This window comes from Flavobacterium sp. T12S277, from assembly GCF_048514875.1.
Classification (GTDB): domain Bacteria; phylum Bacteroidota; class Bacteroidia; order Flavobacteriales; family Flavobacteriaceae; genus Flavobacterium.
Genome location: NZ_JBLYEG010000006.1, coordinates 1 through 57671, shown reverse-complemented (window position 1 = coordinate 57671; position 57671 = coordinate 1). Strand labels below are relative to the sequence as shown.

Genomic DNA, 57671 nt, shown 5'->3' with positions numbered 1-57671 from the left:
AAGGCATCATGTAATTGTCGTTCGTATTCTGCAGTTGAAGAAGTCGTTTCATGATGCATGATGATTTTCACTCCTTTTTGGTTCGCATACGAACTTAGATCTTTCACATCAAAATCGGGATAAGCTTTGGTAAAACTATAAATGCGTTCTTTTTTAAAAGCAGTATTATCCTCCCATCCTTCATTCCATCCTTCTACCAGAACGGCATCAAAACCATTTGCCGCAGCAAAATCTATGTATTCTTTTACGTGTTTGGTATTGGCACCATGCGTTTTATTGGGCTTTAATTTAGAAAAATCGGTAGCACCAATTACCACATCCTGATTGTCCGAATACGCCCAGGTAGATCCTCCCCCGGTAAAATATTCCCACCACACTCCAATATATTTTACTGGTTTTATCCATGAAGTATCTTCAAAAGCACATGGCTCATTCAGGTTTAAGATCATTTTTGAAGCCAGAATAGTTCTGGCATCATCACTCACCACAATAGTACGCCAGGGCGTGAAACTCCCGGTCTGAATGTATCCTTTATTTCCAACAGCATCCGGCACCAGATGTGAACTCAACGAATAGGTTTTATCATCAACGTTCAGGCACATTGCAGGATAATTTTTTAAAGCTGCTTCGTGAATATTGATATAAAGTCCGTCATTCGTCTTCATTATCAAAGGCGTCTGAGTAGCCAGATTTTTAATCGTAGTCTGAGCAGCCAACGAAACGTGAGTAGCATTGTATACCAAAGACTGCATCTCTGATATTTTCGAAGTGGTATAACTATATTCGTTGGTATCATAATCTCCCGGAATCCAAAAAAGCTTATGATCTCCCGTTAAATTAAACTCGGTAGTTTCTTCCTGCACAATAAAATGACGCAAATTATCCTGTACTGGAAATTCATATCGAAAGCCAAGACCATCATTAAACAAACGGAAATAAATAGCAATCTTTCGTTTACTCTTTTGCTGTATCAAATCTGCTTTCAGTTCATTGTACTGGTTTCTAATTTCTTTCTGTTCTCCTAATACCGGTTTCCACAAATTGTCTTCCGACTGTTTTTTTGTATCGACAATCTGAAAGCCTTTATTCATGCTGATATCTGATTTTAAAACAAAACCAAGCCTGCTTTCTTTGATTACCTCTCTTTTCTTATAACTCAGCGAATACACCGGAGTTCCTTCCGTGTTTAAAGTAAAGGTTAGTGTCAAATTCCCATCAGGAGACTGTAGTTCCTGAGCCTTTGTCAAGGTATTCGAAACGATAATAAAAAAGCAGGTTAAAAGAATTTTTTTCATGGCTAAAAGTGTTTCAGATATTGCTAAATCGATTTAGCAAACATAATAAAATTTATGAAACAGAAATGCCCGAAAGAAAAAAATATAGAAACTTTAGTTTAAAAACCGCATTATAAAGCAAAAAAAAGACCGTCTCTAAAGACAGTCTTTGTATTTTTTTACGATAAATAAACCTGGCTTAGGCCATAAACAAAGCATATTTGTTATAGTTGTATAAAACCAGATCATACGGAACTAAAAGCGGTGCTATTTTTTCTGACGAAGGCTGAAAAGTAATACCATTATGTTTTCTGAACAAATAGATCTCTTTTAAACAATTGGACAAGCTCTGGTGAATTCCCGTTGTAAAAGTGGGCAATTGCTTGTCCCCAACCAATAAATCAATCTGGTAATTTGAACTGCTTTTAGACAAATTATTTCCTATGATTCTTATTGTAAATGCTGTCGCTTTTCCGTGTTGCTCTCCCTGATACTGTACTACCATAATTTTATTATTAAAAAGGTTAGATTCTCTTATTGTACTCTCAATTTGTTTCTTCTGCAAATTGAAGAATTAAAGTTATGAAAAAAAAGCAATGGACTAAAAAAAATGTTATTTTTTCTACTTCGAAAAGGTAAATTTCAGGCGTAAAAAAACCGTAACGAATTACGGTTTTTAAACAATTAACTAAATATATTTAATCAACTTTTTAACGAGTGTAAAATTCATTCATAAGCGCGATTAATTTCGGGTAACCATTGTAGTTTCTTTTTCAGCGGCGATTTCTAATAAAAAAGGATTCCCTTCTTCGTCAAACATCGTCATATTTAAAGCGTCCAGCAAAATCAGATTTTTCGAAACGCCACCTTTAAATTTATTATACGAAAGATTCAATTCAGACAAATGATGTAGTTTTTCCAATTCATTTGGAATTTCTCCTTCAAAATTATTATCAAACAAACTCAGGTTTTGCAAAGCACTAAAGTTGGCCACTTCTTTGCTTAAACTACCCGACAGCTGGTTTTGGTTTAAAAGTAAAACTTTCAAAGTTCTGATCGTATAAAGCGAACCCGGTAACTGTCCCTGAATTTCATTATTGAATAGCGCCAGAGTCTCTAATTGGTTTAGTTTTCCAATCTCTAAAGGAAGCTGTCCCTGAATTTTATTATCGTGCAAATCGATGGTGACTAAATTGACCAAAGCAAACAATTCGACAGGCAGATTTCCTTCTAAATTATTATTGGCCAAATGCAGTTCGACAACTTTACCATTCTTAACGATTACCCCGTGCCAGGTGGCTACCGAGAGTGATAAATCCCATTTTACTTTCCAGTCCGAACCCTTTGTCGCATCATACAATTTGATAAGCGCCTCTTTCTCTTTATCTGAAACCGTGTCAGCAAAAATATTCAGAGAAAAAATAAAAGCTAAAAAAAATGTGGTTAAGCTTTTCATCACAAAATTGGGGTTTTATTGATGGCATAAAATTATACATTTCATAGTTATAAAGCACATAATGTCGATAAACTGTTGATAAAAATTAATTTAACCGTAATTTTACTACTTATATAAAATGTATTTTTTGCAACTTTTTTGCTTAAATTTGAACAACTAATCCTAAAAACCTCATATTATGGAATTTAACCCTATTGCCCTATTTTTATCTGCAGTCGTAACACTGGCTGTTGGATTTATCTGGTACAACCCAAAAGTGTTTGGAACTGTCTGGATGAGAGAAAATAATCTCACAGAAGAAGATCTTCGAACAGGAAATATGCTTAAAATATTTGGTTTTACGTACCTTTTTTCCTTAATGATTACCGTAATTCTAATGTCACTGACCATTCATCAAACCGGTGCTTTGGGAATGGTAGGCGGACCTCCTTTGGTTGCTACTGCAAAACCTTCCTATGCTGCTTTTCTGAATGATTACGGACTGGCCTACCGCACGTTTAAACATGGCGCCCTTCACGGATTCATGTCGGCCTTGTTTTTTGCCTTACCGGTGATTGGAATCAATGGTTTATTTGAGAGAAAATCATGGAAATACATCTTTATTCATGCTGGCTTCTGGGCAGTTTCGCTTACACTGATGGGCGGAATCATCTGTGCATTTGCCTAACATACAACCTATAAACCCGTTTGAAATTAAAACTCAGACGGGTTTTCTTAATAATAACTTAAAGCAATTGAGTTCTTATAAATATTATCTAATTTTGAAGAAATTAGCTCACTCTTTTGACTACAACCTATTCTTTCGAAATATACAACAGCGCGTCGCTACTGCCCTCAGAATGGAATTCTCTGGCCGTAGAGAATATTTTTTTAACCAAAGAATATCTTGAAGTACTGGAAAACTCCTGTCCGGTAAATATGATATGTCATTTTATTGGAATTTTCAACGACAACAAACTGACAGGAATCGTTTTAACTCAGTTTCTATTTACCGAAAAATTAGACTCCTTTGGCGAACGCGACCAATGTTTAAAAACCTCTGTGCGTAATTTTGCTTTTAAAAATTTTGCCTCTCATGTGTTATTTGTGGGAAACAATATGCTTACAGGCCAAAATGCATTTGTATTTGCTTCAGACGTAAAGCTCCCCATAGCCTTTAAAACACTGCACAAAGCTATTAATCAGCTTAAAAAAGACCTGAAAGCAAACGGGAAAAAAGTTCATATTACGAGTATAAAAGATTTTACAGCAACTGAAATCATCCCCCTCCAGGCCGAATTTAAAAACAATTATACCTTTTCGACCCAGCCCAATATGATTTTTGAGATCTATAAAGAATGGACTTCTGAACAAAATTATATTGATGCACTGTCAAAAAAATATCGCGATCAATACAAACGGGCCCGAAAAAAAGCAGACGGAATTGAGAAACGAAAAATGTCTTTGGCCGACATTAAGCGATACGAGGATGTTATCTACGATTTGTATTTTCATGTGGCCAGGAATGCCCCTTTTAATACCTTCTTTCTAGCCCGAAATCACTTTAGTTTTTTTAAAGAAATCATGAAAGATAATTTTTTATTTTATGGCTATTTTTTAGAAGAGAAGTTAATAGGATTTAATACACTCATTAAAAATGGAAACGCAATGGACACCTATTTTTTAGGCTATGATGAGACCATCCAACGCGAAAAAATGCTGTATCTGAACATGCTTTATGACATGATTGCCTATTCGATCAATCACGGTTTCAAAACCGTTGTATTTGCCCGAACAGCTCTGGAAATTAAAAGCTCTGTTGGAGCGAAGCCGGTCAAGATGTACGGATTGATTACCCACAGCAACACCTTAATCAATCACAATATAGGCCGATTGTTTAATTATCTCGAACCCAAAACAGACTGGCAGGAACGAAATCCGTTTAAATAAATACTGAATTTATATTGTTCCTAGTTAAGGGATTTTAGATTGAAGATTAACGATTATATAGGTCGTTCCTATGGAACTAATTAAAACACCGTCCCTATTTTCAACGGATTAAAATCCGTTGCTACAACATATACATTCCTACGGAATTTTGATGGCAACTCCGCTAGGAGTAAAATATTTATAGAAATAAATTCAACAACCGTTTTTAGCCCCATCGGGGCGATACATTTCACAATCGGTTTCAAACAGAATATAAATTAGGGAATTGCTATTTTCATTTGTTTGTGCAAAATATGAATTTCCAGCGAGCTTTGCGCCCCACAATATTCTCCATCAATCTGAAAATTTACCGGATAATCTGTTTTTATCGTCGCTTTATCTGTCGAAATAATTACAATATCATCCGAATCAATTGGCATGTTTCCTGTAATAATTTTTCCGATCAGTAATAAATCGAGGCTTTTTAAGATCACCAATTCAAACTTTCCATCATTCATTGCACCGTTTGGATTAATAACAACACCTGTGCCGTATTTCTGAGAATTGGCAATGACAATCATTCGCGCGGTATGCTCGACGGTTTCATGATTAGCCGAGATTGTCGCTACAAAAGGCTCTTCTGATTCTTTTAAAGCCGAATATGCCTGTAAAGCATACCCCCAGAAACCACGTAAATTACTTTCTTCATAGTTCTTTACCAGATTAGCATTTACGCCAATATCACTCAAATGAATGCTTTTTTTGCCATTAATACTAATCATATCCATTTCGATATAATGATGCAAAAAAGCTATTTTCAGGTTCTCCTCGATGGTATCCGGCAGGTTTAAATCGACCGACAATCCGTTGGCTGAACCAGCAGGTAAAATGCCAATAACGACATCAAACTGCTCCACCGCCTCGGCCACCATTTTTATGGTGCCATCTCCCCCGGCCACTACAATACGTTCGGACTGATACTGATTGTAAAGCCCCTGTACTTTTTTCTGATCGTTCTTTCCGGTCGTTTCATAAACTTCCAGATCAAAATCATTTGTAGCCGCGAACTCTTCCACGACAGATATTAAATCTGATTTATCCAGATCTCCCGAAATAGGGTTTACCACAAATAGGATATTCTTTTTCAAAGTTTTGTTTTTAAAATCAATTAAAATAATTAATTTACATCATCCATAAATATACACAATTAATGAAACCAATTTTACAATTATATCGCGGTTACGCCAATGAAGAAGAATTAATTGTAATGGGACATGTTTTCAGAAGAACCTATGAGTATGATTTTCAGAAGAAAAACTTCAAAAATGCCACTTCAATTATCAATCAGTTCAGAATAAAAACTATCAAAAATTTTGATATTTATCTAAAATGCGGCAATCAGGAGATTCACACCAAAACATTGGACGACGGCTATTTTAAGTTTTGTATTCCACTGGAAAAAGAAACTCATTTTGGGTGGATTGAATACGAAGTCAGCATCAAGCATAAAACAGAGACCATAACCGAAAAAGGCAGTTTTATCAGGCCTCACAAAGGCAAACTAGGTATTATCTCCGATATTGACGACACTTTTCTGATTTCGCATACCGGGAATTTCTTTCGCAAAATATATGTTCTTTTGTTTAAAAATGTAAACGACCGTAAAGTTTTTAAAGGTGTCGTTCCGCATTATCAGGCTTTGAGTTCAGCCGGAAGAAACAATAAGGAAGAGGAAAACGCTTTTTTTTATGTATCCAGCAGCGAATGGAATTTATATCGTTTTATTGTCAAATTCACCAAAATACATCATCTGCCGAGAGCCGTAATTCTATTAAAAGACATCAAAAGAGGAATCGCCGATTTCTTCATGAGCGGACGTGGAAATCACGATCATAAATTTGATAAAATAAAACACGTTCTGGAATTCTACCCCAATCTTAAATATGTTTTACTAGGAGATGATTCGCAGCAAGACCCCATTTTGTATGAGCGCATCTGCAAAATATTTCCTGTAACCGTAAAAGCAGTTTATATCAGACAAACAGGGAAACACAAAAAAGAAGCCACCAAAAAAATCCTGAAAAATCTCGAAAATTTAGAAGTTTCCGTTTGTTATTATAAAGACAGCAGTGAAGCTATTATGCATTCTAAGTCTATTGGTCTTATTTTGTGAGATGCGATTGATGAAATGTGAGATGTTTTTTTAGAGGCGATAAACTTTTGCGTAAAAAAAAACTTTGCCAGAGTTTAATCCCTGACAAAGTTATATATTCATTTCAAAACAGAAAACTGACACTGACACCGAAGACTGTGACAGCGACTGAAAACTAATTAAGCATTAAAGTTATCAATCTCTTCCTGAACAATTTCCCAATCCAACAGCAATTGATCTAAGTCTTTTTTCTTTTTGTTGTATGCGGTAAAAAACGAGGCGTCTTCAATGTGTTTGTCGTAATTCGAGGCCAACATTTTATCATCGTGCTGAATGTCTTTTTCTAATTGCTTGATTTGACTCTCTACTTTACTCAATCGGTTTTGAAGTGCTTTTCCTTTTTTCTGATCTTCGTAAGAAGTTTTATTGCTTTCTTTTGGAGCCGCAGCTTTCGCAACATCTTTTTTCTCAACCTCACGCATGTTCTCCAAATTGCGTTGCTCTAAGAAGTAATTAATGTCTCCTAAGTATTCTTTTATCTTTTGATCTTTGAATTCGTAAACGATATTCGACATTCCCTGAAGAAAATCTCTATCGTGAGAAACCAATAACAACGTTCCTCCAAATTTTTGAAGCGCTGCTTTCAGAACGTTCTTCGATTTAATGTCCAGGTGATTCGTAGGCTCATCCATCAGCAAAACATTGATAGGCTGCAACAACAGTTTACAAAGTGCCAAACGGTTACGCTCCCCTCCTGAAAGTACCTTTACTTTTTTCTCAACATCGTCTCCGCGGAATAAAAAAGATCCCAACATATCACGAACTTTCATACGGTTGGTATCAGTTGCGGCATCTTCCATCGTTTGCAGCAATGTAATTTCGCCATCAAGATATTCTGCCTGATTTTGAGCAAAATAACCCAATTGTACGTTATGTCCTAATTTGATGTTACCCTTGTATTCAAATTCGTTTACAATCGCTTTAATAAAAGTCGATTTCCCTTGACCATTTTGTCCCACAAAAGCAATTTTACTTCCGCGTTCAACCAACAAATCAATATCTTTTAAAATAACTTTATCTCCGTAAGCTTTTGTAACATGTTCAGCTTCGATTACTACTTTTCCCGGTTCTTTTGAAACTGGAAACGAAATATTCATTACCGAATTATCATCCTCATCCACTTCGATTCTTTCTACTTTGTCTAACTTTTTAATTAACGATTGTGCCATCGAAGCTTTGGAAGCTTTTGCTCGGAACTTTTCGATTAATTTTTCAGTTTCTTCAATCTTCTTCGCCTGATTCTTTTGAGTTGCCAATTGCTTTTCACGAATTTCATGACGCAATTCTAAATATTGCGAATACGGCTTATTAAAATCATAGGCTTTCCCCAAAGAGATTTCTATCGTACGATTGGTTACATTATCAAGGAACATTTTATCGTGCGATACGATCACCACAACTCCCGGATAGTTACGAAGGAAGCTCTCCAACCAAATGATACTCTCAATATCCAGGTGATTGGTTGGCTCATCCAGAAGCAATACATCATTGGATTGCAGTAGCAGTTTAGCCAACTCAATACGCATTCTCCAACCTCCCGAAAATGTTTCGGTTTGGTTATTAAAAACTTCTCTTTTGAAACCCAATCCTAAAAGAATTTTCTCTGTATCTCCTACATAGTTATAACCTCCAAGAAGGTCAAAACGATGCGTGTAATCAGATAAATCTTCGATGATCTGGCCATATTCTTCACTTTCATAATCGGTTCTGGTAACCAATTGATGATTGATTTCTTCTAGTTTTTTCTCTACAATTTTAATTTCTGTAAAGGCTTCATACGCTTCTTCCAACACTGTTCTACCGCGTTCAAAATCAATATCCTGACGCAAGAACCCCATTCGGATATCTTTTTCCTGGGAAATAACCCCGGAATCAGGAGCAAAATCTCTTGCTAACATTTTAAGCATTGTAGATTTACCCGCTCCGTTTTTACCAACAAGACCTACGCGGTCGCCAGCTCCCAAACGGAAAGTAACTTCTTCAAATAAATATGTTCCTCCAAAAGAAACCGAAAGATTGTGTATATTAAGCATAATGTGTAACTATTGTTGCAAGCAGTAAAGGCTTTAAGTACCTTATTTACTTTACTTTTTGAAAGTGCAAAAGTATGACAATTAATTTAAGTTTCGACTGTCGTTTTAAAAACAAATGGTACAAGGCATTTTCATAAAAAAAACGGATAAAAGTCTGAAAGGCCTTTATCCGTTTAATATATCATTTATTGTATTCCTTATGCCTCTTTTGGCTCTGGTAACATCACCGATGCAATTACCGAAATTGCCAGAATCCCACCAATTACAAGTAATGAATACACCGATTCGATATGATAAAATGGAGAAATAATCATTTTTACTCCAATAAATGAAAGAATAATAGCTAAACCATACTGCAATTTACTGAACAAGTGAATGAAGTTATCCAATAAAAAGAACAAAGCTCTAAGCCCTAAAATAGCAAAAATGTTAGACGTATAAAGAATGAACGGATCATTTGAAATGGCGAAAATTGCCGGTATAGAATCTACTGCAAACAATAAGTCGGTAAATTCAATTACTGCTACTACTACTAAAAGTGGTGTTGCCAGTTTTTTTCCGTTTTCGAATGTAAAGAATTTATCTCCGTCGTATTTATCGCTAACGCTAAAAAACTTTCTGATTAATCTTGCTCCTCTGGTATTGTTATAATCCTCTTCATCGTCATCATCACCGGCAGACCATGATTTGATTCCTGCATAGACCAAAAACAGTCCGAAAGCCGTCATAATTAAATTGATATCGTATTTGAAACCTTCAATTCCAACCAGGCTTAAAAGCTTGTTTAAATAAGTAAGTTCGATTAAAAAAGCGCCCGAAAAGATAAAGATAGCTCTCAAAACCAATGCTCCGATAATACCCCAAAATAAAACTTTGTGTTTGTTTTGGTTGGCTACATCAAAAAACTTGAATACTAATATAAATACAAAAAGGTTGTCTACAGAAAGTGCTTTCTCAATCCAGTAAGCCGACTGAAATTCGTAAAATTTCGCCGGTCCTGCAAAATAATAAACCAAACCACTAAAAATCATCGCTAAACTAATCCATACTAATGACCAGGTTACTGCTTCTTTGTTGCTTACTTCATGGCTTTTTTTACTAAAAATTCCCAAATCCAGTAAAAGCATAATCACTATTGCGATCGCAAAAACGATTATTAATCCCGGGTGTTCTGAAAAAATAAGGTGTTGATTCATTTTGAATATTAATTAGGTTAGTTTAAAATTTATTGATTGGCATTTATAATTCTGATAATTCTTGCTGCTGCTTCTTGTGAAAGATTTTTTGTCATTCAGCTCTATCATTGCTCCAATAGGAATTTCTTTGTCTTTGGTAAAATCTTTTAGTGAAGTTAACTTTCGGCGGGCAATATTACGATTTCCCTGCCATTGAAACAAGTACTGATCGTCATAAACCAAGGATATATAAAATAGGCACCTTAGAGTATTTACATCATCAAAAACATATCATTTTTGATGACATATAGTATTGCTCCACTGCATTACATCTTTTTCGATACAATCTCATACAGCTCCGCAAGCAGTCGTGCAGATTCTTTCAATTTTGACTGTTAAAAAAATTTCCATTACAGATAAGACTGAAGTATTTTTTGAATCGTCTGTCCTAAAAATGTATCAGCTGTTGGATCGCCAATTGCGCTGAATTTCCATTCTCCATTATGTTTGTATAATTTTCCCATAATGATAGAACGCTTGTTTACATATTTTGAATCAGCAGAAACGTTGTAAGAAGCAAATTCTGAAACTACGTTGGTTGGAGTACCTTCGTACATTCTGATTTTCGCGTAAGGAATTTTAGAAAAATCCTCTTTTCCTGCATTATTTAAAAAGAAAAATATCTGATTCACTTTGGCATCAACTTTAGAAAGGTCAACTGTAATAATCTCATTATCTAAACCGTCATCTCCACCTTTGTCACCTGCAAGGTCATCACCGGTGTGCTTTAAAGCTCCATCAGTACTTAACAATTTTCCTTTTGTAAGGCCAAACTGCTGCAAAGCTTCTACTTTGTATAAAGGAGAGTACAAATGATCGCAAAGTTTGTTCTGATCATCAATCAGTACACAACTCAAATCCAAATCAATTTCTACGACGTTTTTTGACAGCCCAAGGAATCCTTTTGTTTCAATTACGCCCCAGTTTACACCAACGCAAAAATTGGTTAATGATTCACCACTTGATTTTATCAAATCAATTTTTTGCCCTTTGATTAAATTAATTGCCATTGTTTTTTATTAATTGTATTTATTCAAATAATCTTGCAAACCGCCTTTCATTCCAATTCCTACAGCTTCAAACTTCCATTCATTGTTTCGTTTGTAAAGTCTTCCAAACTCAACAGCTGTTTCAATAGAAAAGTCTTCATCAAGCTCGTACTTCACTAATTCTGTATTGGTCTGATCAATAATTCTGATAAATGAATTTCTTATCTGACCAAAATTTTGTCTTTTGGTATCCGCATGATGAATGGTTACAACAAAGCAAATTTCATTTACATCCGGTGATACTGTAGACAAATCGATCTGAATTTTTTCATCATCCCCGTCTCCTGCTCCGGTCAAATTATCGCCGGTATGTGTTACAGCACCATCAGGTGATTTCAAATTATTATAATAAACAAAATGGTTGTCATTAGGAATTTTTCCATTAGCACCGACTAAAAAAACAGAAGCATCCAAATCGAAACCTTCTCCTGTACTGCTTGAATTACTATCCCAGCCAAGTCCAACAATAAATTTTGGTGCCTCAATACTCTGTCTTTGACCTTTTTCTAAATTAATTGCCATTTTATTTTTCTTTTATTTAATATTAATATTTAACATTGTTTTTAAAATATTGGTTTGCTCATCTACATTTTGAAGATCTTCAATAAAATCTATAGATGAAATTTTATTCAAATATTCTCCCAATACACCATTCACATTTTCTGGAAATGATGTTTTTATGGTACTCAATTCGACTGTTAATGCTGTATTTTTTTCTTTTAGCTGTGTGATAATCTCCCCTTTTACGGAGTCATTTTTAGCAAGATTAAGCTCTTTTGCCGTTGACTCCTCTAAAAAGTAAAATACTTTTTCATTCACTAAAAAAATAAATCTATCATTAGTGTCTCTAAATTCGAATACCTCAATAACTTCATTATTGCAAACCAGTCCACACAAAAATTTAATTTTAAATTTCAGGATATTCAGTCTTCCTAAAAGTTTCTTTTCAAATTTTACCTGTTTATTTTCATACCACTTCTTATCTAAAGAGGCTATTTTTTCATATTCTTCAACTGTGATCTCCCGATAATATTCTTGTTTGACACGGTCTGAAAAACTTATAATTTCGTTCCAATTAAAAAAATCGGAGCTTTCATTGGCAAACATACCATAGAGTTCTTCAATTTTTCCGGACATATTTTTTGCATGTGCCTTTGCTTTTTCTGCAAATCCGGATTCTCCAATTTCTGATTCTAATTTGATTATCATATCTTCATTGATATAAATCTCATCAGAAATCAAAAGATACTGCTGTTCTTTCGATTTTTTTAATTTCTGAAACAATTCAATAAAACTACTTGTAAACTGTATGTGAAAGAGTTCAAGTTTATTTATGTCTAATGTTTTATTGTTTTCAAAAAGAGCATGAATAATTCTTGTTTTTATTAAAACACCAACAAAATCCTTGTGACTAAAGAAATTGGATAACAATTCTAAAATCACAAGTTTTCTATTACTATCTTTTATTATTTGAACAAACCGTTCCTCTTCCTCTTGCATTTAACTGATTTCTGTTCAATTAACTTATCACACCTTTTTTTAGTTCAACTTCAAGACTTTGTAATCCTGCATCAAGCTGTCTTCTGGTTTCAGTACCTTGCTCATGAATTTGTTTTACTTCTGTCAACGTATCAATCAATGATTTTGTTGTCATTTTTAAAGTCTCAAGAGATACCACTGTATTTTCATTTTCTTTTGCTACTTCAATACTGTTTTGTTTTAGCATTTCAGCATTTTTCTGCAAGATAGTATTTGTTGTTTCAGATACTCTTCGCTGTACTTCAATATTCTGTTTTTGTCTTTGTAAAGCAACCGCAAGCGTTAATTGATTTTTCCAAACCGGCATGGTGGTTGTCAAAATCGACTGTGCTTTTTCGGCAATAGAAGTATTGTTGTTTTGTACCACACGAATCTGCGCCAAAGACTGCAACATAATAAAACGAACAATTTTCATATCGGCCAGACGTTTGTCCAGACGATTGATAAAGTTTCTTTTATCTGAAATTTGATAATCCTGGTATTGCGCCGGATTACCTTCCATTACAGCAAGCTCTTCACCTAATTCTTTAAATCGAATTTGTCCTGCAATAATGTGTTTTTCCATCTCTTTAATAAGATTCACATTTCCGTCAAACATGGTTTGAAGGGCACTGTTATCTTTTACAGAATTGATCATTCCTGCCTTTACTTTATTACTGATTTTATCAATATTTACAGTAATCTTATCGTATTGCTGGAATAATTTTTTTACATCGACTACCAATTTGTTCAGAATCGGAATTTTAGAAAGGAATCGTTTAAACGGTCCCTGATCCAACTGATCAACATCAACATAATTTAACTCGGTAAGCAAGTCATTTATCAACGTACCAACTTCACCTGAGTTATAAGTTCTGACATTGGTTAAAAAAGTATCACTTTGCTTCGCAATCGAATTTTGGATATCAGCTCCATAATTCAAGATTGAATTCGTATCATTTTCATTTAACTGATTTGAGATCGACTTGTAACTATTAACTTCCGTTTCAGAAATTGAAGTTAAGTTTACATTTCCATCCTTATCAATCAATGCAGTATTCTCTTGAGCAACTAATTGATTTTCTGACATAATTTATTTATAGATGGTTTTGTTGAATAGTAACGATAGTCTGCTCCAACTTTTTATCATTAGTTGGTGTTCCAATTGCACTAAATTTCCAATCTCCGTTTCTTTTATAAAAAACACCTAAAACCATAGAAACATTTCCGGCAAAAGAAGCATCATTTGCTACATCGTAACGGGCAAATTCCTGGCTTACTTTTGTTGGTGTTCCTTCATAAATTCTGATAGACGCAAAAGGAATGTCTTTAAAATCCTGTCCTCTGAAACTATTTATAAAAAAGGCAACATGATTGGCAGCCGGTGATAATTGCGAAAAGTCTAAAGTAATTACCTCATTATCCAAACCGTCATCACCATTTAAATCTCCTGTTAAATCGTCACCACTGTGCTTGATCGCACGATCGTTTGATAATAATTTTCTAAAATTTACGGAGTCAATATGATTTTTTTTGTCGTCATAAACTGCACAGCTTGCATCTAAATCTACTGCTTCTTTTTTGGTTCCGAAAAAGCCTTTTTTCTCAATTGCTCCCCAGTTTACACCAACACAAATATTTTGTAATTTTGTACCGTTGCTTTTTTCAAGACTGATACGTTGTCCTTTTTCTAAATTAATTGCCATATCTTTTTAATTGTATTTATTTAAATAATCTTCTAATCCGCCTTTCATTCCAACGCCAATAGCTTCAAATTTCCATTGCCCGTCTTTGTTGTAAATTCTTCCGAATTCTACAGCTGTTTCTATTGAAAAATCTTCTTCTAACTCGTATTTAACCAACTCACTGTTGTTGCTTTCGTCTACAATACGAATGAAAGAGTTTCTAACCTGACCAAAATTTTGTCTTCTGTTTTCAGCATCATGAATGGTTACTACAACACAAATATCTTTTACTGCCGAATTGATTTTAGTCAAATCAATTTTTATCTGCTCGTCATCACCGTCTCCGTCTCCAGTTAAATTATCGCCTGTGTGTATTATCGCATCGTCTGGTGATTTCAGATTGTTATAAAAAACAAAATGTGAATCTGATATTATTTTTTTATTGTCTCCCAAAATAAATACCGACGCATCAAGATCAAAACCCGATCCTGTACTGCTGCTGTTAGTATCCCATCCTAAACCAATGGTAAATTTGGGTGCATTTATGTTTTCACGTTGTCCTTTTTGTAAATTGATAGCCATAGTTTTAATCTATTTTTATTACATTAATGTTTGATTGATACTCTAAAATCTGATGATAATTATTGCTTATTGCCAGATGAAATAAGTCATTCGTTTTTTCGATTGAAATATTTTCTGCCAAATACCTAAACTGCTCTTCATTTAAACTTAAAATAAACTTGACGATTCGGGTATTGTATTGAAAAGAAGGACTGTTTATAATCTCAACAATATCTTCAACATTTTTAACCGCATAGTAGTTGTAGTGGTTTTCAATTTTAGGATGAATGTCTTTATTCACAAGTTCTGCGAAATACACAAAAACAAAATCTCCATTTACATTGTATTGATTTAGAATTTTATTCACAGTATGTTCGTGACTGCCCGTAATTTTAATATCATCAACAAAAATGCAAAGCTTTCCATTTATAAAATTGCGGTCGATATAGTAGGTATCGTTCGAAATTAACTTCACTCTTTCCTCGAAATCTAAATTCCCGTAATCTGTAACATAGGTTTGATTTCTGTAGATTTTTGATTCTATACTGGTCTTTTTACCATTCTTAAAGAGGAAACTATTCAGTTCTTTTTTAAAGTAAGAACATAAAAAATTAGAAGCTGTAGGTATAGACAGGTATGGACTTGGCAGAATAACAATTTCCTGATCTGACGATAACAGCAATTCTCCAAATTGTTTTACAAAACCTTCAAACAAATCTTTTGCAAATTGCTCTGCATATGATTTGTCTCCAAATTTAAATTTACTGTATTCCTGTTCTCTAAACGGACAATTATCGCTGTCAAGAATCTTGTGTAAGCTGTAACTTTTATTCACTTTTATATTTTTAATAGATGCGCATCAAATCCAAAACGAATTGCGCCATTATAATCGGCAACACTATTGTCTCCAACGTGCAATATCTCTTTTTTTTGTGCACTTTTAAAGGTATTAATCTCGTCAAAAACCAATTGAAAAATTTCATTGTTTGGTTTTGAAAATCCAACTTCGTCAGAGTAAATCTGAAACTTAAAATAATCTGTCAATTCATAATGTGCCAATAACTTTCTTAAGGTTCTGCCTTTAATAAAAGCGGTATTACTTAAGATATTAATAGACTTATCTTCATTTGTCATTTCCTGAAATAATTTCTTTGTATCCGGGAAAATCAATTCTGGTTTATACTCCATAAATAAAGCAGCTGTTTCTTCGTAAAACTGACTTAATTTATCGGTATCAAATTTAGCAATATCAACTTGCAGCGCGCTTAAAATTAGATAATAAAGTTCATACGTATCTATATTCAATCCTGTTTTTTCGTTAATATTATTACCCAAAACATCATAGTACCTTACTACCTCGCTTACCTTATTCATCGTACTATCGATTTCAAAGAAATTTTTAAATAATAAATTCCTTTTTTTCTTAAATTCCGGATTGGATTTTATCAATGTCAGCCATAAATCGAAAGAGATATGGGTATATTTTTTATACTCTATTTTCAAATGAATGCTTTTTAAAATGCTTACAGAAATACCTGTTTATTATAATTTATCCCTTAACTTTCTTATTATTGATTGTTATAACCGAAGTCTCCAAATCAAAATCAGACCCTGCCTCCTCATTTAGCCCCAGCCTAACCCAATAATACTCTTTGATAAACCGATGTCTTTTTTTGCCTTTTCTTTAAATTTACTGTCGTTAAGATGCCTTTAAAAAAAAAATAAAACATACAATGATACAAAAAGCAAGCTAAGTAAAAATGTGGGTTTCCGTAAAACCGAAAATATTTATTAACAAATTGAGTTTGGTTGCTCAAAAAAACCGCATCTGGCAGTCATAACAAGTCATAGCTTGCTTTATGCCGAAAAATACAAACTAAAATAGTATCTTTGCTTCACTCTTCTTTGTAAGATAAATTTTGAATATTTTTTCTCAGTGTCAAAAAACTTCACACTAAAAACAGAAAATGATTCGCTATAACTTCAACACCTAATTGAATTGCAACCATGTTAAAAAAAGGATCCAAACTAAACAGTATACTAACAGGAAGCTGCCCGAGATGCCAGAAAGAAAGTATGTATTCAGACCGAAATCCGCTGCATTTGACCAAGGTTCTTAAAATGAACGAAAATTGCAGTCACTGCGGATTAAAGTACCAGATTGAACCGTCGTTTTTTTATGGTGCAATGTATGTGAGTTATGGCTTAAATGTTGCCGTAGGAATTGCAGCTTTTATTGTTTCATTTGTGTTTTTTAAAACTTCAATTGAAGAATCTTTCCTGACCATTGTTATCACTTTAATCCTATTGTTTCCGTTTGTTTTAAGGCTTTCCAGAAACCTGTACATCAACATGTTTGTTTCTTACGATCCCAACGCAGGAAAAGAATAAGACTATTTTCTTTTTTTATAAAAACGATGAATATCAATTGTCGGATCTAAGGCTTGCTGGTTTTCGATATAATCAAACAAATCTTTGGCCATTGCCGGTCCGAGCATAACGCCGCGTGTCCCTAAGCCATTTAAAAGATGCAGGGATTTGTACTGGTGGTGCGTTCCTATCATGGGTCTTCGGTCGCGTACAGTTGGTCTCACTCCGCCAAAATGCGAAACAATTTCAAAGTCACAACTGATAATTTCCTTTATACGATCCATTAGCTCTGTTCTTCCTTCTTCTGTTGGCGCATCGGTCTTGTCTTTCCAATTGTAGGTTGCACCAACTTTAAACAAATCATACCCTAAAGGCAAAATAAAGACGCTGGTATTTACGATCACATCCAAATCAAGATCTGGTGCTTTGATCACAAAAAGCTCTCCTTTAGTCCCGTCTAACGGCAAATCCTGAAAAAATGGATTAGCATGCAAGCCAAAGCCCTCCGCAAAAACAATATGTTTGGCCCGATAATCTTTATACTGAACAAAATCTTCATGAATAATCAGTTGTGCATGCTCAAATGACTCCTGAAGGAATATTTTATTCTGAAGTAAGTATTCGTGGTATTTGTCCAATAAAAGCGCGGTATCCACATAACCGGTATGCAAAACTTCGCCATAATCAAATGGAGATTCAATACCGCTGTATTTTTTAAAGATTAATTTGGTAGAAAGAAATGGCGCTAAAAGTGGTTTATCTGAAGCCGAGAACCAATTATTTTGTTCTTCTATGGAAAAAAATTTTCTTAAAATTGGAAGTTTAAAATTTACCTTGGTTTTCAATTTACCTTCAAGGGTTTCATAAAATTCGTCCATTAAGGACAGCTGCTCCTCCGCTTTCCAAACCTCGCTAAAGCGTTTTAAAATCACCGGATTGTACAAGCCTCCGGCAACTCTTGATGAATTTTGCGATTCGTCACTTATAACGACTATAGACTTATTGTTTTTAAGCGCAATTTCAGCAAATGAAATTCCAGCCAATCCAGATCCGACGATTATATAATCCAACATGTGTAATAGGGTAAAATAAAAAAAACTCTTACCACAAATGTAGTAAGAGTTTTTGGTATAATGTTACGATATCCTTAATAGCTCCACATATCCTGTTCGAAGTCACGAATCTTTTCTTTTACCCGTTCAGATTCTAACAGCTGCTTTTGTGCGTTATCTTTCATGTAGTCTTTAATTTCACGATCTCCATATACATTTTCTTCTTTATAGATAATCGAATTAAAACGTCTCGAATTTAAAATCTGATCAAACGAGATAGGGTGTGCAGAATTACTATCATTAAATGCTTTCGCCTCATTTAACACTTCCCGCGCATTGGGGAAGAAAACCCAAAACAGCTCGATATAATCCTTCTCATCACTATTCATGGTATAAACATCGGGTGTTACCGGACAAATTCCGAGTAAGCGATACTTCAATTCGCTTTGACGTTTGTCAAAATACCAATATCCTTTTAGTTTATACTGCGTTACATCAGCTGCCGTTAAATCCTGTTTCAAAATATACTCTGCCGGCACCGTTCTGGTCGGGCCAACTGTTTCATCAACATAAGTCACTACTTTTTTCTTACCTGTTCCGGTAACTACTTTTTTCTTGACCACACGTGTTTTGTAGTCGTCCGGGTACTGGTTGATTAACTCCCTACCGGCATCCGTAGTGTCGACACGCGATAGTCCGCCCTGAATGTCTTTAAGTGATTTCTTAGTATTAAAGTAACTGTCGGCATACACTTCCGTGATTCTACCCGCTTTTATTCCTCTGGTTAAAACGTCGTAAAGCGAACGTCTGTCCGAACCAATATTGGCTGTATCTACCGGGAAATATAAAGGAAAGTTTATTTTTTCATTTAAATCAATAATCTCCCAGGTCGTTTTTCCCATCAAAACATCCCGATCATCTACATAACCATAGGACAAAGGTTTATCATTGTCTGCAGCAATCTGAGACGCCTTCTTTATCCCAATCTGATCTGCTGTTTTTGCATTCAGTAAATTTGATTGTGCTATAGAACTAAAACTTCCGATAACTCCAACAATAACGATTAAAAACTTTCTTATTTTCATAATGAGACGATTAAAATCTATTGAACGTAAACTTATGCTATTTATTATTCTTTTTCCTACATCTACCAAAAAACCCGATAAGAGCACCATAAAGGCACCCCAAACAACTTATAAAAGAAATTCCAATCCCTCCGGACTGAGTAATTAATTCTTTTATTAATGGACAAAAAAAAACTCTTACTACAAATGTAGTAAGAGTTTTTGATATATTGTTATTCAGATACTTAGTAGTTCCACATATCTTGCTCGAAGTTACGAATCTTCTCTTTTACTCTTTCAGATTCTAACAATTGGTTTTGTGCGTTGTCTTTCATGTAATCTTTGATCTCACGATCTCCGTACAAGTTTTCTTCTTTATAAACAACAGCATTGAAACGTCTTGAATTTAAGATCTGATCGAATGAAATTGGAAGTGCAGAATTACTGTCGTTAAATGCTTTTGCTTCGTGAAGTGCCTCTCTGGCATTAGGGAAGAAAACCCAAAATAACTCGATATAATCCTTTTCGTCACTGTTCATCGTGTAAACATCCGGAGTTACTGGACAAATTCCAAGTAAACGATATTTCAATTCACTCTGACGTTTGTCAAAATACCAGTATCCTTTAATTTTATACTGTGTAACATCTGCAGCAGTTAAGTCTTGTTTCAGGATATATTCCGCTGGTACCGTTCTTGTTGGCCCAACAGTTTCATCCACATACGAAACTACTTTTTTCTTACCTGTACCCGTAACTACTTTTTTCTTCACTACACGTGTTTTATAGTCGTCCGGATATTGGTTGATTAATTCTCTACCTGCATCTGTTGTATCAATACGAGATAATGCACCCTGAATATCTTTCAAAGATTTTTTAGTATTGAAATAACTGTCGCTGTACACTTCAGTTATTTTGCCGTTTTTAACAGCCTTCGTCAAAACGTCATAAAGTGAACGTCTGTCAGAACCAATATTAGCCGTATCAACCGGAAAGTACATCGGAAAGTTGATTTTTTCATTTAAATCAATGATTTCCCAAGTAGTTTTTCCCATTAAGATATCTCTATCATCTACATAACCATAAGCTAAAGGCTTATCGTTATCAGAAATAAGTTGCGCAGGAGTCTTAAGTCCTATCTGATCAGGTGTTTTTGCATTAAGCAAATTCGATTGCGCATAAGAAGAAAAACCTCCAGCGATAGAAACAATAGCTATTAAAAAATTTCTTACTTTCATCATGATATCATTATAAGATATTGAATTGTAGTTTTATCTACTTTATTATTGTATTTCGTAAATTACCGGAGCAGTTCTTGGCAATAAGTAACTACCAGCTCCAACAAGTTTAGTTTTAATTTCAGAAATAGTAACCTGGTCTCCTTTTCCAGCTCTTGCAAGAACTGATTTACATTGTGCATTTAATCTGTTACCGTTAACAACCACTGTAGGCTGTCCTGCGATTTTTAAGTTAAATCCAACAACATCTAAACCAACTTCAAAATCAAAATCAAGTAATTTAGCACCAATAGTAGCAATTTCTAAGTTAGATTTAGGTCCTTTAACAACACCCATTTCCCCTCTAATTGTACCTGTTGGTCCAGGAATACCTTTAATTCTGAATGTTTTCTTATCTGTAACTTTATCTCCGTTTGGTAATGTACCAGTAACAGAAATGGTTGCTTCAGTACCTGAACCTGGGTTCATGTTGTATTTTCCTGGTTTACCCGCTGAAGCTAATCCTGGAGCGCTTGCTACAATTTTGTTAGCATCAACACCAGCAAATGATACAGAGATTGGGTTAACAACTCCTCTATATACTACGTTCATTTTATCAGCAGAGATTGTAGCAGAGTTTGGTCTTGGTACTACAACATATTTTCCAGCAAATTTAAGTGGAATATTTTTACCATCTTCTAAGAAAGTAAATTGTCCGTTAATGTTTTGCTCTCCAACACCTCCGGCAGTTAATGAGATAACCGCCTGTCCGTTAACGATTTGTCCTGGACCTTGGAATGAAGTTGGTTTTGTGTTTTCGTCATAACGTCCTAAAACTACCTTACCAGTAACTTTTTCTCCTTGGAAGTAAGCGTTTTTGTCTAAAACAACAATCGCTTGGTAGTTGCTATAAGAAGCAGCAGCAACAGCCGCTTTTCCTAATGCACTGTTGTAAACATCTGTTTCCACTTTTGTAACGTCATTTTGCCAAGCTGAAAGTTTTGCAGCTGAAGCAATTGCAGGGAAACCTTTAAAATGATAAGCTAAGTATTTTTCTTTTATACCGTCTTTGTTTTTTACATCAGAAACATCAAATTTTTGATTTACTTCCGCAATAATGTTAGCGTATTTTTTATCTGATCCTAAAGTAGCTTTAATATCAGCTTTATATTTCTCGATTCTTGCTATGATCTCTTTACCTTTAGCAGTATATCCGTCTCCTGTAAACCAGTTATCGATATTATCTCCTCTGTCCATAGATTCATAAGGCAACTTACCTGTTTCTTTATCCGCTTCAAATCCTTTAACAGATTGTGCTTTTAAAGTTCCGATATAAGCGTAAAAATCTTTTGAAATTGCTTCAATTTTATGAGCTGTTTCTGCAGCGATAGCAAATTCTCCTTTTGCCTCAGCTGCTTTTTGATCTAAAGCTGTTAATAAAGAGGTATTATTTGTAATTGCTGTTGTATTAGAAGCTTCAAATTTTTCGTTAAATAAACCAAAACCTGAAATTACTTCTTTTGATACGTTCATTGCCAACATTGCGATGAAAACCAGATACATCAGGTTAATCATCTTCTGTCTAGGGGTTAATTTTCCTCCTGCCATTTTTTCTAATTAGTTCTTATTAATAAATTTAATATAATAGTCAAAAACTAATTATCCTTTGTTACTCATTGCAGAAAGCATACCACCGTAAACACTGTTTAATGAAGCAATGTTTGCAGTCATAGATTGCATTTGTTCTTTTAATTTAGAAGCATTTTCAGCAATTTCGCTGTTTGCTTGTGCATTTCTTGAAGCACTTTCTAATTGTACTTTGTATAAGCTGTTTAATGATTCCATTTGTGCAGCAGCCATAGACATTTCTTCAGCATATTTCTTTTGTCCTGCAATAGAATCTACTGTTGGAGAAATTGCTTTTGCAGCTCCTTCGAAGTTTTTGATGCTGTTTCCTAAGCTTGACATTAACTCACCGTCAATTTTAGCTTCTTTCAACATTGCATCTAATTTTTGAGACAACAATCCTTGGGCGTCAGTTGTAGTCTCAACTTTGTCAGCTTTTTTTCTAGCCTGACCGTTTGCTAATTCAGGGTAAACAAGAGTCCAGTCTAATTCGTCTTCAACTGGTTCGAAAGCAGAAAGAGCAAAGATTACCGCCTCAGTTACCAATCCAACTGATAACATCACAGTTCCTGTTAATGGTCCAATTTCAAAGTGAGTAATTTTGAATAAAGCTCCAATAATTACTACTGCCGCTCCCATACCATAAGCGAAATTCATTGCTTTTTTACTTAATAATGCCATAATACTTTTTTTTAGGTTTTAATTTAAAATAGATTTGATTTGGTTATGAATTTGATTTTAATTATTTACTTTCTTTTTTTTCCGCTTCCAGTCGCCTGAGTTCCCATGTAATCTTGTACAGTTCTGAAACCAATATAACTTCTTGCAGAATCAGCATATTCGTGATCACGTGTGCTTACCTGTAGGAAATAAGCAACGTCTTTCCAAGAACCTCCACGAACCACTTTTCTTTGGTTGTTTCCGTCAATTACGTTTGGATTCATTGTAGAAACATATTCGTATGCATTTGGATTGTAAGCTGAATCGGTCCACTCAGAAACGTTTCCTGCCATGTTGTATAAACCATAACCATTCACTTCGTAAGATTTAGCTTCAACGGTGTACAACGCCTCATCAGCAGCATAATCTCCTCTGCTTGGTTTGAAGTTTGCTAAGAAACAACCTCTGTCGCTTTTTGTATAAGGACCTCCCCAAGGGTAAGTAGCTGATTCCAGACCTCCTCTTGCAGCATACTCCCACTCTGCCTCTGTTGGCAATCTGAAAGAGTTTACTAAGTCACGTCCTTTTTTCTTAGATTTAATGTAACTGTTTTTGTTCAAAGTTCTCCATGCGCAGAATGCTTTTGCCTGTTTCCAGGTTACACCCACTACAGGATAATCTCCGTAAGCTTTATGCCAGAAATAATCATTGTGCATTGGCTCATTATAAGAGTAAGCGAAATCTTTAATCCAAACGGTTGTGTCAGGATATACGCTAACTTGCTCTGTTTTAACGAAGTCTTTTCTTTTACCAACTTTAGCTTTCGCTGCAGCCTGAATGTCCATCCATGAATAACGGAATTTCAATTTGTTTACATCAATTGTTCTTAAGCCATTGTATGACTCTTCAATTGGCAAATACATAGAATCCATTACCTCAGTATAGTACTCATCCGGATACGCTTTTGTATCCTTAATTAACTTCACTTTTTTGTTTAATTTTCTACCTGCATACGGATCATCTTTTGTTCCTACGCTGTAGTAGTTATCATACATATATTTATCATATGCCGTCATTTTCTCCGGATCTGAATCATTAAATGCATAATCAGCAATACTGCCGCCTTTTTTACCTTTAGAGTCTCCAGCAGGTTTTTGTCCTGTCATATCGGCCAAAATTGCTAAACGAACTCTCATTGTAGAATCTTTTACCCAGTCTACAAATTGACGGTACTCACTATTGGTGATCTCCGTTTCATCCATATAAAATGCACGAACCGTTACCGTTCTGGTAGGAGCATCCTCCACATTAGCTAAATCAGCATCTGATTTACCCATAATAAAAGATCCACCAGGAACTAATGTCATTCCATAAGGCTTCTCAGGATGCCATTTACCTCCTGTAACACCAACTAACTCACCTTTGTCACCTGACTTACCACAGCCGATTACTAGTGTTAACATTGTTGCAAATGCAATAAACTTCTTCATATAAATTTGGGATTATCTATTCATTATTATAAGTCCGTAAACGTATTTATTATTTATCTAAAAAACAATACTAGTTGCGAAATTTATTTTATTGGTCAAAAATAATGTTAAATAAAATAAAAAAAAAATATTTCATCGATAAACTAGCGCAAAAAATCGACGTAAAACGCAATTTATAAAACTTAATATTTATTTTCCTACTAATACTACTTAACGGTATTTTTAATATGCTAAAAAATTAAGATTTCTGTTGAAATTTCATTTTATAAAGCATTTTTTCGTTGCGCTTTCCACCATCTTTCAGGCAATTCCTGATTACAAGCAGATAAATACTCATCGTATGAACACGGTAATAACGTATTTCGTTTTAATTTATTGTGACCGTTCGATTCGAACGGGATTTCGATCCACCAACGATCGGTCTTATCGCTTTTATAAAAAATCAATTCTTCGTCTTCCAGAGGAACAATATATTTTAAGTACGTTGCTCTACTACCAAATGGATATTCTCTAGAACGATAGTGATATCCTTCGATAAAATACCACACGATTTGTGCAATAATAGCCGCCTCCGGGCTTGTACTATTATGGTTGAAAATTCCGAAACAGGAAACTTTATCACTAATTCCCGCATATCGGGCTAACGAACATATTTCTTTTCCATTGAAACCGTTTGGCTCAAATGAAATCATGTTTCCTGAAGCCGATGATTTTACCGAATTCAAATCAATACTAACTAAATCGGCATCCCTGAAAACAGGCTCCGCTAAAGCAATATTATTTGAAATTTCACCCAAACGATACGCATCAAAGAAGAGCTTTTCGATCAGATCGATTTCTTCCTGTGAATTATAATAAGTTTGATACCCTATATTACAGTAGTTAAAAAGATTATTAGGCTCATCGATAATAATTTGAGTCAAATAAGAATTAGCCGAAACCGTTTCATTCTCTTTACCAAAATCAAACTTATTATCTACCGCAACCATATTTACCATTTGCTCCAAATCGTCATAGGCACGATACAAAGCATAGGTCAAATCCTGTGAACCTCCAATAACTATAGGAATCACTTTATTTTTAATCAAGGCAGAAGTCACCTTCTTTAAAGCAAAATAAGTATCCGTTACAGAATCACCCGCCAAAATATCTCCTAAATCTGCAATCGAAGCATCCCAGTTACCCGGAAACATGCTGTAAAGTCTTTTACGAACCGCATTTAGATTGACCACATTCACAGCATCGTTATTACGACGATCTTCCAGAACTCCAATAACGGCAATGGTTATTTTGCTAATATCCGGAAACTGATCCTGAGTATGTAAAACTATCTTACTACCCAGCTCCTGTGAAGACAACGAATTAATAAATTTTAAAATTCCTTCGTTAACTGGTTCTAGAAAATCAAATTCCATTTTTTATTTCTTTTTTGCAGCTGGTTTTTTAGCCGGAGCTTTCTTTGCGGTTGTTGTTTTCTTTGCAGTTGCGGTTTTCTTAGCCGGAGTCTTTTTAGCCGGTGTTTTTTTGGCAATCATTTCCTGAACTTCAGCTAAGGTTAATTTTGTAGCATCAACATCTTTACTAAGTTCAATCTTGATTTTCCCTTTGGTAATCACAGAGCGACCCCAACGGGCTTTTTCAACCAAAATCCCTTCTTCTTCCCAATTGTGAAGTACTTTATCGATATTCTTTTGCAATTTATCTTCAATCAATTCTTCAACATCTGCCTGAGATAAATTATCAAAATTATATTTCTTGCTCACGTTCACAAAAAGACCGTTCCATTTGATAAACGGACCAAAACGCCCCACTCCTTTTTGAACCGACTCTCCTTTATACACCGCAATTGGTGCATCAGCAAGTGCTTTTTCGTCAATCAGTTCCTGAGCTCTTTCCTTAGAAAGACTTAAAGGATCTTCTCCTCTTGGTAATGAAATAAAAACACTGCCATGACGTACATAAGGACCATAACGACCGTTATTTACTTCAACCTCTTCTCCTTTATATTCTCCTAAACTTTTAGGAAGTAAAAACAAATTCAAAGCATCTTCCAGTGTAATACTTCCAATATTCTGATCTGACATTAAACTGGCAAACTTTTTATCTTCATCATCCGCTTCTCCAATCTGAGCCATTGGTCCAAATTTTCCTAAACGAACCGAAACCTGTCTTCCGTCAGCATCTTTTCCTAAAATTCTCTCCCCGCTTTCACGTTCAGCATTCGCCTCAACTTCTTTTACATTAGGATGGAATTTATTGTAGAATTCCTGCATCATGGTTGCCCAGTCGATATTTCCTTCAGCAATTTCATCAAAATCCTGTTCTACTTTTGCTGTAAAATTGTAATCCAGAATGTTTCCGAAGTTTTTCACCAGGAAATCAGTAACAATGGTTCCGATATCTGTAGGCACTAATTTACCTTTATCTGAACCTGTGTTTTCTTTTAACAGTTTTTCTCCAACTTTACTATTTTGCAATGTCAGCTGAGTATAATTACGCTCCTGTCCTTCCAGAGTTCCTTTTTCAACATAATTTCTGTTGATGATGGTAGAAATCGTTGGTGCATAGGTAGACGGACGTCCAATTCCTAATTCCTCTAATTTTTTTACCAGTGAAGCTTCCGTATAACGTGCCGGAGGCCTTGAATACCTTTCGGTTGCTGTAATATAGTTGTTGGCTAATTTTTCGTTTACTTTTAAGGCTGGCAACATCCCTTCTTGTTCTTCCTCATCATCATCATGTCCTTCCAGATACACTTTTAAGAATCCTTCAAAAAGTAAAACTTCTCCTGAAGCTGTAAAAATCTCATCGTGATTATTCGCTTCGATTTTTACGTTTGTTCTTTCCAATTGTGCATCACTCATTTGTGAAGCCAGGGTTCTTTTCCAGATCAAATCATACAAACGCGCCTGATCACGATCAATGTTCACGGTATGGCGCGACATATCAGTAGGACGAATAGCCTCGTGTGCTTCCTGCGCTCCTTTGTTCTTGTTGGCAAAAGTTCTCGGCTTAGAAAATTCTTTTCCGTATGATTTTATGATTTCAGCCTCAGCCGCACTCATCGCCTCAGCTGAAAGGTTCACACTATCCGTTCTCATATAAGTAATCAATCCGGCCTCGTACAAACGCTGTGCTAACTGCATGGTGATTCCAACTGGCAAATACAATTTTCTTGCTGCTTCCTGTTGAAGCGTTGAAGTTGTAAAAGGCGCTGTTGGTGATTTTTTGGTAGGTTTAGTTTCTAAATCGGCTACCTGATATTGAGATCCGATGTTTTTATTTAAAAAATCTTCGGCTTCTTTTTTAGTATTGAAGTTCTTTGGCAATTTTGCTTTAAAAGCTTTACCTGCCTCGTTTACAAATTCTGCAACGATAGAATAAGTTGCAACTGCATTAAAATTTTGAATTTCACGTTCACGCTCTACAATCAAACGCACAGAAACCGATTGCACACGTCCTGCAGACAAACCTCCTTTAATTTTTCTCCATAATACCGGAGACAATTCGTAACCTACCAAACGATCCAAAACACGACGTGCCTGTTGTGCGTTTACCAGATTGTAATCAATTTCTCTTGGATTGTCGATTGCTTTAAGAATTGCAGTCTTTGTAATTTCGTGAAAAACGATTCTTTTGGTTTTTTTGGTATCCAGTTTCAATTCTTCCGCCAGGTGCCATGAAATAGCCTCCCCCTCGCGGTCCTCATCGCTCGCTAACCAAACCATTTCGGCATTCTTAGATAGTGTTTTCAGCTTACTTACCAGGGCTTTTTTATCCGGAGAAACTTCATATTTAGGCTTAAAACCATTCTCAACATCCACTCCTATTTCCTTTGATGGTAAGTCGGCTATGTGCCCATAACTTGACTCTACCTGAAAATCACTTCCCAAAAATTTCTCTATCGTTTTCGCCTTTGCAGGTGACTCCACTATTACTAAATTCTTTGCCATTGCTCTATTTTTCTGCAACAAAAGTATCTATTTTTTTTAAATATCTACTCCGCGAACTCATTTTTGAGTTATTTTAGTATTATGTTTCCTAAAATTGCAGATTTATCTGTAATCTCACTTTATACATATATAGGTATAACTTTTTGGATTGCAGATGCTGATTGTTGATTGTTGATTGTTAATTGTTAATTGTTGATCACATCTCACAGATCACAGCTCACAGATTACAAAATCATAAATCTAAAATCTTTTCTCTGCCATCTTGTCAGATTCACGGCATTTCCCTTATCTTTGCACTTTGAAATTATACAATGGAAAAGATTATTGAGGAAAGCAAACAAGGTGAAAGCCTCGTTTTGGAAAATAAACCTGAGAATACTAAAAAACTTTTTATTGAAAGTTACGGTTGTGCGATGAATTTTTCGGACAGTGAAATTGTAGCTTCCATTTTATCTGAAAACGGTTTTAATACTACACAAACTCTTGAAGACGCCGATTTAGTTCTGGTAAATACCTGTTCGATTCGGGATAAGGCAGAACAAACTATTCGCAAACGTCTGGAAAAATACAATGCGGTAAAGCGCATCAATCCGAAAATGAAAGTAGGCGTTTTGGGCTGTATGGCCGAACGTTTAAAAAGTCAGTTTTTAGAAGAAGAAAAGATAGTCGATCTTGTTGTTGGACCTGATGCTTACAAGGATCTGCCGAATTTATTAGCAGAAGTTGAAGAAGGACGCGACGCCATCAATGTCATTTTATCAAAAGAAGAAACTTACGGAGACATTTCACCCGTTCGTTTGATGAGTAATGGTATTACTGCTTTGGTTTCGATTACCCGTGGCTGTGATAATATGTGTACGTTTTGCGTTGTGCCTTTTACACGCGGACGTGAGCGCAGCCGTGAACCTCAGAGTATCATGAATGAAATTCAGGATTTATGGGACAAAGGTTTTAAAGAAATTACGCTCTTAGGTCAAAATGTCGACAGTTACCTTTGGTACGGCGGCGGATTAAAGAAGGACTTCGTAAATGCCTCCGAAATGCAAAAAGCAACAGCAGTTGATTTCGATCAGTTACTGGAGATGGTAGCCGTTGGTTTCCCAAAAATGCGTATCCGATTTTCGACCTCTAATCCACAAGACATGCACGAAAGTGTATTGCACGTTATTGCAAAACACCCTAATATCTGCAAACACATTCACTTACCGGTTCAGTCGGGAAGTAACAGAATTTTAAAAGAAATGAATCGTTTGCACACTCGTGAAGAATACATGACTTTGATTGATAAAATCAGAGCTATCATTCCGAACGCATCGATTTCGCAGGATATGATCGCCGGTTTCCCTACAGAAACCGAAGAAGATCACCAGGATACTATGAGTTTAATGGAATATGTGAAGTATAATTTCGGTTATATGTACTCCTACTCTGAGCGTCCGGGAACTTTGGCCGGAAGAAAAATGGAGGATGATGTTGCAGAAGAAACCAAAGCCAGAAGATTACAGGAAATTGTCGATTTACAACAAAAACATGCCTGGTTCCGCAGTGAGGAATTCGTAGGACAAACAGTTGAAGTTTTAGTCGAGAAAGTCTCTAAAAAATCAACTGAAGAATTCTCAGGAAGAAATTCACAAAGTATTACAGTCGTTTTCCCAAAAGAAAATTACAAGATTGGAGACTTTGTAAATGTCAAAATCGAAAGCTGTACATCAGGAACATTAAAAGGAAAAGCTGTTGGATATTCTGAAATGAATTAAAAAAGTTATTTCAGGTTTCAGGTTTCAAGTTTCAGGTTCTTTGCGTAACTTGAAACTTGAAACCTGAAACAAACAAAACTTGAAACAAAAACATACATGGAAACAGTTCAAGCAATAAAACAGCGATTTGAGATTATCGGAAACGATCCTAAACTAAATCGCGCTATTGAAAAAGCCATTCAGGTTGCGCCTACTGATATTTCGGTAATGGTAACCGGGGAAAGTGGTGTAGGTAAAGAAAATATTCCAAGAATCATCCATTCGCTTTCACACCGAAAACATGGAAAATATATTGCTGTAAACTGTGGAGCTATTCCGGAAGGAACTATCGACAGTGAGCTTTTTGGTCACGAAAAAGGAGCTTTTACAGGTGCTACAAGTACGCGTGAAGGTTATTTTGAAGTAGCCGATGGCGGAACGATTTTCCTTGATGAAGTTGGAGAATTACCTCTAACCACTCAGGTTCGTTTGCTTCGTGTGCTTGAAAATGGTGAATTTATCAAAGTAGGTTCTTCGCAGGTTCAGAAAACCAATGTGCGAATTGTAGCCGCTACAAACGTCAACCTGTTTAATGCAATCGAAAAAGGAAAGTTCCGTGAAGATTTGTATTATCGTTTAACGACTGTCGAAATTACACTACCTCCATTGCGCGAAAGAAACGACGACATCCATTTATTGTTTCGAAAATTTGTTGCCGACTTTGCGCACAAATATAAAATGCCTCCATTAAAATTAGACGATGATGCGGTACAGCTTCTTCAAAAATTCAGATGGAACGGAAACATTCGTCAATTGCGAAACGTGGCCGAACAGATTTCAGTTCTGGAAACCAATCGCGATATTTCATTAGCTACTTTACAGTCGTATTTACCAACCGAAGGGAGCAACTTGCCTTCTGTTATTAACGACAATAAAAAAGAAAGTGATTTCAGTACCGAAAGAGACATCTTGTACAAGGTGCTTTTTGATATGAAAAGCGACCTGAACGATTTGAAGAAACTCACCTTAGAATTAATGAAAAACGGCACAAAAGTGCAGGATATCAATCCGAATTTAATTCAGAAAATATACGGTTCTCAGGAAAACGAAAGCGAAATTGATTTTGAAGAAGAACCAAGAACCGCTGTAATGACGCCTACTGCCCGCGAAGAGAATTATCAGATGCAGGATGACAATTATTTGTTTGCAGAAACCATCGAAGAAGAAGAGGTTTTGCGTTTGGAACAGAAAGAAATCGAAATGATCAAAAAGTCATTAGAAAAAAACAAAGGAAAACGAAAAGCAGCAGCAGATGAACTGGGAATTTCGGAACGAACTTTGTACAGAAAAATTAAACAATTCGATTTATAAAAAAAGAAAGAAATTCCAAATTTTAAATTCCAAATTCCAAGTTTGAACATTAAATCTAAATAAATAAATCCCAAATTGCTCCGCCAGTTCGCTAGCGCCGAATTCAAATTGTTATATTTGAAAAAAAATAGAGCTTCCCAAAAATTGGAATTTGGAATTTGAGATTTGGAATTTAAAACATTGGATTTTACCCTAATTGATATTATGAAAAAAATATATTCTTTACTAGCCTTAATGAGCTTGTTCCTGTTAAGCGGTTGTTCGGTTTACAACTTTACCGGAACAGGAAACATCGATGCCAAAACTTTTCAGGTTAACTTTTTTCAGAATAATGCTGATTTAATTGAACCGGGAATTGACCGAACTTTTACTTTGACGTTACAGGATTTGATTCAAAATCAAACCAATTTAAACTTAGTCAGCAATAGCGGTGATTTAGTTTACGAAGGAGAAATTGTAGATTACAGAACCACTCCAATGACGGCAACTGCCAATCAGGGAGCTTCTCAAAACCGTTTGACTGTTCGTGTAAATGTTAGGTTTACGAACAAAAAGAAAGAAAAAGATGATTTCGAAAAAACATTTGAATTCTACTATGATTTCGAAGGACAGGGACTGCCTACCGGAGCTACTCTGAATACAGCAATTCAGGTTATTTTTGAAAGAATCACACAAGATATTTTCAATGAGTCATTAGCAAAATGGTAGTTTGCTTATTTGTTGAATCGTAAAACGTTTTACCGTTTAATCGATTAAACAGCAAAACCAATAAAACGATTAAACAGTTAACCGATTAAACACAAAGAATAAATGAATGTAACGGATTATACCTACTTAATGAACAAACCTGATACTATTACAGAGAAACAGGCAGAGGCATTAGGAAGTGTTTTGAATGAATTTCCCTATTTTCAAAGTGCAAGGGCATTGCGCTTGAAAGGGCTTTACGATCAAAACAGCTTTAAGTATAATTATGCCCTAAAAGTTACGGCAGCACATACTACGGATCGTACCGTTTTATTTGACTTTATTACTTCTGAAACTTTCACTTCGATTCAGAGCGACTATTACGACCGAAAACTAAGAGATCTACTCGAAATTAAAGTTTTTGACAGTGAAATTGTTTCCTTTGAAGAAGTAAAAAAAGCAACTGAGGTCAGAGTTGATCCAATCGAGCAGTCTATACTGGATTCTATAAAAGAAGCCACAACGGTAACTTTTGAAAAACCTGTAAAAACAGTCGAAGAACCTGTTAAGCCATTTATTGAGCAATCTATTATTGATGCGGTAAAAGAAGTGGCAGCAGTAACTTTTGAAGAACCTGTAAAAATAGCAGAAGAACCTGTTAAACCATTTATTGAGCAATCTATTATTGATACTGTAAAAGAAGTGGCAGCGGTAACTTTTGAAGCCCCTGTAAAAGCAGAAGAAGAACCAGCTGAAGTTGTTATCGAACAAGCTGTTTCTGTCACTCCTCAGGAAACTGCTCCAATAACTGTGGAAGAACCTGCCAAAACGGAGCAGCCAGAAGTAAATTTAGCTCCGGAAGAAGCTGCATTACCTCCGGTTAAAGAACCAACACCAACTTTTTTCGATGAAATAGTAGAGGAAGAGATTGCGGAAGTAACGGAAATAAAAGTGAACCCAATCGAGCAATCGATCTTAAATTCTATAAAAGAAGCAACAACGGTTGTTCCTGAACAGCCTAAAGCAGTTGAAGAACCAAAAGAAATTGAGGTTTCGGAAAGTGTAAAAACGGCGGAAGAAAATCTGGAAATAGGACAGCCCTTAGATTTTTCGGTAAACGAAAAACATTCTTTTCAGGAATGGCTGCAATTGTCCCGAACAGAACCAATTGACAGAACTGAAGAAAATTCAGCCGAAATAAAACAGTCTGAAAAAGCAGCTGAATCTGAAACAATTGATGATGAGAAAAAGAAAAAAGCGGAATTAATCGATAAATTCATCGAAACCAATCCGAAAATCTCTCCAATCAAACAGACTGCAATAACGCAAACAGTAGTATCCGACCCTAATAAAGAGGATAATTCCTACTTAATGACTGAGACTTTAGCCAGAGTATATTTGGAACAAAAAAAATACACCAAAGCAATACAAGCATATGAAATATTAATTTTGAAATATCCAGAAAAAATTAGTTTCTTTGCAGACCGTATTTCGGATATAAAGATTTTACAACAAAATAACAATAATATTTAAACAATGAGCACATTTTCAATTTTTTTAGTTTTAATCACAATAGTTTGCTTTCTATTGATCGTAGTAATCATGGTACAAAACCCTAAAGGAGGCGGATTGTCTTCTACTATCAGCGGAACTCAAATGTTAGGTGGAGTACAAAAAACAACTGACTTTTTAGACAAAAGTACTTGGACATTAGCTACTATTTTGATTGCTTTAATTTTGCTTTCCAGCTTAAGCTTCACAGGATCATTAAGTGACGGTGAGTCTAAAATCATTGAAAAAACTGAGGCGCCTGCTACTACACCAGCTGCTCCGGCTCAACAAACACCTGCTCCGGCAACACCTGCAGCAAAATAATAATTTTCGATATCAATATAAAATGCCAGCCTGTCAAAGCTGGCATTTTTTTTAAGAAATAATGTCAGTTTTAAGAGCATGGCACAGTTTCTGAAAGTTTCTAGAACATTAAAAAACGTATAACCTAATAACATTATAAAATCATGGCTTTAAACATAAAACCGCTTTCAGACCGCGTACTTATTGAGCCTGTTGCAGCTGAAACTAAAACTGCTTCAGGAATCTTTATTCCGGATACTGCCAAAGAGAAACCACAAAAAGGGACTGTAGTTGCAGTAGGAAACGGATCAAAAGATCACACAATGACTGTAAAAGTGGGCGACACTGTTCTTTATGGTAAATATGCAGGAACAGAATTAAAACTGGAAGGAACTGATTATTTGATTATGCGTGAGGATGATATCTTGGCGATAATCTAAAAAAATATTGTCTTAAGTACGAAGTATTAAGAATTAAGAACTTCATTAACTTGAAACAAACCAAACTTTAAACAAAATTAAAAAAATGGCAAAAGATATAAAATTTGATATTGAAGCACGTGACGGATTGAAACGTGGTGTTGATGCATTAGCAAATGCTGTAAAAGTAACTCTTGGACCAAAAGGTCGTAACGTAATTATCGGAAAATCATTTGGTGGACCAACAGTTACTAAAGATGGAGTTTCGGTTGCAAAAGAAATCGAATTAAAAGACCCATTAGAAAACATGGGCGCACAAATGGTGAAAGAAGTAGCTTCTAAAACCAATGATTTAGCGGGTGACGGAACTACAACTGCTACAGTTTTAGCTCAGGCAATCGTAAAAGAAGGTTTAAAAAACGTTGCTGCAGGAGCAAATCCAATGGACTTGAAACGTGGTATCGACAAAGCTGTTGAAGCAATCGTTGCTGATCTTGCAAAACAAGCAAAAGTAGTAGGAAGTGATTCTGATAAAATCAAACAAATTGCTTCTATCTCTGCAAACAATGACGAAGTGATTGGAGAACTAATCGCTACTGCATTTGCAAAAGTAGGTAAAGAAGGTGTTATTACTGTTGAAGAAGCTAAAGGAACAGATACGTTTGTAGATGTTGTTGAAGGTATGCAGTTTGACAGAGGATATCTTTCTCCTTACTTCGTAACAAATCCTGAGAAAATGGAAGTTGAATTAGACGCTCCATACATCTTATTATACGACAAAAAAGTATCTTCTTTAAAAGAATTACTACCTGTTTTAGAGCCAGTTGCTCAATCAGGAAAACCATTATTAATCATTGCTGAAGATGTTGACGGAGAAGCTTTATCAACTCTTGTAGTGAATAAATTACGTGGAGCTTTAAAAATTGCTGCTGTAAAAGCACCTGGTTTTGGTGACAGAAGAAAAGCAATGTTAGAAGACATCGCTATTTTGACTGGTGGAACTGTAATTTCTGAAGAAAGAGGTTATACTCTTGAAAACACTACTATCGAAATGTTAGGAACAGCAAAAAGAGTTTCTATCGATAAAGACAACACTACAATTGTAAGTGGTGCTGGTGAAGCAGATATCATCAAAAACAGAGTGAACCAAATTAAAGGTCAGATGGAAACTACAACTTCTGATTATGATAAAGAAAAATTACAGGAACGTTTGGCTAAATTAGCTGGCGGTGTTGCTGTTCTTTATGTTGGTGCTGCATCTGAAGTTGAAATGAAAGAGAAAAAAGACAGAGTTGATGATGCGTTACACGCAACACGTGCTGCTGTTGAAGAAGGAATTGTTGCCGGTGGTGGTGTTGCTTTGCTAAGAGCGAAAGCTGCTTTGGCTGACCTTAAAGCGGATAACGCTGACGAGGCAACCGGAATTCAAATTGTATCTCGCGCTGTTGAAGCTCCATTAAGAACTATTGTTGAAAATGCAGGTCTTGAAGGTTCTGTAGTTGTAGCAAAAGTAGGTGAAGGTTCAGGTGACTTTGGTTACAATGCAAAAACTGACGAATATGTAGACATGCTTAAAGCTGGTATTATCGATCCTAAAAAAGTAACTCGTGTGGCTCTTGAAAATGCTGCTTCAGTTTCGGGAATGATCTTAACTACTGAGTGTGCATTAATCGATATTAAAGAAGAAAGCGCTGGCGGAATGCCAATGGGTGGCGGTATGCCAGGAATGATGTAATCGTTCTTTTCTTCCAAATTCAAAACGCCAGATTTCTATCTGGCGTTTTTTTTGCCCATTTTTTTTAGCCACAGATTAAAGGATTAAAAAGATTACAATCTGTGAGAATCTTTTTAATCTGTGGCAAACAATTTTTACTTTATGATTGTTTAACATTCTGTTTTTGCGGATGAAAGTGGTTATTGATAACTTTGCAACTCAATAATTACAACAATGAAAAAGCATTTTACCGCTCTCCTATCTGTACTTTTCTTCTCGCTTTCTTTTATTTTAAATGCGCAAACCAATAAAGATACTTATGTAGTTTTAGTTTCTATGGATGGATTTCGTTGGGATTATGCCAGACATTTTAAACTTCAAAATCTTGAAAAGATAGCCAAACAAGGTGTTCACGCCAAATCAATGCGACCTTCTTATCCAAGTAAAACCTTCCCTAATCATTATGCAATAGTGACCGGACTTTATCCTGATCATCACGGAATTATTAACAATGTTTTTTATGATGCAGCGCTAAACGAATCTTTTTCACTATCGACAAATGCCAAAAATGATTCCCGTTTTTATGGTGGAAATCCCATTTGGAATGTTGCCGAACAACAGGGTATAAAGGCAGCTTCTTTTTTCTGGCCGGGTTCAGATACCGATCAGAAAAGACCGGGTATCTATAAAAAGTACGATGACAAAATCCCTTACGAAACCCGAATCGACACTGTACTTCAATGGCTACAGCTTCCGGAAAAAGAACGTCCGCATTTTATCAGCCTTTATTTTGATGAACCTGATCGTTCAGGACATCAATTTGGTCCGCTTTCTCCTGAAAACGAAAAAGCAATCAGAAAGATGGATACTCTTATGGGACTCTTATCTTCTAAACTGGATCAATTGTCTATTGGAAAACAGATCAATTTAATTATCGTCTCAGATCACGGAATGGCCAATATTAGCAACGATAAAAAAGTAGCTGTTCTCGAGTATCTAAAACCCGAATGGCTGGATTACAAAGCCGTAATCAACCCAATTATGAGCCTACAGGCAAAACCGGGCTTTCAGGATTCTATCGCAAAAGCTTTAAAAAAAGTACCTCATATTAAATTCTGGAGATCAAATGAGGTCCCGAAAAGACTGCACTACGGTACTAACCCAAGAGTTCATGATTTTGTAATTGAAGCCAAAAAAGGGTATAGTCTGGTAAAAGAATCCTCTCAGAAGGTAAACGGAGGCACACACGGATATGACAATAAAGAGAAAGACATGCAGGCCATTTTTTACGCAAAAGGCCCCGCCTTTAAAGTAAACAAAACAGTAAGATCCTTCCAGAATGTTTCGGTATATCCTTTAATTGCACACCTACTGGGCTTACAAATCGATGAAGTCGACGGAAAGTTTAGCGAGGTTAGCAATATGCTCAAATAATTCGGGAATGTGTCAATTAGATAATTAGATAATTGCTGTACGTTACGCATAGAATTTTCTAATTATCTAATTGACACATTATCTAATCTAATTAAGAGACTACTTTGTACGTTGGATCTTCAATTACATTTACGGCAATAACAGCTTCAGCATTCTTAAGTAAAACAATACAATCTTCACTTAAATGTTGCAATTCGATCACTTTATTTAACTGACTGTATTTTTTTGTCAAATTATTCAATGCTTCAATAGCGGACATATCTGCAATTCGGCTTTCTTTAAAATCAATGATCACGTGGTCAGGATCATTTACCACATCAAACTTCTCTACAAAAGCAGCAATCGAACCAAAAAATAAGGGTCCGTAAATTTCATAATGTTTTATTCCTGCCTCATCAATATAATGTCTGGCACGAATTCTTTTGGCACTTTCCCAGGCAAAAACAAGGGCTGAAACAATCACTCCAATCAAAACCGCCAAAGCCAGATTGTGCAATAAAATAGTAACTACTGCCACTAAAATCCCAACAAAGATGTCGTGTGCCGGCATTTTATTAATGACTCTGAAACTAGTCCATTCAAAAGTGGTAACTGCCACCATCATCATCACTCCTACTAAAGCTGCCATTGGTAATTTTCCAATGACCGGCGCTCCAAAAAGAATGATTACTAAAATAGTCAACGAAGCGATTATTCCCGAAAGTCGCGCTCTCGAACCGGCAGAAAGATTAACCAGTGTCTGTGCGATCATTGGACAGCCGCCCATCCCAAAAAAGAACCCATTCAATATATTGGAACTTCCCTGAGCAATACACTCCCTGTTACTATTGCCTCTTGTACCTGTTATTTCATCAACGAGGTTCAAAGTCAGCAAACCTTCTGTTAAACCAACAGCGGCAACGATTACCGCGTACGGAAATATGATTTTTAAGGTGTCAAAAGAAATTGGAATATTCGGAATATGAAAAGGTGGAAATCCTCCCTGTACAGAAGCGATATCCTGAACCGTTTTGGTTTCAATATTAAAGATCAGTACGATTGCAAATACGACCATAATTGCGACCAAAGAAGCCGGGACTGTTTTTGTTATCTTTGGAAAAAGCACTACAACTCCAATCGTAAGTACAACTAAACCCAACATAATATACAACGGAGAACCTTGCAGCCATGTTGTCTGGCCATTCACAACGGTTTTAAACTGTTCCAGCTGTGACATAAAGATCACTACTGCAAGCCCGTTTACAAAACCATACATCACTGGCTGTGGTACCAGTCTGATAAATTTTCCTAGTTTAAAAAGTCCAACACAGATCTGAACAATACCCCCAAGTGCGACGGCTGCAAAAACATATTCGATGCCGTGCGATTTCATTAAAGCGATTAAAACAATAACGGTCGCTCCTGCCCCACCCGAAATCATTCCGGGTCTCCCTCCAAAAACCGCGGTAACCAAGCCCGCGATAAAAGCAGCATACAAGCCTGCCAAAGGCGGAAAACCGGCTAGAATTGCAAACGATAATGATTCCGGAATCATGGTCATCGCAACTGTTAATCCCGCTAAAATTTCGTTTTTATAATTGACCTTTTGAGTAAAGTCAAAAAAGGAAGGCTTTTTTTTCATAAGAACACAAATTTAAAAAATAATGCGTACTTACAGGAAAGAAAACTTTCCGATCTCAAAAAAACGGATTCTTAAAACTGTTTCACTAACAGTAAAAAGCAAAAAACAATAAAATTTATCATAGTCTAATTATTCTAATTTTACACAAGTATATCCCAAACAATTTACATAATCGATAATATTGTCGGGCTCCAGATCAATACCTTCTATACGCAATATTTTATCGCAATCTTCTAAATCAAAGTTGATTTTATAATCGGGAAATTGGGTTTGAATAACGGCAATGACATAATCTTTATCTGCCTCTTTTTGCACATTTGTCTTAAAAACTTCAACAACCATATTTTTCTACTTTAATGATACATGAAATAATCAACGAATTACAGGACCACGATGAATTGTAAATCTTACTTAAAATGGATTATGAGAAATTCCGAATCTAAAATAACCCAGAGGCTTGCTAACGATTATGCCCATTACTTAGACGTTCGTTCACAATTTCTGTTACACAAACATTAAAAATAATAGTAATACTGGCTAAAAAATAATTCATTGAGGCACAATGCTCTTCCCGGTTGTTATTCCGGTTACTTTAACGTGTAGATTCTCTTTAAATTTGAGGTGCATAAATTTAAGCAAAAACTTTTTGAATTTGATTCTGCTCCTGATAAAAAACATTCTATTTTCTCACATTTTCCTGAATTCTGAATAGCTATACATCGATCTGATTGCACAATTCACCATTTCAATTTCTGTACTCCAAAAACAGTTCAAATTGCAAGGCAAAAATCTGCTGCTTTTTCTACTTCTAAAATGTTTAAAATCTCAAAAAACAATCTGCTTTAAAAATATTTTTCTTACATAAATAATTTATCTTCGCGAGGCTATAAAACTTTAACCAAATTTTTAGAAAAATGACTCTTTTTAATTTTCTGTTTAAAAAATCAAATTCAGGATGCCCCAGATGTCTCGGAAAAGGTTTTGTAGACTGGGAAGACATAAAACGTTTAAACAAACAATTAAAATGGGCGCCAGGCCCCTGTGCGTATTGCACTGCTACAGGGAAAGCGAGCGAAGAAATGCTCACTAATGTGGCTGTAGATACTACTTACCTCACTATTGATTTACCGGAATCGGAAATAGAAAAAATAAAAAACAAGGACGAAGAAACGATAGAAAAAGGCAGACTGCAGGAACTTTTTGTAGAAAGCATTATAAAATATATTGAGTATCATTATGTGCAGGAAAATATGGACGCCGAAAGCATTGCGCACTTATACCTGAGCACCGAAGATGAAAAAGCTCCCTTTTCGGTAGAGAAAGAAAATCTCATCCAATACATCAATAAAATAATAGAATTGAAAAAATCGGAGGGGAATTAATACCCTAAAAAAGCCTTCTTCAACTGCACTGCAAAGACAGAAAGCTTTGAAAAAAGACTTAAAACACTTAGCATCAAAGCAAAAGACTGTCCTTTTTGTACTTGTGCTGCTGACGTAAAAAAACTCAAAAACAGGTATAAATACGGGTTGCCGGAACTTTATTAAGTGGTAAAATTGCCGTGGATAATTTTTATTTAAACCTGTAGTTTTCCCAAAGGAAAATTATGAAATGATGTCATTTTTTTTGGAACAATTAAGTGGGATTTCTAATCGATGCCAACGATTAAAAATCTCACTTTTTTAATTGTATTTTATTGCGAAAAGTTTCATTTGATTGGGTAGCAGCAAAAACTTCTTCCCTGATGAATCTAAAACGAAAACAAACTTCAAAAACTCTATTGTGATCAAAACAAAATCACTTTGAACCTTTGTATCTTTACCCCTTTAAAAAAACAAAGCCCTTTAAATCTCCATGACACGAGAACATTATATTCCTTTCAACAAAGAATTCCTACTCGAACAACAGCTCAGTGCCTTTGCTGACGATTCGAAAAAAGTGGAGGATTTCAAAAAACTGTTTGATATTATCGAGCATTATTTTCATTACGAAGCTTTTAATCTTAACCGGAATCTTAAACAAAACTATGCTTTGTTCGACCCGGATTTAAGCCCGAAAGAGCGTAAAAGTTTTGAAGGCAAAAGCGATTTCAGTATTTTCAAAGAAACCTTGCTTACGGTTTTAGAACAGGGAAATTATCGTCGGATAGATCAGGAAACACTGGACGAAGCTTTTGAAGATTCAGACTTAATCGGCTTAAAACTCTCTATTGATTTTAATGCCTTTAAGGATTATGAATTATACGTTCGGGGGCATCATAAAGCAAAAGAAAAGATTAAAAAATATTTTTTCTGGAAGAAAGAAATTGAAATCGAATATTACGATCGTGTTTTAATTTATCTGCATTACAGCGAAGAGGATTATATTAAGGAAAAAAAAGTGAAGTTGGGGAAAATGCCCATTGAACCCGGATCGGTTGCTTTAAAAATCTTTAAACGCGTTCCTAAAAACGATCTCGAAACCATATTCCCAAATGCCATTCCGAGAATGTCTACCACGGATAAATTGTTTTTTTGGGTTCCCGGAATCGGAGGTGGAATTTCTCTTTTAAGTACGACTGTAATCCCGGCTTTGATTGGCATGTATGGCGCATATCAATCGGGCGAGACGATCGATTTATTAAACAGCAAAGCTTCTTTGAACCAGGGTTTAATTGCACTGGGGATTCTATCGCTTTACCTGTTTCGTCAGTACAGCAACTTTGTCAATAAGAAGATTAAATATTCCAAAATACTTTCGGATAGTCTGTACTTTAAGAATCTTGGAAACAACAGCGGTGCTTTTTATTCACTGTTAAATTCCTCTGAAGAAGAGGTATTGAAGGAAACGATTCTGGCGTATACTTTTTTATACAAAAATGAATCTCCTATTACAGCCGACGAACTTGATAGTCAAATTGAATCGTGGTTTGCAACAAAACTACATACAGACCTTGATTTTGATGTACAGGATGCTTTGTTGAAATTAAAAAAGATGGGACTTGGTATTGAATTTAATGGCAAATGGAGCGTAATCCCTTTAAACCAGGCGCTTATTACGATCGACGCCTTATGGGACAATGTTTTTGATTATCATCAGAAAGAAACTTCTCTGTGTCATTAATTGATAAATCTCATGATGAGTAATGCAATAAAGGAAAATAAAAAAGCAAGAAGAACAAGTATCCCAAAAGTTATTTTTGCTTTTATAAATCTGTCTCGTGAAACATCATTTTCGTCTTAGGGATATATAGAAAGATCAAACTCGTTTAGTGTATTCTCTATTTGATCTTCTCTATGATGTAGAGCAATAGATGTTCTTACAACCTTCTTTTTTTTATTTTTACTATCGTACATACCTTAAATAATTTAACAAGATTTGTTTTAAAATTACACAAATTTAACAAGTAAAAAAACAACGGTATACTCCATAAGGCCATAAAACTATTACAATAAGACAAATACGCTATTTTTTGAGTGTTTACTCTAAAATTTGAGCGTATTCATTTCCGGGAAAGTTCAAAATTGATAAAACTAAAAGAAATTTTAGTAGATTTACGATCCTAAACCAAAAACAATGAGAACATTAGAACAATGGTTTGATGAGTACGCAGTAAGTCATCAGAACCCCAAAAACAAGGCGATTCATTATGTTTGTGTACCTGCTATTTACTTTTCGATCGTAGGTTTGTTAATGAGTATCCCAAGCAATGTCATTTCCTATACTTTGAAACTAAATGCTCCTGTTATCGAAAACTGGGCTGCTGTTGTTTTAGTTTTTGTACTCCTTTTTTACATCCGTTTATCGGTAGCCATGGCCTTAAAAATTGCTGTTTTTTCGGCGATTTGCCTGGTTGTAAATTTTTATATCGGACAGGTTTTTCCTTTATGGATATTTTCCATCGGTGTATTTGCGATTGCCTGGATCGGACAGTTCTACGGACATAATATCGAAGGAAAAAAACCTTCTTTTCTGAAAGATCTTCAGTTTTTAATGATTGGCCCTGCCTGGGTGGTAGAGAATTTATTTTCCAGAAAGTAATTTTCTGCCGGATTAAAAGGAAAAATCAACAAAAAACCTGCTATGATTTAAAAGCAGCTACATCCTATTCTGTTGGGAAGGATACCCGCAGGAAGCGTTGTCGTTATTCTAAGAATACCAATTAACATACCTATAAAACCTTAAAAAATGGAAAAAAAAAGATCAATATCGTTTACTTTTTTGATTGTCGCAATCATTTTAGGAGTAACGATTTATAAACAATTCGACTTTGAAAAGCTAAAATTCGAGAAACCCGCATTAGCAATCGTTTACATCATTGTTTTTTTAGTCTCAATTTACATTCTGGTAAGAAAACCAAAAGCGGGATCTGAAAAATAATCTCCTTTAATAAATCAAAAAAATTAAAAAACCTGTTTCCAAACGAAACAGGTTTTTGTTTTAAGAGCCAACCCTCATCCGCTATTATTTTTCCCCTTTCTTTGCTTTCTCCTTTTATATCTCCTTCAAAATCAGGTATAAACACTCGTTGTAAAGCGTTCTACAATTGATTAATTTTGTATAAAACACTACACTTCAATCCTTTACAAGTAATATCACCCTCCTTATAAAAGAATATCCCCACGTCAGCTACTTATCTACAATTCTTTTCAACCTAACTACTAAATTCAAACCATATGGCTTTTAGAGAAAAACTTATCAGTATTGCAAAAGAAGAATGGGAATTTTTCGGGATGCAGGAAATTCTCCGATACGAGAAAGACAAACACGGTAAATCAAAACCTGTTTTTGAAAAGATCGGACATCGGGAAACCGAAGACAATTATTACCAAAGAGTTGGAACCTATTGGAAAACGGGTGTAAATACAAATCTTGACGGCAAGGATGTTGACCAGCCATGGTCGGCCGCCTTTATTTCGTACATCATGAAAACAGCCGGAGCCGAAAGCCGTTTTCTTTATAATGCACAACATTCCGCTTACATCCGAAAAGCCATAATCGCCAAACAAAAAGAGGATACCGCTTATGGTTTTTGGGGGTATAGACTTTCTGACTATGTCCCAGAGATTGGAGATTTGATATGTTACCTCAGAGAAGACTCTGTCGGAACTATTAATTACGACAGTACGACGAACAGTTACCCCTCTCATTCTGACCTTGTCGTAGATAAAAAAGGAAATACCTTAAAAGTGATTGGCGGTAATGTAGAGAATTCTGTAAGCTTAAAAAACGTTAAAATAGACGATAATGGCTTTTTAACAGACACTTCTAAAGCTTGGTTTGTTATTTTAAAAAACAGAATTGCTACTCCCAATACGCCAGCTGTCACTCCGATTACTACTACAACCGCAAAGACTTATTTAGTTACAGGCGATGGGGTACGAATACGAAAAAGTCCGGAAAAAACAACTGACAATAAAATAGGAGACTTGTTTAAAGGAGATGTTGTAAGTTATATTGAAACTTCCGGAGATAAGGAATGGGCAAAAGTAAAACACGGTGAAACAACTGGCTGGGTATCGCTCCAGTATTTGGCTCCTGTTGATGCCCCACAAAGTAATTCGGTTTATGACGACATTGCCAATATAGTTAAAGGTCTGGACGTTGTACGTTATTATTGGAAAGAGGGTCAGGGAATCGCTCCAATTGGTTACTATCAAGGTATGGCTTTAACGTACGGAAGAGTGTATTGCAAACTGAAAAAAGGAGATCCTATCGTAAAAGAAATGGCCAAAAAACCAGGCACAGACCCCAAAAAAGATTCTTTAACTCTTTACAATTCCATTTTTAAAGACAATGGCATGGATAATGACCAAAATGAAGCAGATACCCTTCGCCATGTCTTTGTGTTAATGATGGGCATGGGAATGCTAGAAAGTTCAGGAAGACATTGTGTTGGAGCAGAAAGAAACAAAAAAGGAGACATCATTAATCCTAAAGCAGAAGAAGCCGAAGCAGGATTGTTTCAAACCAGCTACAATGCGATCAGCAGTATTGGAGACCCGATGCTCAAAACGATTTATCAAAGCTATAAAGCCAATCCGGAAAATGGTTTTTTAACGTATTTTTCAAAGGGAGCTAACTGCAAAGCTCAGGAAGGCTACAATTCGGGAACTGGCGAAGGTGTCGTTTTTCAGGAACTCTCCAAAAAATGCCCTGCCTTTTCGGTCGAATTTACGGCTTTGTCCCTCAGAAAAACAAGCAGACACTGGAGCACTGTAAGAGATCAACGTGCCGAGATTATAAAGGGCTGCGATGATATGTTTTTAAAAGTGCAGCAGTACATTGACACCAATAACATAGAAACCCTATAAGCAACCGTACAACCAACAAAAAGACGCTCCCGAGGAAAAATAACTTCATGGAGAAAAAGCATAAAAAAACGCCTTATTTAAAGGCGTTTTGTTTTATATAAATTTTAAATATGCTCCTGACGGTATAGAATACGATTAGAAATACTTTATTCTAAAATTAAACTGCAAACCATTACCCGTCAAAGAAAAGGAGATCCTAAATGACAATTTCATTCCATTTGATTTAAATTAATTTTCATTTCTACCGCTATCACAGTAATTTTATGGGGATGTAAATGTCAATAATATGAAGATTCTCAGGATGCAGTTTCGGATCGTTTAAATGACTTAAAAAAAAGTTCCTGTTATCCGGCTGATAGCCATTTTCTTCAAACCATACTTCGTAAATGTAATTCCAGGTTTTAAAGCATTCCGACATTGGCGCTTCTTTATGGAAAACAGCATATAAGCCCCCGCTTATTACCGTACTGCCAATTACTCCCTCGCCCACTATTTTTTCGGGAACAGACAAACAAACATCAGCTTGAAGCTTTCCTTCTAAATTAGCATTGCTTCTGTAAACAGTCAGCGCTTTGGTTTCAGGAAAGTTTACTAAATTTCGGGGAGAAGCCCAGCTAAAAAGCTGTTTAAACATCTCTTCAAATGTTTCGCTATCATGCTTGTGGATATTGAGGTTTCGGATGTAAATAACATTAAATGCCTCCAGTTTTTTAATCTCAAAATCAAGTTTCATTGTTTCACTCATTTCAATATTTTTTAAGTTATTTAATTTGAGTGCAAGGTAGTTTTCGATTTCGGACTGCATTTTTCCAATATTGCTATCTGTTATACCAATATTGCTATTTTGATGTCGTTTTCGCCATTCCGTTGGCGTCATCTGTCTCACTTCGCGGAAACTTCTTGAAAAAGACGAAATGCTTAAAAAACCACAGTCATTGGCTATTTCGCTAATCGTTTTTGAAGGATTGTTCATTAAGAAAAATAACGCTCTTTCTATCTTTGCGTTTTTAATAAACTCATTGATCGTCGTTCCTGTTACTGACTTGAAGATTCGATGAAAATGAAATTTTGAGAAATTAGAAAGATCAGCCAATTTCTCTAAAGAAAGTTCCTCCTGAAGGTTTTCTTTAATATAATCGATGCTTTTATTGATTCTAAAATAGTACTCTTTAACAGACTCTTCCTTTGTCATTCGTTTTGATCTATAGTGGCTTCTTAACTAATAGTATTGGGATGTGTACTGCAAATTCCGGTGATATTGACCACCTGATTCCAATTTAAAGTGAGCACCTTATTCCAATTCAAAATGACCACCTAATTCCGGAGCAAATTGACCACCTGTATTTTGATTAAAAACTATTTTTTTTCAGGTGTTAATTAGTATTCAAATTTACTTAAAATATTAGCCTTTGTTTAGTCCCTTTTTCTTTCTCATAGATTCTCCATGTAATTCGAGTCGGTGAGACTGGTGTATGAGTCTGTCTAAAATTGCATCTGCTATGGTTTTCTCTCCAATTATATCATACCAGCCCTGTACTGGTATTTGTGATGTTACGATTATAGAACCATTATTATGTCTGTCTTCAATGATTTCTAAGAGGGTAATTCGGTTATGACTGTCTAGTGCCTGTAGTCCAAAATCATCAAGTATAATAACATCCTGCCTTTCTATTTTGGCAAGTTCCCTCAGGTAAGAACCATCTGCTTTGGCCATTTTTAATTTAGCGAACAACTTTGAGGTATTAAAATAACTTACCTTAAAACCTTGTATACAGGCTTGATAACCTAATGCAGTACCTAAATAACTTTTGCCTACACCGGTGCTTCCAGTGATTAAGATGTTTTCGTTTTTTTCTACAAATTCGCATTCTGCCAGGCGCAGTACCATGTTTCGATCAAGATTACGCGATACATCAAAATTGATACTTTCGATATTTGATTTGTAATGGAAGCGGGCATTGGTGATACTGCGCTCAATACGGCGATTGTGCCTTTCGTCCCATTCTGCATCAATAATCATTGATACAAACTGATCGAGTGTATAATGGTCTGTTTTTCCGCTTTCGATGGCTGTTTTAAAAGCATTAAACATGCCGTATAGCTTCATCTGTTTCATTTTTGTTACTGTTGATTCATTCATGTTTTAAAGATTTAATTTAGTTATAATAATGTTTTCCTCTTATGTTACCGTGACTGGGGAGTTCCTGCTCAGGCTCTTTCTCCAGATCAATATGATCTAAGTTGTTTTCCAATATATTTTGTATAGTCTTAAAATTGTAAATTTTAAAATCAAGTGCCCTTTTGCAGGCATTTATTAATCGATCTTTGCCTACCTTTTTTTCGAAGCCAAGTATTCCTAAACAGCTTTTATAAGCCTGTTCGGGATGGCTTCTGCTGTGTATTATCTGTAAAATATATTCTCCTACTGATTCATCAATACTACTTGCCCAATCAATGAAGCGAGCGGCACTCCACTCAGCTACAAATTGATGAGTACTGGCTAGATGTTCCGGAGTTGTGTTATAGATATATGGTTTGTAATTTCGTTTATGAACCGCTATACGATTGTATTTATAATAGATCTCTACGGTTGATTTGGTATACAAGAGTTTAGCTTTTTTCTTTATATACTGATATGGAACGCTGTAATAATTTTTGTCCTGGCTTAATTGAACATGACCGTTTTGCATTACTGTGGCGAAGGATTGGTATTTAATTTCAAAACGATCTTGTGGGAGTGGACGTAGTTTTTCTTTTTCGTCTTCTAAAAACAATTCTAGACGAGAGTAAGGACGTGCTGTGAGTTTGCGACTATTATGAGAATCTAATAAATCTAGTATTTGATGGTTTAATGCTTCTAGGGAAAAGAATTTAGTTTCTCTTAGAGTCACATAAATTCTTCTGTATAATATCTTAACAGCTCCTTCAACTAAGGACTTGTCTCTAGGTTTATAAGCCCTGGCAGGCAAGATTGTCGTTTGGTAATGTTCTGCTAAATCAGCTAGGGTTTCATTGATTGTCGGTTCAAAACGACTGCTTTTTATTACTGCAGATTTTAAATTATCTGGCACAATTGCAGCAGGAGTACCTTCAAAAAAGCGCATGGCATTCTCTACCGAGGCAACAAAATCTTCCTTTTTCTGGCTCACAGAAGCTTCGGCATACGTATACTGACTGGCTCCTAATATGGCTACAAAAAACTGGACCTCTTGGATTTCTCCAGTATCTTTATCAATAATAGAGAGTGTTTTTCCGGCATAATCTACATACATTTTATCTCCGGCTTTGTGATTCATGTGCATCACCGGATTGACCCTCTTACCCCATATTTTGTAATGATAATGAAATTGTGAACTTCTATACCCATCAGGATTTACAGCAATATATTGTTCCCACATATGCTGTATGGTCACGCCTACTTTTTTTAGTTCACGTTCCATCTTAGGAAAAAAATCATAAAGTGTCTGTAATCTCGCACTAATGGCTTCTACGGTAGTCTGGGAGAATAAAAGTTCCAGCTCTGTATCGGTTTTTTGGTCGATTAATTCAAAGCTTAATCCAAGAACTTCAAATAAAGAAATATATTTCTTTACCGTATTTCTTGAAAGGGATAAGTAGCTGCTTATAAATAAATTACTCTTTCCATTACAATGAAATTTAATTACTTTTCTAATTTTACTCATGTCTGTTATTTTGTTTGCCATAATCCGTATCTTTTTAACGAATGTATGGTGCTAACAACATGAAAAAATAATAGTTTTTAATCTTTGACTTAGCTTTAAATCAGGTGGTCAATTTGCTCCGGAATGGGGTGGTCAGTTTACTCCGGAACTGCTGGTCAATTTACACTGGAATGGGGTGGTCAATTTGACCGGTTTTTCCAGTGTAGTACTCTCCTTTTATTTTATTGCTAGAACATTTAAATCTAGTCTTCCCAGAAGAAGTAAAACCATGTTAAATGAGTTTTCCTCCACATAAATCACATACCTTTCTACCAAACCACACTTTTGATACACTAACTTTCATTTTATTCATTTTTAAATGCTTTAAACCTTAAAAATAAAAGGGATGAGCACAATACTCCTCCCTTTAAAGTGAAATTTATTTAATAAACACTGATTATCAATCTCATCTAGTTTCGAAAAACAAAAAATACACTATTGATACATTACCTAATTCTTTTTTCAAATTTTTAAGTCGATCATTATTATATTGTTTAGAAAATAAAATCTGAAATTTCATATTAGAAGTGGTATTTCGCTGCCACAGATATATTTCTACCTGACGCATTGATACCTGACGAAAAAACGCGGTACTGTAAGTCTAAAATATTTTCAATTCCGGCATAAACCGACAGATTCTTATTGACAATAAAGCATGTTTTGAAATTGATGGTTTGCCATGATGGCATACCTCCTTGAGGGGCATATTGTTCGTTGTCTTCACCATTCATAGAATAATCACTAATATCTTTCTTGCCATTAAACAACATATAGAAATCCAGAAGCATCCATTTGTTTTCATATTTTAGACCTGCTTTTCCATACATGGGAGGGATATGATCCAACGGAGTATTTCCCGTGTGGTTTAGTATTTCCCCTTTGGTAAAATTTACCATACCATAAATCATCAGTGGCTTTGTAATAACCATTTTCAGGGTAGAAGATAGACCACCTATATAAGCATTTCCTTTATTTTGCATGGCAAAAACATCGCTTTCCACTCCTTCATAAATCACAGAACTCTAGCCATTATACAAAAAATGATCGGTAACAATGGCATCAAAAAGACGAGTATAATAAAACGTATTGTCAAACTGAATTCTCTTTCCCTGCCCAAATATCACAGTCAAATCGGCCGTTACGGACTTCTCAGGAGCAATATCCGGATTAGGGACAATCAAGGTTCCGGGCACCGATTCGAAAAGCTTTCCTAAATCATCCACGTTTGGGACTCTGTAACCCGAAGCCAAATTGAAAGCCAATTTAGTACTCTTAATATTCTTCGTAATTCCGGCACTACCGCTATAAGTGAAGTTATCCTGCTCGATGACGTCATATGGAAGTTGGAAAAAAGAATTATTGGCAATAGTGCTTTTTAAGGAAGAATAACCGATACGCATACCCAAATTATAGTAAGTGGTTTCGTTTATTCTTTCATTATAAGTTGCGAAAATATCCGCCCTTAAAGTGTGATTTATACCGTTTGGGTAACGGGTATCTGTGGGAGTCGCAATGCCAGTAATGCGGTTTGTACTAGTCGCGGTCGAATTCAAATCATCATAAAAGAATTCGGCTCCGTAAAGAAAATTACCCTTGCCTAGTTTCCTTCTGAAATCTGTATTAAAAGCAAATACATTTACTTTTTCTACCTGACTTTTAATTTTGTTATCGTTAAATTTTCTTGAGATTCTACTTTCTTCAATATTTTGGTAGCTCACTCCAAGATTCATGTCACTGTTGAACAAGACCTTTTTTTTCGAAAATTTATAAGCCGAAAGAAATCTTTTTTGCGGACCATAATTCCAAACAGCATATTTCAGCCCCGAACCCTGTGGATCAGTAAGGCGATCATATCTTGGTACAGCTGAAGAAGTTGAATACTGTAGGTTCAAGCTGTGCTGCGTATATTCATCCTGTTGAAAAATTATCTTTTGCATTGCATTATATTGCTTATATCCCGAAAACTTTTGAATAAGTGGCTTATCATTCTGCACCAAATAATCTACATTATTTAAAGTTTCAACATATTGAGGGCGCTCTCCAAAAGATCCATTTTTTCCATTGGGATTGCCTCCCATTCTCAAATCTCCGTAACTATTATAGGAGAAAGACGATAGAGAACTCCATCGTTTACCTGCAAAATTAATATCAAAATACTGTGTTAATCCCTTATTAGCACTGTTGTATCTTGACATTGAATTTCCTGAAAACATTTTGTTATTAGTTTGGGGCAGAAACATGGGATTTTTCGTTCTCATATTAATGACACCACCCAACGCATCACTCCCAAAAACCGTAGATGCAGGTCCAAAAAGAACATCAATCTGTTCCAACGAGTTTTCATCAACAGTAATTATATTCTGTAAATGTCCTGCTCTGTAAATAAGATTGTTCATTCTGATTCCATCCACCAGAAGCAGAATCTTATTGGCTTCAAAACCTCTTAACACCGGACTTCCTCCACCCTGTTGTGATTTCTGAACAGATATTGTACCTGTGTTGGCTAGTAAATCAGCAGTATTTTGGCTTTTTTGAAATTCTATTTCCTTTTGGGAAATAGGTTTAATCTCTTGAGTGGACTTGGAGTAACGTTCACTAATTATATGTATTTCTTTTAATTTTTTTTGCTCTATAGTGTCGGCAATTTGTTGCGAATATGTTGTAATACCAACTAACAACACTACAAAAAAGTGTAATTTTTTCATTTAATAATTATTAATAAATTGATTTAAAATTTTCTTTTAAAAAAAGGTTGTGGATATGGTATTAAAAAAAATATAATCACACAACCCTAAAAACAGCAATAAGGGTTGATTATTCTTCAGCTCCCTAACATGAAAGAATAATAAAAACATTACCTTTTTTTCTTATAGATAGAAGGTTTTTCTACGACAATTATTTTTTCACTAAAGACCTTCTCATTTAAATGAATATTTACAAGATAAGTCGCTGAAGACAATCCTTGAACGTTTACCTCTTTCTCAAATATTGCATCCTTGATACTCTCACTGTTGGTCTCTCTAATAAGCCTACCGTTCATATCTATTATGCGACAATAAAAACTCTTTCCGACACAATTAATAAATTTGATATTGAAATGTGTTGTGCATGGATTTGGATATAAGATGTATTTTTTAGGTGTCGGAGTATCTTCAACTGCCAGATTTTCACAAGTCCCTACCTTTAACCAAGTGGATCTATCTTGATTTGGTTGGTTGTTTTTGCTAATTACCAAAGCTCTGTAAATAATCCCCTGATAGACTACCTGATCTCCAATTAAATAATCAGTTGAAGTATTCCATACTGCACTTTTGCAATTCTCACTCAATATATTCAAACGTGCAAATATATATTCGGCACCATTTTCAAGAACAATCGTTGCTGTGAAATAATGATCTCCCAAACTTATATTAGCAAGAACAAATGAATAAGGAGACTTATTTATTGTAGAAATTATCTCCCCGTTGTCTTTAATGATAATAGATGAGACTACAGCATCAGGATCTATAACATTGAAATTGAATAAAATATCACTTCCATTAGCTACCACCTGATCATTTTCAGAAGGAGAAATCATACTGACAATTGGGGCAATTTTAATAACAATAATTACAGGAGTCGAGCTGACCACGTTTCCAGTATTGTCTGTCGCTTTTGCTACTATCTCATAAGTTCCTGTCTTTAAATTTTTCCAAGTGAATGTATAGGGACTGGTTGTTGAAGTCGATAATAAAGTTGCTCCGTTATAGAATTCTACCTTAGAAATTGTTCCATCAGAATCGGCTGCTACAGCATTGATTTTAACACTTGCAGGAGCAATAAATGTAGCATTATTAGCAGGAGAAATAATCCGTACCGTCGGAGCTTGATTATTATTAACCATTATGTTTACCACTGATGATGTTGCTGTTGCATTTGCGTTATCATAGGATTTTACCGTTATGGCATATGCTCCTGCAGTCACATTTTCCCAAGTGTATGTATAGGGACTGGTTGTTGAAGTCGATAATAAAGTTGCTCCGTTATAGAATTCTACCTTAGAAATTGTTCCGTCAGAATCGGCTGCTACAGCATTGATTGTAACACTTGCAGGAGCAATAAATGTAGTATTATTAGCAGGAGAAGTAACCATTACCGTCGGAGCTTGATTATTATTAACCACTACGTTTACCACTGATGATGTTGCTGTTGCATTTGCGTTATCATAGGTTTTTACCGTTATGGCATATGCTCCTGCAGTCACATTTTCCCAAGTGTATGTATAGGGACTAGTTGTTGAAGTCGATAATAAAGTTGCTCCGTTATAGAATTCTACCTTAGAAATTGTTCCGTCAGAATCGGCTGCTACAGCATTGATTGTAACACTTGCTGGAGCGATAAATACAGTATTATTAGCAGGAGAAATAATGTCAGCCGAAGGAGCTTGATTATTATTAACCACTACGTTTACCACTGATGATGTTGCTGTTGCATTTGCGTTATCATAGGATTTTACCGTTATGGCATAAGTTCCCGCAGTGACATTTTTCCAAGTATATGTATATGGGCTGGTTGTTGAAGTCGATAATAAAGTTGCTCCGTTATAGAATTCTACCTTAGAAATTGTTCCGTCAGAATCGGCTGCTAGAGCATTGATTGTAACACTTGCTGGAGCGATAAATACAGTATTATTAGCAGGAGAAGTAATGTCAGCCGAAGGAGATTGATTCCCTGGTGTATTTACCGTAATTGCAATGGCAGAAGAAGTAGTAAATGTACCTCTGTCATCATAGGCTTTGGCAGTCAATGAGTAAGCACCTGCAGGAACACTTGTTAAATTATAAGTGTAAGGAGTGGTGGTTGAAGTAGCTATTAAATTAATTCCATTATAGAACTCTACTCTGCTCACACTTCCATCTGCATCCGCTGCCGAAGCATTAATGGTAACAAAAGCAGGTGCTATATAGTTACTATTATTCGTTGGAGCAGTAATATTTACCACAGGTGCATCATTTGCAATTACCGTAATCGAAGATGAAGTAGAGATTCCATTATCATTATCATAGGCCTTAGCTGTTAGTACATAAGTACCCGAAGTTACATTCGTCCATGTATAAGTGTACGGACTTGCATTAACTGTTCCCAATAGTGTAGCACCATTATAGAATTCTACTTTGCTTATGTTTCCGTCGGTATCGTTAGCTGTAGCTGATAGAGCCAAAGTGGCCGGAGCAACATAAATTGCATTGTCGGCTGGGGTAGTAATGCTTACTGTAGGTGGTTGGTTCACTTTGACTACAACTGCCGAAGAAGTGGTAACAACCCCATTATTATCGTAAGCTTTAGCAGTTAATGTGTACGTTCCGGCAGCTACACTACTCCAATTATAACTGTATGGGCTGGTCGTTGAAGTACCTAATAGTGTAGCACCATTATAAAACTCCACTTTACTGATGGTACCATCAGTATCGTTAGCTGTAGCTGATAGAGCCAAAGTGGCTGGAGCAACATAAATTGCATTGTCGGCCGGGGTGGTAATGCTTACTGTTGGAGCAATATTATTGCTAACAGTAAAGTTCACCGGAGCTGAAGAAATAACCGCTCCGGTATAGTCATAAGCCTTTGCTATTAGATTGTAAGTTCCGCTACCGATTCCTGTCCATTTATAATTGTATGGACTCTCAGTGGATGTGCCAATTAAAGAAGCCCCTATATAGAATTCCACTTTGCTTACAGAACCATCTACATCGGCAGCAATATCAATCGTTGCCGGAGCACTATAAGTAGCAGCATTAGTCGGAGCAGTAATGCTTACCTTTGGGACATTGTCTAAACCGCAAAATTCAATTTCCGCTACATTACAATGTCCACCCGCTGGAGATAAATATCTCACATATCTAAAAGCAGTACCATTGGAAACAGTTACCTCATTCCATTCCTTACTTGGATTGGAAGGAATGGTATATAAATCTACTACTCCACTACTAAAATCAACAACATTGCTTCCTTGGAATTTCCCTCCGTTCATTCTATATTCCTTAGATATCCTTGGATAGAAACGTATTGCTTTAACAACTTTTGCTGTTCCAAGATCTAATCCGATATAACCTGTATCAGATGCACTGGCATCAAAAGCGGTATTTATATTTCCGTCAAAAACTTTATCATATTCAGAACCTGCCGCATAAGGAGCAGTACCAAAAGGGGGGCCTGAAAGCGCAGAACAAACAAAAATAACATTAACCGTTATAGGAGAAGAGCTAGTAACCCCATTGCTATTATCATACGCCTTAGCTGTGAGCGTGTAAGTCCCTATAGGCACGCTTGTCCAATTATAACTGTATGGGCTGGTGGTTGAAGTTCCTAACAAAGTGGTACCATTATAAAACTCCACTTTACTGATGGTACCATCAGCGTCAGAGGCTGTTGCATAAATAGTAATATTTGCAGGATTGGTATAAACCGCATAATCGTCAGGTGAAATAATTGAAACTGTTGGGTTTTGGTTTCCTACTATGACGCTAGTAATAGAGGAAACAGCTACAACATTCAGGTTATCATAAGCCTTTGCCGTAAGTTGATAAGTACCAGCAGGAACTCCCGTCCAGTTAAACGAATAAGGACTTGACGTATCAGTGCCAAGCAAAGTCGCACCCTGATAAAATTCGACTTTACTTATCGATCCATCCGCATCAGAAGCAGTTGCTGCAATATTTATGTTGGCAGGAACAGTAGTATAAAGTTCATTATTGAGTGGTGCTGTAATGTTTACGGTCGGAGATTCATTGGAAGCACAGAACTCGATCTCAGCCACATTACTATGGCCGCCGACTGGAGATAAATACCTGTAATATCTATAGGCAGTATTGTTAGGTATACTAACGTCTTGCCAAGCATCATTTGGCTGGGTTTGGATAGTGTATAGATCCACAAAGTCAGCGGAAGCAGACGTATTGGAACCCTGAAACTTCCCACCTATCATCCTTCTTGCTTGTGATTTTCTTGGATAATATCTGATATTGGTAACAACTTTTGCAGTTCCAAGATCTAATCCAGTATAACCTGTACTAGCTGCACTGGCATCAAAAGCTGTATTTATATCTCCATCAAATGCTTTGTCATATTCAGAACCTGCTCCATAAGGAGCAGTACCAAAAGTAGTACCCGTGATTTTATTACAAACAAAAGTAACCGTAAAAGTTACTAAGTCGGAACTTTTCTTATTTCCCAGATTATCATAAGCCACAGCGGTTATCTCATAGGTTCCGGACAATACTCCATTCCAGGAATAAATATATGGAGAAGACACGCTTGTACCTAGCAATGTAGTTCCATTATAGAATTCTACTTTACTAATATTTCCTGAAGTTACCGAAACTGTTGCATTGAGATTGATAGTAGCAGGACCACTAACAGTAAATGTCGTATTGTTGACAGGAGAAGTCAGGGCTACCGTAATGTTACTCGGAGCAGGAACCAAATCACTCTGCCATACTCCTCTTCCATAATAATAAACATTCAATATACCTTTAGAAATACCATCATTATAAATGTCTATATCTTTCATGTTGCAAATTATAGGTAGCCCCAAAGAGTAATTTATCCAGGAGGGTTTAGTGTTGTCTTTATAATAAACGCCCAAGGCATAAGAAGCATAGATTGCCTCATTCGTACTTTTATCATCAGCTACCACCTTTAACACTTTTGCTGCAGGAAATCCTTTTGTAGCGGTCCATGTTGCCCCTTTATCTGCAGAGCGATAAATAGTATTTCCAAGTCCTAAATATACAACATCTGAATTTGCTATAGGTGCTACAGAACCATTAGCTGATGTAGCGGGAAGTGTGGTCTGAACAAAAGAAGCATCAGTTGTTGCATTGTCTGATCTGTATAATTCAGGTAAATCTGTAAAAACATATAAACGATCTGCATTGCCAGAATCGACCTGAAGATCTTTTATAGTACCAGAGGGCACGGTATAAATAAGTGTCCAGGAAGGAGAAGCTGAAGTTAGATTAGTGCAACGATAGATTTTTCCGGCATTCGCGTGGTAAGCAATATCAGTATTTGCCGGAGTGAAAGCAAATTTTCCGCCCGCTGGTTTTTCTGGCAAATTCAAACTTACTATAGAACCCGAAGGCGTAGGAAGAGGACGTCTCCTTTCATCTGATGCAGAGTAAAAATAATTACTTGAATAATCAAACCACATAAATGATCCGAAGTCACCTCCCCTGTCATTATAAAAGGTACCGTTATTGTAATAAAATCCGCCATTATCCTGTGTTCCTATATATAGTAGATTTCTAGTTGTTTTGGAAATGGATCCATGATAAATTTCAGTGGCTGCTATCCCGTCAGACTTTGGAGTCCAAGGCCCTGTTCCATTAGCTGTATTGCTCCAAACTCCACCATCGTTGGCATTCCAAAGCTGACCGCTAACATAAGGATCAAATAAAATATGATGTTGGTCGGTATGAATGT

General features: G+C 35.7%; 47 protein-coding genes (1 of these 47 running past the window's edge). 17 read left to right on the top strand and 30 right to left on the bottom strand.

Going from position 1 to position 57671, the window contains the following annotated elements:
- The 3 genes from ACN1CN_RS10880 to ACN1CN_RS10870 all read right to left on the bottom strand — a co-directional run.
- Window positions 1-1295: the 5' portion of a glycoside hydrolase family 97 protein gene (locus ACN1CN_RS10880; protein WP_419135671.1), read on the bottom strand. The gene continues 808 nt to the left of window position 1, outside the view; 1295 of the gene's 2103 nt are visible here — the first part of the coding sequence; it begins with the start codon at window positions 1293-1295; its stop codon lies off the left edge, out of view.
- Window positions 1296-1473: 178 nt separating this feature from the next.
- Window positions 1474-1779: a hypothetical protein gene (locus ACN1CN_RS10875; protein ID WP_264522897.1), complete on the bottom strand. Its 306-nt coding sequence runs from the start codon at window positions 1777-1779 to the stop codon at window positions 1474-1476.
- Between the two features lie 237 nt (window positions 1780-2016).
- Window positions 2017-2730: a Two component regulator three Y domain protein gene (locus ACN1CN_RS10870; protein WP_264522896.1), complete on the bottom strand. Its 714-nt coding sequence runs from the start codon at window positions 2728-2730 to the stop codon at window positions 2017-2019.
- 178 nt (window positions 2731-2908) lie between these two features.
- Between ACN1CN_RS10870 and ACN1CN_RS10865 the strand changes: the two genes are divergently transcribed.
- Both ACN1CN_RS10865 and ACN1CN_RS10860 read left to right on the top strand, forming a co-directional pair.
- Window positions 2909-3397 carry a DUF1761 domain-containing protein gene (locus ACN1CN_RS10865; RefSeq protein ID WP_264522895.1) on the top strand — a complete coding sequence of 163 codons (489 nt, stop codon included), beginning with the start codon at window positions 2909-2911 and terminating at the stop codon, window positions 3395-3397.
- A gap of 116 nt (window positions 3398-3513) precedes the next feature.
- The gene (locus ACN1CN_RS10860) at window positions 3514-4659 is read left to right on the top strand and encodes an 8-amino-7-oxononanoate synthase (RefSeq protein ID WP_419135670.1); all 1146 of its coding nucleotides are present in this window, start codon (window positions 3514-3516) and stop codon (window positions 4657-4659) included.
- A gap of 257 nt (window positions 4660-4916) precedes the next feature.
- Here the strand turns inward: ACN1CN_RS10860 and ACN1CN_RS10855 are convergent, their stop codons facing one another.
- Window positions 4917-5786: a diacylglycerol/lipid kinase family protein gene (locus tag ACN1CN_RS10855; RefSeq protein WP_419135669.1), complete on the bottom strand. Its 870-nt coding sequence runs from the start codon at window positions 5784-5786 to the stop codon at window positions 4917-4919.
- Between the two features lie 62 nt (window positions 5787-5848).
- On the opposite strand from ACN1CN_RS10855, the gene ACN1CN_RS10850 reads away from it, so the two are divergent.
- On the top strand, window positions 5849-6811 hold the full coding sequence (locus ACN1CN_RS10850; protein WP_419135668.1) for an App1 family protein: 963 nt from the start codon (window positions 5849-5851) through the stop codon (window positions 6809-6811).
- A gap of 158 nt (window positions 6812-6969) precedes the next feature.
- On the opposite strand, the gene ACN1CN_RS10845 is transcribed toward ACN1CN_RS10850, so the two are convergent.
- The 10 genes from ACN1CN_RS10845 to ACN1CN_RS10800 all read right to left on the bottom strand — a co-directional run bounded on the left by ACN1CN_RS10845 (window position 6970) and on the right by ACN1CN_RS10800 (window position 16434).
- The gene (locus ACN1CN_RS10845) at window positions 6970-8883 is read right to left on the bottom strand and encodes an ABC-F family ATP-binding cassette domain-containing protein (protein WP_264522891.1); all 1914 of its coding nucleotides are present in this window, start codon (window positions 8881-8883) and stop codon (window positions 6970-6972) included.
- Between the two features lie 197 nt (window positions 8884-9080).
- The gene (locus ACN1CN_RS10840; RefSeq protein ID WP_419135667.1) at window positions 9081-10079 is read right to left on the bottom strand and encodes a TerC/Alx family metal homeostasis membrane protein; all 999 of its coding nucleotides are present in this window, start codon (window positions 10077-10079) and stop codon (window positions 9081-9083) included.
- A 389-nt stretch (window positions 10080-10468) separates the two neighbouring features.
- Entirely contained in the window at window positions 10469-11128 is a 660-nt protein-coding gene (locus tag ACN1CN_RS10835) for a TerD family protein (protein WP_419135666.1), read from the bottom strand.
- Between the two features lie 9 nt (window positions 11129-11137).
- On the bottom strand, window positions 11138-11689 hold the full coding sequence (locus ACN1CN_RS10830; protein WP_264522888.1) for a TerD family protein: 552 nt from the start codon (window positions 11687-11689) through the stop codon (window positions 11138-11140).
- Window positions 11690-11701: 12 nt separating this feature from the next.
- The gene (locus ACN1CN_RS10825; protein WP_419135665.1) at window positions 11702-12667 is read right to left on the bottom strand and encodes a hypothetical protein; all 966 of its coding nucleotides are present in this window, start codon (window positions 12665-12667) and stop codon (window positions 11702-11704) included.
- A gap of 19 nt (window positions 12668-12686) precedes the next feature.
- A complete protein-coding gene (locus ACN1CN_RS10820) occupies window positions 12687-13775 on the bottom strand; it encodes a toxic anion resistance protein (protein WP_264522886.1) in 1089 nt (362 codons plus the stop codon).
- A 7-nt stretch (window positions 13776-13782) separates the two neighbouring features.
- A complete protein-coding gene (locus ACN1CN_RS10815) occupies window positions 13783-14391 on the bottom strand; it encodes a TerD family protein (RefSeq protein ID WP_264522885.1) in 609 nt (202 codons plus the stop codon).
- 6 nt (window positions 14392-14397) lie between these two features.
- Window positions 14398-14952 (bottom strand): TerD family protein, encoded by a 555-nt coding sequence (locus ACN1CN_RS10810; RefSeq protein WP_419135664.1) that lies wholly within the window; start codon window positions 14950-14952, stop codon window positions 14398-14400.
- A 4-nt stretch (window positions 14953-14956) separates the two neighbouring features.
- Window positions 14957-15766 carry a phosphoribosyltransferase family protein gene (locus ACN1CN_RS10805; protein WP_419135663.1) on the bottom strand — a complete coding sequence of 270 codons (810 nt, stop codon included), beginning with the start codon at window positions 15764-15766 and terminating at the stop codon, window positions 14957-14959.
- Between the two features lie 2 nt (window positions 15767-15768).
- The gene (locus ACN1CN_RS10800; protein ID WP_419135662.1) at window positions 15769-16434 is read right to left on the bottom strand and encodes an HAD family hydrolase; all 666 of its coding nucleotides are present in this window, start codon (window positions 16432-16434) and stop codon (window positions 15769-15771) included.
- A 504-nt stretch (window positions 16435-16938) separates the two neighbouring features.
- Here ACN1CN_RS10800 and ACN1CN_RS10795 point away from each other — a divergent pair.
- Window positions 16939-17322, top strand: coding sequence for a DUF983 domain-containing protein (locus ACN1CN_RS10795; protein WP_264522881.1), 384 nt, complete (start codon window positions 16939-16941; stop codon window positions 17320-17322).
- 2 nt (window positions 17323-17324) lie between these two features.
- On the opposite strand, the gene ACN1CN_RS10790 is transcribed toward ACN1CN_RS10795, so the two are convergent.
- The 8 genes from ACN1CN_RS10790 to topA form a co-directional block, all read right to left on the bottom strand.
- Window positions 17325-18374 (bottom strand): NAD(P)/FAD-dependent oxidoreductase, encoded by a 1050-nt coding sequence (locus ACN1CN_RS10790; RefSeq protein WP_419135661.1) that lies wholly within the window; start codon window positions 18372-18374, stop codon window positions 17325-17327.
- 74 nt (window positions 18375-18448) lie between these two features.
- Window positions 18449-19438 (bottom strand): gliding motility protein GldN, encoded by a 990-nt coding sequence (gene gldN / locus ACN1CN_RS10785; RefSeq protein WP_291285794.1) that lies wholly within the window; start codon window positions 19436-19438, stop codon window positions 18449-18451.
- A 224-nt stretch (window positions 19439-19662) separates the two neighbouring features.
- Window positions 19663-20652 carry a gliding motility protein GldN gene (gldN, locus tag ACN1CN_RS10780; RefSeq protein ID WP_264526378.1) on the bottom strand — a complete coding sequence of 330 codons (990 nt, stop codon included), beginning with the start codon at window positions 20650-20652 and terminating at the stop codon, window positions 19663-19665.
- Between the two features lie 45 nt (window positions 20653-20697).
- On the bottom strand, window positions 20698-22239 hold the full coding sequence (gldM, locus tag ACN1CN_RS10775; protein ID WP_419135659.1) for a gliding motility protein GldM: 1542 nt from the start codon (window positions 22237-22239) through the stop codon (window positions 20698-20700).
- A gap of 51 nt (window positions 22240-22290) precedes the next feature.
- Window positions 22291-22938: a gliding motility protein GldL gene (gene gldL, locus ACN1CN_RS10770; protein WP_264522877.1), complete on the bottom strand. Its 648-nt coding sequence runs from the start codon at window positions 22936-22938 to the stop codon at window positions 22291-22293.
- A gap of 65 nt (window positions 22939-23003) precedes the next feature.
- A complete protein-coding gene (gene gldK / locus ACN1CN_RS10765; protein WP_264522876.1) occupies window positions 23004-24407 on the bottom strand; it encodes a gliding motility lipoprotein GldK in 1404 nt (467 codons plus the stop codon).
- A 263-nt stretch (window positions 24408-24670) separates the two neighbouring features.
- Window positions 24671-25822, bottom strand: coding sequence for a formimidoylglutamase (locus tag ACN1CN_RS10760; RefSeq protein ID WP_419135658.1), 1152 nt, complete (start codon window positions 25820-25822; stop codon window positions 24671-24673).
- A 3-nt stretch (window positions 25823-25825) separates the two neighbouring features.
- Complete coding sequence (topA, locus tag ACN1CN_RS10755) at window positions 25826-28360, bottom strand: type I DNA topoisomerase (RefSeq protein ID WP_264522874.1); 2535 nt, start codon at window positions 28358-28360, stop codon at window positions 25826-25828.
- A gap of 311 nt (window positions 28361-28671) precedes the next feature.
- Between topA and miaB the strand changes: the two genes are divergently transcribed.
- The 8 genes from miaB (at window position 28672) to ACN1CN_RS10715 (ending at window position 37575) form a co-directional block, all read left to right on the top strand.
- Window positions 28672-30117 carry a tRNA (N6-isopentenyl adenosine(37)-C2)-methylthiotransferase MiaB gene (gene miaB, locus ACN1CN_RS10750; protein WP_419135657.1) on the top strand — a complete coding sequence of 482 codons (1446 nt, stop codon included), beginning with the start codon at window positions 28672-28674 and terminating at the stop codon, window positions 30115-30117.
- A gap of 96 nt (window positions 30118-30213) precedes the next feature.
- Window positions 30214-31467: a sigma-54 interaction domain-containing protein gene (locus ACN1CN_RS10745; RefSeq protein WP_264522872.1), complete on the top strand. Its 1254-nt coding sequence runs from the start codon at window positions 30214-30216 to the stop codon at window positions 31465-31467.
- A 204-nt stretch (window positions 31468-31671) separates the two neighbouring features.
- Window positions 31672-32175, top strand: a complete 504-nt coding sequence (locus tag ACN1CN_RS10740; protein ID WP_264522871.1) for an LptE family protein — start codon at window positions 31672-31674, stop codon at window positions 32173-32175.
- Between the two features lie 102 nt (window positions 32176-32277).
- Window positions 32278-33687, top strand: coding sequence for a hypothetical protein (locus tag ACN1CN_RS10735; protein WP_419135656.1), 1410 nt, complete (start codon window positions 32278-32280; stop codon window positions 33685-33687).
- Window positions 33688-33690: 3 nt separating this feature from the next.
- Entirely contained in the window at window positions 33691-34029 is a 339-nt protein-coding gene (gene secG / locus ACN1CN_RS10730; RefSeq protein ID WP_264522869.1) for a preprotein translocase subunit SecG, read from the top strand.
- 143 nt (window positions 34030-34172) lie between these two features.
- Window positions 34173-34448 carry a co-chaperone GroES gene (locus ACN1CN_RS10725; protein ID WP_012023920.1) on the top strand — a complete coding sequence of 92 codons (276 nt, stop codon included), beginning with the start codon at window positions 34173-34175 and terminating at the stop codon, window positions 34446-34448.
- 85 nt (window positions 34449-34533) lie between these two features.
- Entirely contained in the window at window positions 34534-36162 is a 1629-nt protein-coding gene (groL, locus tag ACN1CN_RS10720) for a chaperonin GroEL (protein ID WP_264522868.1), read from the top strand.
- A gap of 213 nt (window positions 36163-36375) precedes the next feature.
- Window positions 36376-37575 (top strand): ectonucleotide pyrophosphatase/phosphodiesterase, encoded by a 1200-nt coding sequence (locus ACN1CN_RS10715; RefSeq protein WP_419135655.1) that lies wholly within the window; start codon window positions 36376-36378, stop codon window positions 37573-37575.
- Window positions 37576-37666: 91 nt separating this feature from the next.
- Here the strand turns inward: ACN1CN_RS10715 and ACN1CN_RS10710 are convergent, their stop codons facing one another.
- Together ACN1CN_RS10710 and ACN1CN_RS10705 are read right to left on the bottom strand one after the other, a co-directional pair.
- Window positions 37667-39196 carry a SulP family inorganic anion transporter gene (locus ACN1CN_RS10710; protein ID WP_419135654.1) on the bottom strand — a complete coding sequence of 510 codons (1530 nt, stop codon included), beginning with the start codon at window positions 39194-39196 and terminating at the stop codon, window positions 37667-37669.
- Between the two features lie 129 nt (window positions 39197-39325).
- A complete protein-coding gene (locus ACN1CN_RS10705) occupies window positions 39326-39538 on the bottom strand; it encodes a hypothetical protein (RefSeq protein ID WP_264522865.1) in 213 nt (70 codons plus the stop codon).
- A 572-nt stretch (window positions 39539-40110) separates the two neighbouring features.
- Here ACN1CN_RS10705 and ACN1CN_RS10700 point away from each other — a divergent pair.
- From ACN1CN_RS10700 to ACN1CN_RS10680, 5 genes are all read left to right on the top strand, one after another.
- Window positions 40111-40578, top strand: coding sequence for a hypothetical protein (locus ACN1CN_RS10700; RefSeq protein ID WP_419135653.1), 468 nt, complete (start codon window positions 40111-40113; stop codon window positions 40576-40578).
- A 472-nt stretch (window positions 40579-41050) separates the two neighbouring features.
- The gene (locus tag ACN1CN_RS10695; protein WP_419135652.1) at window positions 41051-42298 is read left to right on the top strand and encodes a TMEM143 family protein; all 1248 of its coding nucleotides are present in this window, start codon (window positions 41051-41053) and stop codon (window positions 42296-42298) included.
- Window positions 42299-42751: 453 nt separating this feature from the next.
- Entirely contained in the window at window positions 42752-43216 is a 465-nt protein-coding gene (locus tag ACN1CN_RS10690) for a DUF962 domain-containing protein (RefSeq protein ID WP_419135651.1), read from the top strand.
- A 147-nt stretch (window positions 43217-43363) separates the two neighbouring features.
- A complete protein-coding gene (locus tag ACN1CN_RS10685) occupies window positions 43364-43555 on the top strand; it encodes a hypothetical protein (RefSeq protein WP_264522860.1) in 192 nt (63 codons plus the stop codon).
- A 296-nt stretch (window positions 43556-43851) separates the two neighbouring features.
- Window positions 43852-45489, top strand: coding sequence for a DUF2272 domain-containing protein (locus tag ACN1CN_RS10680; protein WP_419135650.1), 1638 nt, complete (start codon window positions 43852-43854; stop codon window positions 45487-45489).
- 250 nt (window positions 45490-45739) lie between these two features.
- Here ACN1CN_RS10680 and ACN1CN_RS10675 read toward each other — a convergent pair whose 3' ends face one another.
- The 6 genes from ACN1CN_RS10675 to ACN1CN_RS10650 all read right to left on the bottom strand — a co-directional run.
- The gene (locus ACN1CN_RS10675) at window positions 45740-46681 is read right to left on the bottom strand and encodes an AraC family transcriptional regulator (protein ID WP_419135649.1); all 942 of its coding nucleotides are present in this window, start codon (window positions 46679-46681) and stop codon (window positions 45740-45742) included.
- 210 nt (window positions 46682-46891) lie between these two features.
- Window positions 46892-47596, bottom strand: coding sequence for an IS21-like element helper ATPase IstB (gene istB / locus ACN1CN_RS10670; protein WP_419135648.1), 705 nt, complete (start codon window positions 47594-47596; stop codon window positions 46892-46894).
- Between the two features lie 49 nt (window positions 47597-47645).
- Window positions 47646-49193 carry an IS21 family transposase gene (istA, locus tag ACN1CN_RS10665; protein WP_419135647.1) on the bottom strand — a complete coding sequence of 516 codons (1548 nt, stop codon included), beginning with the start codon at window positions 49191-49193 and terminating at the stop codon, window positions 47646-47648.
- Window positions 49194-49732: 539 nt separating this feature from the next.
- On the bottom strand, window positions 49733-50227 hold the full coding sequence (locus ACN1CN_RS10660) for a hypothetical protein (protein WP_419135646.1): 495 nt from the start codon (window positions 50225-50227) through the stop codon (window positions 49733-49735).
- Window positions 50228-50233: 6 nt separating this feature from the next.
- A complete protein-coding gene (locus tag ACN1CN_RS10655; RefSeq protein WP_419135645.1) occupies window positions 50234-51916 on the bottom strand; it encodes a TonB-dependent receptor plug domain-containing protein in 1683 nt (560 codons plus the stop codon).
- Between the two features lie 149 nt (window positions 51917-52065).
- The coding region (locus ACN1CN_RS10650; protein ID WP_419135643.1) for an Ig-like domain-containing protein at window positions 52066-57671 on the bottom strand (5606 nt) is incomplete at its 5' end.

Excerpts from the sequence above, each read along its gene's own strand:
- ACN1CN_RS10875 (WP_264522897.1), bottom strand. The coding sequence starts at position 1,779 with ATGGTAGTACAGTATCAGGGAGAGCAACACGGAAAAGCGACAGCATTT.
- ACN1CN_RS10870 (WP_264522896.1), bottom strand. The coding sequence starts at position 2,730 with ATGAAAAGCTTAACCACATTTTTTTTAGCTTTTATTTTTTCTCTGAAT.
- ACN1CN_RS10865 (WP_264522895.1), top strand. The coding sequence starts at position 2,909 with ATGGAATTTAACCCTATTGCCCTATTTTTATCTGCAGTCGTAACACTG.
- ACN1CN_RS10850 (WP_419135668.1), top strand. The coding sequence starts at position 5,849 with ATGAAACCAATTTTACAATTATATCGCGGTTACGCCAATGAAGAAGAA.
- ACN1CN_RS10845 (WP_264522891.1), bottom strand. The coding sequence starts at position 8,883 with ATGCTTAATATACACAATCTTTCGGTTTCTTTTGGAGGAACATATTTA.
- ACN1CN_RS10840 (WP_419135667.1), bottom strand. The coding sequence starts at position 10,079 with ATGAATCAACACCTTATTTTTTCAGAACACCCGGGATTAATAATCGTT.
- ACN1CN_RS10835 (WP_419135666.1), bottom strand. The coding sequence starts at position 11,128 with ATGGCAATTAATTTAATCAAAGGGCAAAAAATTGATTTGATAAAATCA.
- ACN1CN_RS10830 (WP_264522888.1), bottom strand. The coding sequence starts at position 11,689 with ATGGCAATTAATTTAGAAAAAGGTCAAAGACAGAGTATTGAGGCACCA.
- ACN1CN_RS10825 (WP_419135665.1), bottom strand. The coding sequence starts at position 12,667 with ATGCAAGAGGAAGAGGAACGGTTTGTTCAAATAATAAAAGATAGTAAT.
- ACN1CN_RS10820 (WP_264522886.1), bottom strand. The coding sequence starts at position 13,775 with ATGTCAGAAAATCAATTAGTTGCTCAAGAGAATACTGCATTGATTGAT.
- ACN1CN_RS10815 (WP_264522885.1), bottom strand. The coding sequence starts at position 14,391 with ATGGCAATTAATTTAGAAAAAGGACAACGTATCAGTCTTGAAAAAAGC.
- ACN1CN_RS10810 (WP_419135664.1), bottom strand. The coding sequence starts at position 14,952 with ATGGCTATCAATTTACAAAAAGGACAACGTGAAAACATAAATGCACCC.
- ACN1CN_RS10795 (WP_264522881.1), top strand. The coding sequence starts at position 16,939 with ATGTTAAAAAAAGGATCCAAACTAAACAGTATACTAACAGGAAGCTGC.
- ACN1CN_RS10790 (WP_419135661.1), bottom strand. The coding sequence starts at position 18,374 with ATGTTGGATTATATAATCGTCGGATCTGGATTGGCTGGAATTTCATTT.
- gldN (WP_291285794.1), bottom strand. The coding sequence starts at position 19,438 with ATGAAAATAAGAAAGTTTTTAATCGTTATTGTTGGAGTTATCGGAAGT.
- gldN (WP_264526378.1), bottom strand. The coding sequence starts at position 20,652 with ATGAAAGTAAGAAATTTTTTAATAGCTATTGTTTCTATCGCTGGAGGT.
- gldM (WP_419135659.1), bottom strand. The coding sequence starts at position 22,239 with ATGGCAGGAGGAAAATTAACCCCTAGACAGAAGATGATTAACCTGATG.
- gldL (WP_264522877.1), bottom strand. The coding sequence starts at position 22,938 with ATGGCATTATTAAGTAAAAAAGCAATGAATTTCGCTTATGGTATGGGA.
- gldK (WP_264522876.1), bottom strand. The coding sequence starts at position 24,407 with ATGAAGAAGTTTATTGCATTTGCAACAATGTTAACACTAGTAATCGGC.
- ACN1CN_RS10760 (WP_419135658.1), bottom strand. The coding sequence starts at position 25,822 with ATGGAATTTGATTTTCTAGAACCAGTTAACGAAGGAATTTTAAAATTT.
- topA (WP_264522874.1), bottom strand. The coding sequence starts at position 28,360 with ATGGCAAAGAATTTAGTAATAGTGGAGTCACCTGCAAAGGCGAAAACG.
- miaB (WP_419135657.1), top strand. The coding sequence starts at position 28,672 with ATGGAAAAGATTATTGAGGAAAGCAAACAAGGTGAAAGCCTCGTTTTG.
- ACN1CN_RS10745 (WP_264522872.1), top strand. The coding sequence starts at position 30,214 with ATGGAAACAGTTCAAGCAATAAAACAGCGATTTGAGATTATCGGAAAC.
- ACN1CN_RS10740 (WP_264522871.1), top strand. The coding sequence starts at position 31,672 with ATGAAAAAAATATATTCTTTACTAGCCTTAATGAGCTTGTTCCTGTTA.
- ACN1CN_RS10735 (WP_419135656.1), top strand. The coding sequence starts at position 32,278 with ATGAATGTAACGGATTATACCTACTTAATGAACAAACCTGATACTATT.
- secG (WP_264522869.1), top strand. The coding sequence starts at position 33,691 with ATGAGCACATTTTCAATTTTTTTAGTTTTAATCACAATAGTTTGCTTT.
- ACN1CN_RS10725 (WP_012023920.1), top strand. The coding sequence starts at position 34,173 with ATGGCTTTAAACATAAAACCGCTTTCAGACCGCGTACTTATTGAGCCT.
- groL (WP_264522868.1), top strand. The coding sequence starts at position 34,534 with ATGGCAAAAGATATAAAATTTGATATTGAAGCACGTGACGGATTGAAA.
- ACN1CN_RS10715 (WP_419135655.1), top strand. The coding sequence starts at position 36,376 with ATGAAAAAGCATTTTACCGCTCTCCTATCTGTACTTTTCTTCTCGCTT.
- ACN1CN_RS10710 (WP_419135654.1), bottom strand. The coding sequence starts at position 39,196 with ATGAAAAAAAAGCCTTCCTTTTTTGACTTTACTCAAAAGGTCAATTAT.
- ACN1CN_RS10705 (WP_264522865.1), bottom strand. The coding sequence starts at position 39,538 with ATGGTTGTTGAAGTTTTTAAGACAAATGTGCAAAAAGAGGCAGATAAA.
- ACN1CN_RS10700 (WP_419135653.1), top strand. The coding sequence starts at position 40,111 with ATGACTCTTTTTAATTTTCTGTTTAAAAAATCAAATTCAGGATGCCCC.
- ACN1CN_RS10695 (WP_419135652.1), top strand. The coding sequence starts at position 41,051 with ATGACACGAGAACATTATATTCCTTTCAACAAAGAATTCCTACTCGAA.
- ACN1CN_RS10690 (WP_419135651.1), top strand. The coding sequence starts at position 42,752 with ATGAGAACATTAGAACAATGGTTTGATGAGTACGCAGTAAGTCATCAG.
- ACN1CN_RS10685 (WP_264522860.1), top strand. The coding sequence starts at position 43,364 with ATGGAAAAAAAAAGATCAATATCGTTTACTTTTTTGATTGTCGCAATC.
- ACN1CN_RS10680 (WP_419135650.1), top strand. The coding sequence starts at position 43,852 with ATGGCTTTTAGAGAAAAACTTATCAGTATTGCAAAAGAAGAATGGGAA.
- ACN1CN_RS10675 (WP_419135649.1), bottom strand. The coding sequence starts at position 46,681 with ATGACAAAGGAAGAGTCTGTTAAAGAGTACTATTTTAGAATCAATAAA.
- istB (WP_419135648.1), bottom strand. The coding sequence starts at position 47,596 with ATGAAGCTATACGGCATGTTTAATGCTTTTAAAACAGCCATCGAAAGC.
- istA (WP_419135647.1), bottom strand. The coding sequence starts at position 49,193 with ATGGCAAACAAAATAACAGACATGAGTAAAATTAGAAAAGTAATTAAA.
- ACN1CN_RS10655 (WP_419135645.1), bottom strand. The coding sequence starts at position 51,916 with ATGAAAAAATTACACTTTTTTGTAGTGTTGTTAGTTGGTATTACAACA.